This is a genomic window from Carnimonas nigrificans ATCC BAA-78, assembly GCF_000526695.1.
Lineage (GTDB): Bacteria > Pseudomonadota > Gammaproteobacteria > Pseudomonadales > Halomonadaceae > Carnimonas > Carnimonas nigrificans.
Window position 1 is genome coordinate 230,687 of the sequence record NZ_JAGO01000013.1, and the last position, 57,671, is coordinate 288,357.

Consider the following 57,671-nt stretch of genomic DNA (forward strand, 5'->3'; position numbering starts at 1 on the left):
GCACCCCAATATCACCGATGAAGAACTGGAACTGATTACCAGAGACAAGCAGCAGGACGATCTGAGTGGTGCTGATATCTCATGGATGAGCATGTTCAAGTATCGCCAGGTGTGGGGAATGATGCTGGGGTATTTCTGCATTATATGGATCTGGAACATCTTCATTGTATTCCTGCCCCTTTATCTGCAAAAAGCTCAAGGTATCAGCATCCTGCAAAGTGGATGGCTGGCTGCGATTCCTTTTCTTGGGGCGGCTATCCTGGAGTTTCTGGGCGGTTACGTCATGACAAGGATGAATAAGCGTTCATCCCGCTCTCCTTTGTCATTGAAGTTGAGGTATATGGGCTTCTCCACCATCCTTGCGGGTCTTCTGGTCTGCATGCTTCCGCTCATGCCCAACTTGACCAGTTTCATTGTGGTCATGACGCTAGCCATAGGGTTCGTTGCAAACTCGCAGGGTATCGCATGGACGCTGGCTGGTGACGTCATTGGCAGCAGGAAAGTATCCTCACTGGGTGCCGTACAAAACTTTGGCGGTTATTTTGGTGGCGCTTTCGCTCCTCTGGTCACAGGGATCATTGTTGATGCGACTGGCTCGTTTACCATTCCTATTATTGTCGGCGGTGTTATTGCAGCCTGTGCCGCTCTTGCTTATGGCGGATTAGTGCGCAAACCGATTCTGGTGGAGTGATCAAAGAATAGCCTTGATTAAGCCGCGCGTTCACCGTGCCAAGTAGCGCTAGATTTTGAGGAGGAAGTTCATCCGAGCGCGGCTTTTACTGGCAGGAAGAGCGATAGTGGTCTCTAAAAAGGGAGGATATAGTGTCCTCCCTTTTTGGTTACTTGAGGTGAGTTATTACCAGATGAATGCTTTGCCAGATGCTGGGAAAATTCACGCCCAGAAACCAATAATAGAGTGGCGCTTAACGCCGCATGGAGAACTTTCAATAAGTGCAAGCCGACATAAGGGCGGCCAGCATTCTCAAGGGAGGCATCAATATTGGAGGCAACAAGTACCGTGTCGTCGTATCGCATGGAACATGCGTACCGACAGTCCGGGCGGCTTTGGCTCCGCCCAGATATTTCTTTACGCTTGAAGTATTACTTTTGGGGAGTTTGATGCTCCAAAGGCCCCGTCAGAGAAAGGGCCCAAGGGAATAAGGAAGGCGCTAAACCATGTGTTTGCCGCCATCGATGTTGATCGAGGTGCCATTCACGAAGCTTGAATCATCGCTTACAAGAAACGCCACCAGGCCCGCGATCTCCTGCGGTTGCCCCACGCGCTCAAGCGGGATATTGGATGACATGCTCTGTTTGCGTTCGTCACTGAGCTTGCCGCCCATGATGTCAGTATCAATGGGGCCGGGCACTATGGCATTGACGGTGATGCCATATTTTCCCAGCTCTCTGGCGCCACCACGGGTAAGCCCCTGAACGGCAGCCTTGGCCGCAGCATAACCGGTTTTAGAGAAGGTTCCGCCGCCATCGTAGGCAGTAATGGAAGAGGTGTTCACAATGCGACCACCTTCCTTATTGGCAATGAAGCGCTGGGCCGCTGCCTGCATCATGAATAGCGTGCCCTTGGCATTCACATCCATAACACGATCCCATGTTGCATCATCGAGTTCGAACAGGGTGTGAGGACTGGCGACGCCGGCAAGATTGACCAGCGCCCGTATAGGCGGTAGCTGCTCATCAATTACCGTAAAGGCGTTTTCAACGGCAGCTTTATCGCTGATATCCAGCCCCAGGCCCACGACCTGGACATCCTTTTCCTCATTGAGCTGCGCGGCAAATGCTTCTACTGCCGCGCCATCTATATCAATGAGGGCCAAGTGCCACCCCTTGTCGGCGAGCTTGCGCGCCACATGTCGACCGATACCTCTTTCTGCCCCTGCACCGGTCACGATAGCGGTGTAAGTACCCTGATGATCATTACTCATGCGATAGTGCTCCTTAAATAATAAAGACTTCAGCGAGCCTGGCAGACAGGCGTTAGTACCTGACGAATGAATGCAATGTGTTCAGCGATAATGTTGATGGCAACCGCGACGGTAGAAGGGGCATCCAGCAGAGGAGGGTGGTTCGTTTTCCGATTGCCAGTCCCATGTCGCTTCCCTCTGACAAGCCATGTTTCTGCCGTGTATGGGCGCCGTGATTTATATCCCATATGAAAAATCATATAGGATATTTTTCATGGACATGGCTGCGTCCGATATACTACTTTTACATGAATTCGACGATTTGACGCTTCGTGTTAAAAGAACAATTCCGCTACTCAATACGCCATAGGAAATGAATGGGGACTTCGCTTTTTTCTTCCGTTAACAAGCCTGTACGTCGCGGATTACGTGATGATGTCCATGCCACCCTGCTTGATCTGCTGTTATCCAGGAAGCTCGCTCCAGGCGAGCGACTCAGCATAGATCGAATCGCGCGTGATCTGGAGGTATCGCCCACCCCGGTTCGGGAAGCCCTGGCGATGCTCGAAAATACCCATCTGGTGACTCGTGAAGCGCTCAAGGGGTACCGGGTGGCTCCTCCTCTGCCTGCATCAGAAATTCATCACCTGGTCGATGCGCGCAAGATGCTGGAAGGCACTGCGCTACAGCTCGCCATGCCACGATTGGCCGAGTGGCTGCCTTTGCTCGAAGAGGCGCAGCAGCGCCACAGTGCCGCTACCGCGCTGATTGTTGACGCTGACGGTGAAATTTCGCTATCGACGACCAAAAAGTATTTTGCGGCTGATCTGGCGTTTCACATGGTGATCATGAGAGCTGCGCAGAATCCTTATCTGATCCAGATGTACGAAACCCTGGGGGCATTGACTCACCGCATGCTCCAGCTTGCCAACCATGGCCCGGATGACGCTCGCGAAGCGCACGCTGAACATCTGCGGATTCTGTCAGCGTTGCAAGAGGGTAATGCAGATAGTGCGCGAGCCGCGCTGATCGTTCATCTCGAAAATGTTCAAGGGCGCGCTGTTCACGACTCCAATTAAGCGCGCGCCTACGCGCAGGATGAATGCCGCTGGATATGCGATGGGGTCAGTTAGGGTGTTCATATGATCGCTTGGAGATCATGAGATCGAAAGCGAGTTTCACGCGCACATCCAAGGCAATAGCGGCATTTAAGACGGAGTTCAGCGGTATAGAGCCGAATTAAAATAATAAACGGCCAGGACGACAGTGAAGTACCCATGGGCCTTATCTTATGGGCGCCGTATTCATTCCATGAATAGACTCAGAATGAACATGATCACGGCATCGACATCTCGACAGCCGTGAATCCGCTTGGTTTAGCCGGTGGGGTCTCGGCTTCAGGCAGTTTTTGTCGCGTCGTCCAGGCTGAGAATGGTCTGGGCATTGGTGACGCTGGTGGCTAGCGTATCAATGGCACCCGTGCGAAGCGCCCCCAGAATGCCAGCGGCCTTTGTGTTTTCGCTTGCAATAGCAACCACATCGGGAATACGCCTTAAATCGCTGATGGAAAGACCAATAATGCGGCCCTGCATTGTGGTGTTGGCGGAGTGGCCGTGAATATCAATGAAATCGTAGCCCATCATATCTCCCACCGTGCCATCCAGGCGCGCTTCGGCGACCTCTTTGGGAGAAAACCAGCCCATCCTGACCATGTTGCTGCTTTCGCTGAGATCCCCAACGCCGATCAGCGCTATATCTGCGCGCCGAGCGCGATCCAGCGATGTTTTGACGGTAACGTTTTCGTAGATGGCATCACGTAGCTCGCTGCTCTGCGCTAGTGCGGGAGCGTAGAGCGTTTCACTCTCTCCACCAAAGCGCGCCGCTAGTCGCCGGCATATATGGTCAGGATTCATGTATTCACCGGCGTGTACAGAGCCGCCGATCGCGCAGATAAAAGAACAGCGATATTTCCCATCGCCGAAGGCGTTATCGGCCACTGCTCCTACATTTCTGCCCATCCCTACTGCAACGATTGATCCATCCGACAGCGTGCGAAACAGGTGATCCGCTACCAGGCTGGCAACATTGGCACGCTGCACATCAGGTACTTTGTTTTCCGGTGCTACCAGTAATCGTTGCAGCCCAAAGCGCTGCTTGAACTCCTGCTCGATTTCAGCGCTGACCGAAGGGTGGTAGCGCACTCGAACGTCAACAATCCCTTCCTGCTGGGCGCGCTTTAACAGCCTCCCCACCTTGATTCTTGAAATTGCCAGCCGCTGCGCGATCGACTCCTGCGTGTCGCCATCCACATAGTACAAGGAGGCAATTTCCGTCATTAGGTCAATATCGGCCTGATCCGAGTGAGTTCCCACGAAAACCTCCTGCTGTCGGAGCTGTAAAGCTTTTTGAAACGCCAGTGTAGCTGACTTTCCGCGCTGCTGAATGCCTGATCCTCTGCTCATTATACCAACGGCAAAAAGACCAAAGTCCTATTTAGTATCGGCGGCTAGAGGGCTAAAAAGTAGTCAGATCAAATGAACATACGTTGAACATATATTCAAAACTTCTCCACAAAAGCTTTCAGAGCTGTTTCAGGAGCTGATTATGACACGCTTGTACAACCAGCCGGCGGACTTTGCCGGCGAGCTCACCGAAGGATTTGTTGCCGCCAATCGCGACAAGGTGCGCCTTGTTGATGGTGGCGTGGTGCGAAGCACTCAAACCCCCAAAGGTGAAGTTGCGTTGGTGATAGGGGGTGGCACAGGACATTACCCAGCGTTTTGTGGGCTGGTGGGTCAGGGCCTTGCACATGGCGCAGCGATGGGGAACCTGTTTGCTTCGCCTTCCGCCAAGCAGATCTACACGGTTGCCAAAGCGGCTGATAACGGTGGCGGTGTCATTTTGAGCTTCGGCAACTATGCCGGCGATGTGCTGCATTTTGGCATGGCAAAAGCGCGCCTTAATGATGAAGGTATTCGCTGCGAACTGATCGCCGTCACGGATGATATTTCCAGCGCCAGCGTGGATGAGCTGGAAAAGCGCCGCGGTATCGCAGGCGACCTGACGGTCTTCAAGGCAACGGCTGCCGCTGCTGCTGCCGGATACGACTTTGATGAGGTTCTTGAAGTCGCCAAGCGCGCGAACCTTCGCACCCGTTCTATCGGCGTTGCCTTTAGTGGTTGCACCTTGCCTGGCGCTGACCACCCGCTGTTCGAAGTAGCTTCCGGCAAGATGGCACTAGGCATGGGGATTCACGGCGAACCCGGTATTACGGATGTGGCCATTCCTACCGCTGATGATCTTGCGGAGATGCTGGTTGAAAAGCTGCTGGCGGATCTGCCCGACGATATTCCTGATTTCAAGGGAGCGCGTGCCGTAGTGCTTCTCAATGGATTGGGCAGCGTCAAGTACGAAGAGCTGTTCGTGGTCTACCGGCGCGTCTCTCAACTGCTCGAAGAGCGCAATATCAGCATCGTTGAGCCAGAGGTTGGCGAGCTGGTAACCAGTTTCGATATGGCGGGCATTTCTCTGACGCTGTTCTGGCTGGATGACGAACTCGAATTCTTCTGGCATGCGCCTGCTTCAACGCCTGCATTTAATAAAGGCAGCCCGCTTCGCGAAATTCCTCTGGAAGATACCGTTGCCGTCGCCGATCAGCACGCAGAAGTATCAACCGCCTCGGATGCCTCGAAGCAATCTGCCCGCTGTTTCCTGGGCGCGCTTAAGGCCGCACAGAGTGTAGTGCTTGGCAACGTAGAAGAGCTGGGACGTATTGATGCGATTGCTGGCGACGGTGATCACGGTATTGGCATGGAGCGAGGCATAAATGCCGCTGTAGAGCGCGCGACTCAGCTGGTAGACAAGCAGTACGGAACCGGTTCTCTGCTGATAGAAGCCGGCGATGCCTGGGCGGATAAAGCGGGAGGTACATCGGGAGCACTTTGGGGCGTGGCGCTGAGCGCACTGGGGACAGCAGTTGGTGACGAAGAGTCCCCGGATGCCCGCACCGTGGCGAAGGGCGTCGCCATGGCGCTGAACAACATCAGCCAGGTGGGCAAGGCCCAGCTCGGCGATAAAACCATGCTGGATGCTTTGGCACCGTTCAGTGAGGCATTAAGCAATGCCGTGAATAACGGCGCTGAGCTGGAAGAAGCATGGCATCAGGCCGCCGATGTCGCGAAGCAGTCCGCCGACGCCACCGCTGATCTGGTACCCAAAATAGGTCGTGCGCGTCCGCTGGCAGAAAAGAGTGTGGGAACGCCTGATCCCGGCGCGGTTTCTCTGGCCCTGATTGTGAAAGCAGTCGGTAACTTCATTACCCGTACTAAATCACTGGCAGCCTAAGGAGAACCATCATGAGAGATACTGGACTTCGACTCATTGTGGGATGCGATGATGCAGGATCGCAGTACAAAGAGACCATAAAGGCTGATCTTGAAAAGAACCCGCTGGTGGCTTCGGTAGAGGATGTCGGCGTTAACGCTGGCGGTAATACTGCGTATCCCCACATCGCCATTCGCGCAGCCGAGAAAATTGCAGCAGGTGAAGCGGATCGTGCCATTCTCATTTGCGGCACTGGGCTGGGCGTTGCCATCTCGGCCAATAAGGTGGCAGGCATTCGTGCGGTGACTGCCCATGACAGCTTTTCGGTAGAGCGCTCCATTCTGAGCAACAACGCCCAGATTCTCTGTATGGGACAGCGCGTGGTGGGCATCGAATTGGCCCGGCGTCTGGCGTCAGAGTGGCTAACGTATGAGTTCGACACAGCATCCGGCTCTGCCGAAAAAGTGAAGGCTTTGACGGATTATGAAGCGCGTCATGACGCTCACACGGACTCAGCAACATGACCCAGGTGACGCCCATTATTCTAGGGATGAGCCTCAAGATGTACTTCGATGTTCATCGGACGGTTGCCTGGAGCACCGAGATTGCGGCGACCATTCAGCAGCATCCGGCTATCAGGCAGGGCATCGTGGAGCCTTTCTTGCTGCCAAGCTTCCCCATGATCCCCATTGTGCAAGAGATCTTTGCTGATATGCCGATGGCGGTGGGCGCGCAAAATATAAGTGCTCATGAGAGCGGTGCCTACACGGGGGAAGTGAGCGCTCAAATGCTTCAGCAAATGGGCTGCCGCTATGCAGAAATCGGCCATGCCGAGCGACGCCGCTACTTCGGAGAAGATGACGCCGTAGTGGCTGCCAAGACCGCTGTCGCACTTCGTCATCAGCTAACGCCCGTGCTCTGTATTGGTGAACCGGAACGTGTTGATCCCGCTAAAGCGGCCCTCACCTGCCTGGAGCAGATCGACAGCGCGTTATCAGCGGGGCCACTGCCCGAGAAACATCAGCACATTGTGGTTGCTTATGAACCGGTATGGGCCATTGGCGCTACCCAGGCTGCGCCTAATGAGCATGTGCGTGAAGTTTGCCAGAGTATTCGCGCAGGGCTGACCGAGCGAGGCATATCGCACCGTATTATCTACGGAGGAAGCGCAGGCCCCGGCTTATTGACTGAGATCTGTGACAGCGTTGATGGACTGTTTCTAGGTCGCTTTGCCCATGAACCTGCCGCATTTTTAAAAATACTCGACGAAGCTTATTTAGCGAATGGGGGTGTCTTTGAAACGTAGTTAATTACCGTTTTAAAAGATTACCCATCGACGAGGTTATGTTCCTGGGAAGTGATAATAGGGAAGCGTGTTTATAGGTCAATGTGTTAGGTGGGGTGTGCCTTAAACTACTTTTTGAGGATAGGGAGGAGTAGATGTCTATGCTCCTCTATACAGAATTTTTGTGACTTGAGTTTATAAAAATACGCTAGCTATCAATATATGAGAGCCAAGTTGTACATATTTTAACATTGGATATGGTCTCACTGGAGAATCATATTCGGTGGTTGAAATGTGTCGTGATGCTCCTGCAATCGCACATTTTTATTAAATGATTTACACCACATTGCCATACGAAAATGGCTAGATGGAGATATAATTATGGATACTATAGAAATACATCCCTCTCTTCTAATGAATGAGGTGTATTTTCCATGGGTTGAAACGCCTGGTTTTGTTGTCGATGTGCTTGAGCGTTTATCGGAAGATGAATTTTATAAGGCTTGGGAGGTAGGGACCCAATTCAGCGCCCATGATCGTGCACGTTTGCGCCAGTTGGTTGAACAATCTCGCCGGCCTTTGACCCAATGGCTAACGCCTATGCTGGAGGGACAAAATCTCTGGCTTTCTTCTTTAGATTCCTCTGAGCGTCAACAGGCCGTCCAGCGAGTTCGAGAGCATCTGCCGTTAGCTGCTGAAACAGGGGTCTCTACTCTGGCGGTAGTCAGTGGCAGCGATCCTGGCGACAAAGATCGTGCGGAGGCACTAAAAGGCTTCACTGAGAGTCTCGCGAATATATGCAGCGATGCCGAAGAATTTGGCATGAATGTCATTGTTGAGCCTCTCGATCGTTTTGCTCACAAGAAGCGTGTAGTGGGCACTACGCCAGATACCGTTGCATTGATTGATGAAGTTCGTCGTGCTCATCCCAATGTTGGTTTTGCCTTTGACAGTGCACATGCCGCGCTTAATGAAGAGGTGCTGTTTGATGTTCTTGAATCTGCGGCGCATCAGATCGTTCAGTTGCATCTCTCTAACGCAATTCTGGATAAAAGAGACCCTGGTTATGGTGATTTTCATATGCAGCCAGGTGCACCAGGCTTCCTTACAGAGGAAGTGGCTGCGGGTCTGATTAGTCGAGCTGTAGAGCTTGGTATAGGTGCGAATGGAGGCTTGCGTGTGGCAGTAGAGGCCCGCGGCAAGATTGGTAACTCTCCCGATATGCTTGCAGATAACGTACGTGCGTTTCTCAAACGAGTGGTAGCTATTGCCAGCATGTCTTCTGAATCATCAGCGCATCGCCCGGAGAGGGTGTAGCGGAATTAACCAATAGCTATACATGGCAAGCGCTTTAATGCGGGAGATAATTCCATGTCGCAGCACAATATCACCACTATGCAGGTAGATCCTCCAACTGGTGCGAACGGAACAACTGGTTCCCAAAAGAGAACCAATGTTCGCTGGTATATTTTCCTTATTATGCTTTTGCTGGGAACCATCAACTATATTGATCGCGTTTCCTTATCGGTTGCATTACCGGATATTGCCAGAGAATTTGAGATTAACGAGGCGCAGGTCATTGGAATTATCCAGAGTGGATTTTTTTGGGCCTATGCCTTGATGCAAATCCCCTCCGGTATGCTGGCTGACCGTTTCCGAAAGCGTGCCATTATTGCTGCGGCCACGGTCGGCTGGGGAATAGCCCAGGCATCCGTTGCGTTATGCACCGGTACGTACTCATTATTTGCGGCTCGTGTGGCTTTGGGCATTACTGAGTCCCCCATTATGCCGGCTGGGGCTAAGCTAATGGGGGTGTGGCTACATCCAAACGAGCGCGCTCGCGGGGCGATGCTGCTGGATGGGGGAGCACCGCTTGGAACAGCCTTGGGAGCGATAGTGATCTCCGCTCTGATCAGTTTCTTTGGTGACTGGCGAGAAGCCTTTGTGATCGCTGGCATCCTGACGGTTCTCACTGGGGGAATTGCTTGGGCATATATTCGCAATGACCCAACTGAGCATCCAAAGGTTAATGAAGCAGAGCTTGAGTATCTTGCCAAGAGTCAAGAAACTGATGCTGCAAAACCCACGTTTAAATTCAAACACGCAGTGGGCTACTTGCGCCAACGTAATGTATTTGCCCTTATCCTTGGATGGTGCTCTTACAGTACGGTTTTTTATGGTCTGATGACCTGGTTACCATTTTACCTTACAAAGCAGCGGCACTTGGATATTACCAGTATGGGTGTCTCAATGGCGGTGATTTTCCTTTTGTGTTTTGCTGGGCAAATCAGCGGTGGCTACATCATTGATAAGCTTAGAAAGCATGGTAATAGCAACAATAAGGTTTTCCATCTATTCCTGGCTGTTTCAGCGATTACTTCAGGGGTTGGCATATTTCTGGCAGCCAATGTCGAAAGCTCGGTGGCAGTGATTGTATTGCTAGGAATAGCAATGTTCCCGCTGCGCTGGTGCTGTGTGTACTGGTCATTACCCTCGTTGCTGGGGGCTCAGCGAGTGGCTGGTACGATCCTGGGCACCATGAATTTCGCCAGTAATATGACCTCAGCGATTGTGCCGATCATCATTGGTTATCTGGTAGCCGCAACTGACAGTTACTACGCGGCAATGATGATTTTTGTTGTCGCTGCCTGTCTGTATTTGGTGAGTTCATTGTTGATTAATTTCAACAAGCCAATAGAAGTATTTGAGTAATAACCATATTCCCAATACGACACTACTGGATTGGAATTGATATGCAGCGTTCTTTATATACAGGCAGCCAACTTGAACGGGTGCTCAGCGTAGACGAAATGCGGGCGGTAGCGAAGCGGAGAGTGCCTAATTTTTGTTTTGAATTTCTCGATGGAGGCGCGGAAGACGAGACAAGTTTGAGGCGTAATCGCAGTGTCTTTTCAGAAATTGGGCTGCGGCCACATGCCCTGGTAGATATCTCCCAGCGTCATACCTCCACTTCCATACTAGGGGAGGCGAGTGCGTCCCCTTTTATGATCGGCCCTACAGGGTTTAGTGGGCTACTCTCTGACAAGGGAGACCTGGCTCTGGCATCAGCAGCCAGTGATTCCAACATTCCCTATGTGCTGAGCAATGTTTCTACTGTTTCTATTGAAGAGATTTGTGAAGCAACCAACGCTCGTGTGTGGATGCAGGTATATATGTACCGCAATCGTGAATTTGTTGAGCGTATGGTGGATCGTCTCCTGAAGACACGGGTTGATACGCTGGTCTTTACCATTGATAACCCAGTGCACGGTAAAAGAGAGTGGGATGTTCGATGCTATCGTCGACCACTCAAACTGACGATACCTAATATGCTCGATGCAGCTATGCACCCGCGTTGGTTGCTCGATGTGCTATGGCCTAACGGTGTGCCCCGCTTTGCAAACCTGGGAGACTTGCTGCCGCCAGGGCAGGATGATGTCAGGGGGGCTGCACAGGCGTTGGCTTCTCAGCTTTCTGCATCACTTTCATGGGAAGATGTGCGTTGGCTGCGGGAACGATGGCCTCATAAGCTCATCATCAAGGGCCTTTTGAATAAAGACGATGTGCTGAAAGCTGCTGATTATGGTGCTGATAGCGTCATTCTCTCCAATCACGGTGGGCGCCAGCTCGACGGCGCGCTTTCCGCCATGGAGGTGTTGCCTGAAGTCATTGAAGCATTGAATGGCAGAATCCCTGTGATCGTAGATGGTGGATTCCGTAGAGGAAGCGATATCGTTAAAGCGATAGCTCTGGGTGCGGAAGCCGTTTCACTGGGAAGGGCGACATCCTATGGTGTTGCCGCTGCCGGGCAACAAGGAGTACAGCGTGTCATCAATATTCTTAATGATGAAATTGATCGTGTGCTGGGGTTGCTGGGGTGCAATTCGCTGGCAGAGCTTACGCCTGATCATCTTGAGTGGCGGCGTTAAAAGCTAAATACACGAGTGGTTGCTTAAAAGGAATGCGTATTTCCATCCAAGAAAACAGGGGCAGACGATAATCGTGTGCCCCTGCATGGTCATGTATAGCTCTATAACGTTGATGTCTGAGCTGAAGCGCGCTCTTTGGGACCGTGCTTGCCACCTCGCGAGAACTCTTGTTCAAGATCTTCCAGGGACTTGCCGCGTGTACGCGGAACGGCAGTAATGATGAAAAATATTGCCGCAATGCCTAACAGCGCGAATACGAAGAAAGTACCGGAGATGCCGACGCTTGCCACCAGAGAGGGGAAAAACAGGCTTAGCAGACCATTGACGACCCACATGCAGAGTACCGATAGTCCAATCGAGAAGCCACGTACCTGTAGCGGGAAAATTTCCGCCAGCATCACCCAGCACACTAGCCCTACGGTTGCCTGGTTGAAGCCAACAAAGCCGACCAGGAAGATGAGCGTCACAAATGCCTTGGCGGAGCCATCCGGCATGTACATGGCGGAGAGACCGGTGCACAGATGCATCACCACGATACCGATGAAACCCGCCAACAACAGGGTTTTTCCTTCGATACGGGACATGAGCTTCAGACCGAATAACATGGCGACTACGCTAATGGCCCCCGTGGCGATATTGGCAATCAGCGCAACATTATTGGCGAAGCCGGATTTGATCAGTACCTGGGTGCCGTAATACATCACGGAGTTGATACCGGATATCTGATTGATGACGGCAATACCAATGCCAATATAGAGCAGGCGACGCACCCAGCCGGTTTTGAGCGCTTCGAATGCAATGCCACCAGCGCGAGCCTGACGCTTGCGCTCCAAAAAGCTGCGCATATCATCCAGTTCCGCGATGGCGCGCTCTTCTGAGCGTACCTTCTTGAGTACCTGGAGAGCTTCTTCTTCGCGCCCTTTCGAGAGGAGCCAGCGTGGGCTTTCCGGCACCCTCAACATACCAACGAACAGAGCGATGGCAGGTAATACTGCGACCAGTAGCATCAGGCGCCATACTTCATGGACGTCGCTAAGCAGGTTTCCGATCAATGCGTTGATGACAAATGCTGAGAACTGCCCAAACACAATCATTACTTCGTTGCGTCCGGTAATAACCCCCCTTCGCTCGGTGGGCGAGAGTTCAGCCAGGAACATGGGTACGGTCACCGAGGCTCCGCCTACCGCCAGGCCAAGCACAAAGCGTGAGAGCACCATCACCTCATAATTGGGCGCAACTACAGTGCCCAGAGCCCCGACAAAAAAGAGGATAGCCAGGCGCAAAATCAAATAGCGTCGGCCAAACAGGTCGGCCAGTTTCCCTGCTGCGAGTGCACCAATGGCGGCACCAAACAGGAGAGAGCTGGTCACCATTCCTTCGGTCATCGGGGTAAGGCCCAGATCATCCTGCATGATCTCAAGGGCACCGTTGATGACCCCGGTATCGTAGCCAAACAGTAGCCCGCCGAAGGTAGCAATCATGGCAACCCAAAAGAGCCGCCCTTCATGTGGCCCTGGGGTCAGTTCAGGAAGCGGCTTGCCTTCCAGCGTATAAGAGCGCTCATCTTTCATCTTCTACCCCTCCATCATGAGTCAGGTAAGGCTTGCTGGTTGTTGGGTCACACGCAGGCCAATCGAATCAAAGCTAAGCCAATACTTAACTAAACACCGGAATAAATGAACTATACTTTCTGACTAATAATAAAATGGAATTAATTTTCCAATAATTTAATGGTTCAATCACCCAGACCTGTGGCAACCCTGCTGCCGGCTCGATGGTGTTTTCTTCAAAGGAGATTGGTGAATGTCCAGCTACTCGCTTTCGGTATGTGCGGAAATGGTGTTCCTTGAGCTTCCCTTCGTTGAGCGGGTGAAGCGTATTCATGAGCTAGGCTTCGGTGTAGAGATCTGGCACTGGTGGGATAAGGACATCGCCGCGCTGGTAGATACCGGTGCACGTTTTACTTCCATGTCGGGGTACATCACCGGTGATCTTACCTCTCAGGAGGGCGTGGCTGCGCTGCTGGAAAGCGCTGAGCGCTCATTGGAGGCTGCGGCTCGGCTGGACTGTCCTAGCCTCAATCTGCATGGCACCGGCCTTGATGAAAAAGGATTGCCGGTAGCACCCAAGGAGATAGTGAGCGGGGAGATGTGGCTTACGGCCAAGGCGTCGCTTGATGCACTGGGGGCGCTTGGCGAGCAGGCTGGCAAGGTGTTTGTACTGGAGAATCTCAATACCGCGGTGGATCATCCAGGTACTCCTTTTGCCAAGGCAGCCGATACGCTCGCGTTGGTCAAGGCGGTCAATAACCCCCATGTGCGGATGAATCTTGACCTGTACCACGCGCAGATTGGTGAAGGGAATCTGATCGAGCTGATTCGTCAAAGCGCAGACTATCTCGGTGAAGTTCAGGTGGCCGATGTGCCAGGTCGGCAGCAGCCGGGTACCGGTGAGATTAACTACCGGGCGATTGCGAAGGCGTTGAGAGATATTGGTTACCAAGGGGTGGTGGCATTTGAGGGATGGGCATCTCATGCCCCCGAGAAAGCATTGGAAGAATTTCGCGAAGCCTTTTCTTTATAGCGGCTATTCGGAGGTCCATTGGTAGATAAAACACCAAAGTATTAGAATTATTTTTTGCTATATTTTATTTATGGAAATTATATTTCTTTCGTTTGAGTGCTTTATCTCGCTGGTTCCGATTTTGGGAGTTTGTCGGAACGGTGCATCAAGGCCAATGAATCTCTGAAGGAGAAGAAAGAAATGACGACAGCCAAGAATATCGCCGTAGTGGGCGCAGGGCGTATGGGCATGGATCATGCGCAACGCCTGCAGCACCGTATTGAAGGCGCACGTTTAAGCGCAGTGGTGGATATTGATTCTCAGCGAGCACAGGCGGCGGCTGGAGGATCGACTGATGTCGAGATATTCACTGATCCATTGGAGGCGCTGGCGTCTGATCGAGTTGACGCCCTGATTATCGCTACGCCTGGGGCGTTCCATAAAGAGCTGCTGCTGGCGGGGCTTGAGGCAGGTAAGCCGATGATGTGTGAAAAGCCGCTTACGCCGGATGCAGCATCTGCCAGAGAGATAGTAGAGGCCGAGAGCAAACTTGGTCAGCGGTTGATTCAGGTAGGCTTTATGCGTCGTTACGACGAAGGGTACATGAAGCTGCATCGCTATTTTGTCGATCAACCGTTGGGCGTGCCGCTGATGCTGCACTGTGCTCATCGCAACCCCGATACGCCGGATGGTTTCACCAATGCCATGCTGATTGAGGATTCAGTGGTGCATGAGTTCGACATCATCCGCTTTCTCACCAGCGAAGAAATCGTGTCGGTACAGGTACGCAGTGGGCGCGCAGGTCATGGTGCTGCTGCCGGCTTGAAGGACCCTCAGCAGGTGCTGATCGAAACCTCTTCCGGTCTACTGGCCGATGTCGAAATTTTCGTTAATGCACGATTCGGTTATCAGGTAGCGACGCAAGCGGTCTTTGCCGACGGCATTGTAGATATAGATCCTTCAGTAGATGGCTTGCGTGAATATGCGCAGGGGCGCTGCGCCAGCCCGGTTAGCGCAGGGTTTGTCGAACGATTTGGTCGCGCCTACGATACCGAGATACAGGGCTGGGTGAATGCACTTCATCGGGGGAGCTGCACGGGTGCCAGTGTGTGGGATGGCCTTGCTGCCGCATGCTGTTGTGAGGCAGGCGTACGGTCACAGCAGACGGGAGAGCGAGTCAAGATTGCACTGCCTTACAAGCCCGACATCTATCGCTGATATCGCCATTATTGGCTCAACATGAAGCAGCAGGCACCTGTGATAGGTGCCTGCTGTCTACATTTACTCAGCTATTTCTTGATAATCCATGCGTGATCGGGGTCGTCGTGGAATTTCCACACTCTTGTTGGCCCCGCCATGACGTTCAGGTAGTAAAGCTCATAGCCATGAGGAGCGCCGACAGGGTGATAGCCTCGGGGCACCTGAACACACTCGCCATTTTCTACTGCCATGGTTTCGTCGAGGCTGCGGTCATCGGTATATACCCGCTGGAAAGCAAACCCCTGCGCTGGGTTGAGGCGATGGTAGTAGCTCTCTTCCAGAAAGGATTCATGGGGCAGATTGTCATGATCATGACGATGGGGAGGATAGCTCGACCAGTTCCCCGGAGGGGTATACACCTCGACTACCAGCAGGCTATCGGCTGGCTCCCATTCCGGCAGAATATCGTGTACATGACGCACATTGCTGCCTTCGCCGCGGGTGGAGCATTTCACTTGATCGGGCGTAATCAGCCGCGGTGGGTGATTGCCTTTCCCGGGTGCGCTGCATACCGCTAACTGTAGATCGGTTTCGGCAGTGACCGAGTAGTCCGAGTCATTAGGAAGGTAGACCGAATAAGGGGGAATGTGGTCGAAGACATCGCGGCGCTCCCCGATATTCTCGAAGCGCTGCTCGCCGCTCACGATAGTGGCCCGCCCGCCCAGCAGTACCAGGCAAACCTCAAGATCGCCGCTGTTGGCGCTAAATTGCTCGCCCTCACGGAGCTGATGCAGCCGGAAGCCGACATATTCAAGTTCGCTCTGCCCCGGCACTATATCAATGGTCACGCCATGTTCGTTGGCGGGCTGTGGAGACACTTTCAGAGAAGACATCACTACCTCCTGGTGATTGGCGATTGTCCGCCGGCTTCAGCAATACACATGGCCAGCCATCGAGAGGCGCACCCGTATTACTCGTCCGGCTGACGCGAATCGCGTTGGATTCCGAGTCCGATCGCCAGCGTCTGAGCCAGACACATGGAGACGCTGAGACCGCGGAAGCTCTGTACTTCAGCTTCCTGAATGGCAAAGTTGACGGTGGCGTAGCGTGCTACCGGGCTTAGCGTGCTGTCGGTTATGGCAACGATCGGTACGTCACGCTCACTGAGTTTGGCTACGCCCTCCTGGGTGCGCTGGGCATAAGGCGTGAAGCTGACCACGACCAGCAAGTCACGATCACCAAGAATGCTGAGTTCTTCATCCTGCATTCCCCCCACGTCATCAATCAGGAAAGCGCGCTTGCCTAAATGGCGTAATGCGTAGGCAAGGTAGCTCGCCACGGCGAAGCTCCGCTTAGCGCCAAGAATATGGATAGCGTCTGCGTCATCCATCATCGTCAGGGCTCGTTCCAGGCTCAGCGGGTCAATTCGATGTGGTAGTTGTTCCAGCGCTGTCCGGCTGGCATCGGCAAATTGCCATAGCAGTTGTCCTGCCCCCGGGCTATCGCCACTAATGCGCCGCATGGTGCGAATTCTGTCGCTATAGCCAGGCTGTTCTTCCATCAGCCGTGCCCGAAACAGTTTTTGCATTTCCGAAAAGCCGCCAAAGCCAAAACTGTTGGCAAATCGAATCAGCGTTGAAGGCGTCACGTTGGCACCTTCCGCCAGGGCGGCGATGGTCGAAAATGCCACCTCCTGGGGATGATCTATAAAGTAGCGCGCAGTTTGCTGCAAACGCTTGGAAAGCGTGGGAAAGCGTCGCGTGATCTGGCTTTCTAGCTCTTCAAAGCTCTCGGCAACGTCGCTTTCCTGCTCTTCTCCTGCCTGAGCGGAACTATCGAGTGGTTCAGAAGCGGATGACATTGGCGTCCTCGTCGGTTACGGCCATGCGCTTGGCACTCGGAAGGCCCTTTAGAACTGTCATGGCGTGGATAATGAAACATGGAATATAAAAAATCTTCCCTTTTCTCGCTATTCGAATCTTGGCATCAACCGCATTACGACTCTTCTTTTATTCAATAATTTATTGTTTTTAAAAGAATAATTGTTGAATTTGGCGATGAATACGTAAACAGGAAATAGGGATGAACTACGACCAATGTATAGAATATACATACTAATAATAGAATTTTAGAAAAATATATTCCAGTGTGGCGCGAAGGTTGACCAATGTCCATGAACCCGAAGGAGCATGTCCATGCAACGCTTAGTGAACTGGGGAGTTCTCGGTGGTAGTGCCGACATCGCACGCAAATCCTTTATGCCTGCGATCTGCGCAGCTTCCAATGCGCGCCCACTGGCGCTGGCAAGCCGACAATCGGCCACTGATCTGGCCGCCCAACATGGCTTCGAGCGCGCCTACAGTGATTACACCGCTTTGCTGGAAGATAGCGATGTAGAGGTAGTTTATCTGCCGTTACCTAACCATTTACACGCTGAATGGGCTATCAGAGCAGCTGAACAGGGCAAGCACGTAGTATGCGAGAAGCCTGCTGCGCTGGGTGTCAGTGAGGCGCGCACGATTATTGATGCATGCAAGGCCAACGGCGTTCGCTTTATGGAGGCCTTCATGTATCAGTTCCATCCTCAGCACGCCAGAGTCAGAGAGCTGATACGCCAAGGCGAAATAGGCACCGTGCAACTGATCAATCTGCGCCACAGTTTCTATATGCCGGATGATGCTCATGGTTTTCGCCTGCAATCACTTGAGCAGGGCGGTGGCGCCCTTTATGACATCGGCTGCTACTGCCTGCATCTAAGCCGACAGCTGCTCGGTGAGCCATCGGCTCTCTGCTGTCTTGGCGAGCTTGATAATCCCTTTGGCTGCGACCTCACCAGCGCCGGCACTCTGCTGTTTGAGTCCGGAGCCGTCGCCCATTTCGATTGCTCGATGAAGGCCCCTGACCGTAACAGCTATGAGGTCGTGGGTAGCCTTGGCACGTTGTCAGTGCCCACTGCTTTTGTGCCGCAACCAGATGGCCTCGGCAGCGTAGAGCTGACACGCAAGAACGGCGAGGTTACCCGCGAGACATTCCATTGTGATCACTATCTGGCAGGCGTTGAGGCTTTTTCTGCGGCACTGCTGGGTGAGGGCGAATTGCCCACCTCGCCTGGCGATACGCTGGCTAATGAACGGGTGCTGGAGGCTTGCGCCAGCTCATTGATCAACCGTCGCTTGGTGACCTTTCCAACCAACGTGTAAACGTCATTCCAGTCGTTATTCATCAGGGAGTTGAAGACCATGAAAATAGGTATGGTAACGGATAGTCTGTCCCACTTGAGCCTGGATGAAATGCTTGATTTTGCGGCTCAGCAGGAGATTGATTGCATTGAATTGAATGCAGGTAACTGGGGAACCACGACCCATCTTGGAGAACCTGCCGAGCTGATCGAGAGCAAGCAGCGTCGCCGTGAGATATTGGCAAAAATCAAGGATCGTGGCCTGAGTATTTCAGCGCTCAATGCCAACGGCAACCAGCTTCATCCGGTATCAGGCCCTCAGCATGCCCAGCGCATTGAAGAGACCATCGAACTTGCCGCGCTACTGGAAGTGGAGCGCGTGGTGATGATGTCCGGCCTTCCTGCCGGTGGGCCGCAGGATCGCACTCCTAACTGGGTTGTGAGTTCGTGGCCTACCGAGACACAACAGATTCTCGACTACCAATGGAATGAAATAGCCATTCCATATTGGCGTCGGCTCGACGAATTTGCAGCGAGCCATGATGTTCAGCAGTTGTGTATCGAAGCCCATGGCAACCAACTGGTCTATAACGCACCCACCTTCTTGCGCTTGCGTGACGCCATCGGCCCGCGCATTGGGCTTAATCTCGACCCTAGCCATTTGATTTGGATGGGGGGCGATCCTATTGCCATGGTGGAGCAGTGCGCTGACTACATCTATCACGTACATGCCAAGGACGCCGCGCTCGACGCGCGTAACGTCGCACTCAATACGCGCCTCGATCACCAGCCGATGGCCCATCAAACCAACCGTGCCTGGTCATATCTGACACTGGGCTATGGGCAGGATGAGCATTGGTGGCGCAGGTTTGGCTACGCCCTGCAGACAGCGGGACTGGGGGATCGTGTGCTAAGCATCGAGCATGAAGATATGCAGCTTTCTCGATGTGAAGGTGTGCGTCGTTCCGTTGAGTTATTGCGTCGCTGCATTCCCCGCGAGGCGGCGGATTATCAACTGCCGGAATAGAAAACACCTCATCCTTTAGATGTACTCCTGCCTTTATCTTTAGCGTTAATGCTCTTCAAAATCCCGCGCTGCGGCTGGCAGTGGCGCGGGATTCCGCTGAACCACCAACCTCCAGCTATACCAAAGTAATAGAATCAAAATATTGAAATGAAAAAATATGGAATATATTTTTCATACATGGATTCCATTTCGCTCCATTTTGCTATCGCAGGCTCTCAGCCGAGGCTGATAACCAGAATAGAGCCCGCTCTTAATAACCGGAGGCTGTCATGTCACAACCACTCGAGGTGATCTGTCTGGGACGCGCTGCCGTCGATCTCTACGCGGATCAGATCGGCGCTCGGCTCGAAGACGTTACCAGCTTCAGCAAGTATCTTGGCGGCAGTTCGGCCAATGCCTGCTATGGTGCTGCCCGTCTCGGCCTTGGTGCTGCCATGCTGGCGCGTGTTGGTGATGAGCAGATGGGTAACTTCGTGCGTGAGGAGCTTGCCAGGGCTGGTGTTGATGTTAGCCATATGCCCGTTGACCCCGATCGTTCCACTGCGCTGGCAATACTTGCCATCAAGGATCGCGATACTTTCCCGCTGCTTTTCTATCGCAACGATTGCGCCGATATGGCGACCTGCGCCGATGATGTTGCGCCAGAGTTCATCGCAAGTGCCAAGGCTTTCGCCATTACCGGCACCCACCTCTCGACGGAAACCACAGCAGGTGCCTGCCGCAAGGCGCTTGATGCTGCTCATCAGGCGGGTACCAGGTGTCTTCTCGATATCGACTACCGCCCGGTGCTTTGGGGGCTGACGCGCCTCGGAGATGGTGAAACGCGTTTTGTTGCTCATCAGCAGGTAACCGAACACTTGCAACAGTGGCTGGGTGATTTCGATGTCATCGTTGGCACCGAAGAAGAGTTCCATATCGCTGGCGGCACCACTGATACCATTGCTGCACTCAAGCGGGTACGTGAGCTTACCCAGGCTGTTCTGGTCTGCAAGTTAGGGGCTTTGGGCTGCACGATCTTTCCAGGCGCAGTAGGGGATAGCGTTGAAGACGGCGTGCTGGTCAAGGGCGTCAAGGTGGACGTGCTTAATGTGCTGGGTGCCGGGGATGCCTTCATGGCGGGCTTTATGCGCGGCTATCTGCGCGATGAAAGCTGGGAGACCTGCGCTGCTTATGCCAATGCCTGCGGTGCTTTGGTGGTCTCACGCCATGGCTGTGCGCCCGCCATGCCTACCGAAGAAGAGCTGTTTGACTACCTTGAACGCCGCACCAGCGTGCCGCGTCCTGATCTTGATCAGCAGCTTAATCATCTTCATCGCGTCACCACACGCGCACCGTCCGAATGGCCCCTGGTGTGTGGCCTGGCCTTCGATCACCGTCGTCAGCTGAGTGACATTGTCATTGAGACAGGAGCGGACGAGGCACGGCTACCAAAGCTCAAGGAGCTTTTGATCGCGGCTACCGAGCAGGGGGTCTCCCGCAGTGGGCTGCCAGTACCGCCGGCCATTCTCTGCGATGACATCTATGGTCAAGATGCGCTTAACGCCGCTTCGGGGCGTGGCTGGTGGATTGGGCGACCGGTGGAATTGCCTGGCTCCCGTCCATTGCGGTTCCAACACGGCGACGATATTGGCTCGCAGCTACGTTTCTGGCCCCATGAGCACATTATCAAATGTTTGTGCTTCTACCATCCTGATGACGAGTACGCTCTGCGTGTCGACCAGGAGCAGAAGCTGCAGCAGCTCTATCAAGCCGCATTGGTATCGGGGCATGAGCTGCTGATTGAAATTATCCCTCCCCGTGACATGGCGTCTGACGACATGACGCTTGCCCGTGCGCTGAAGCGTCTCTACAACCTTGGCATTCGCCCCGACTGGTGGAAGCTTCCATCCATGAGCGATACCGCGTGGCACAACATCACGCAGGTCATCGACGGTGCGGATCGTCACTGTCGGGGTGTAGTGCTGCTGGGCCTGGACGCTCCCATGGAGGAGATCAAAGAGGGCTTCGCTACTGCCCAGCGCCACTCGATCTGCAAAGGGTTCACTGTGGGTCGCACGCTCTTTGCGAGCGCCGCCCGTGACTGGCTGGCCGGTGATCTTGATGACAATGCCTTTGTTGAGCGCGTGGCTGATAACTACGCCGAGTTGATCTCTTGCTGGACCGAGTTGCGTGGTCCTCATGCAGCCACTGATTCCGTTAGCACTCAGGGAGCCTTGTCATGAGCACTGTTCGACTCACCATGGCGCAGGCGCTGGTACGCTATCTTGCGGCTCAAAGCATCGAAGTGGATGGTCAGGTAGAGCCACTCTTTGCAGGTGTCTTTGCGATTTTCGGGCATGGCAATGTGGCAGGTATGGGTGAGGCGCTGTATCACTGCCAGGACAGCCTGCCCACCCTGCGCGCTCACAATGAGCAGGGCATGGCGCATGCTGCCATCGCGTTTGCCAAACAGCAGCGCCGTCGCAGAATGATGGCCTGCACTACCTCGATAGGCCCGGGAGCGCTCAATATGGTGACGGCAGCTGGTCTGGCCCACGCCAACCGCTTGCCAGTGCTGTTGTTGCCCGGGGATACCTTTGCCAGCCGAGCACCTGATCCGGTGTTGCAGCAGGTAGAGCATTTCGGTTCGCCCTCGACGACAGTCAACGACTGCTTTAGACCGGTATCGCGCTATTTCGACCGTATTAATCGCCCTGAACAGCTATTGAGCAGCTTGCCCGCAGCGCTTGCGACCTTGCTCGATCCTGTTGATTGCGGACCCGCCACGCTGGCACTGCCGCAGGATGTGCAAACCTTCGCTTACGACTATCCAGAAGCGTTCTTTACTCCCCAGGTACACCGTGTGCGTCGCCCTGCTATCGAGCAGTGTCAGCTTGATGCGGCAGTAGAAGCATTACTCAAGGCTGAACGGCCATTGATCATTAGCGGTGGCGGCACGCTCTATTCAGGCGCGGAAGAAGTGCTGGCGAACATTGCGGAGCAGCATGGCATTCCCGTGGCTGAAAGCCAGGCAGGAAAGGGGGCGCTAAGCGCCCACCATCCTTTCAATGTCGGGGCGATTGGAGTGACTGGCAGCGCCGCAGCCAATGCGTTGGCGCGTGAGGCCGACGTCATCCTTGCCGTGGGGACACGCCACCAGGATTTCACTTCCGGCTCATGGGCACTCTATACCGAGCAGCTCCCTCTACTGATCAATCTCAATGTCGCGCGCCACGACGCCTTTAAACACAACGCTCTGGCGGTCATCGGTGATGCTCTGGAGGGGCTTCAGGCTATTTCCGAGCGCCTTGATGGTTGGCAGGCATCTTCTGAGTGGCAACAGCGTAGCCGTGATGAACGCGATGCCTGGCTCAAGGTGGTTGAGCAGGTAACAGCGCCCACTTCAGTAGCGCTTCCAAGTGATGCTCAGGTTCTGGGCGCCGTCAATCGCTCTGCCGGTGAACAGGCCACCGTCGTGTGCGCGGCCGGCGGTCTGCCAGGGGAGTTGCACAAGCTTTGGCAGGCTTCTGGTGCCGGGAGCTATCACGTTGAGTATGGCTTCTCGTGTATGGGGTATGAGCTGGCCGGCGGCCTCGGCGTCAAGATGGCCGCCCCTGAACGCGAAGTTTATGTGCTGGTCGGAGACGGCTCTTACCTGATGCTCAACTCTGAGCTGGCGACGTCGGTGATGCTGGGTCACAAGCTGATCGTAGTAGTGCTTGATAACCGTGGCTTTGGCTGTATCAACCGTTTGCAGCATGCCACTGGCGGTGCCGGCTTCAATAATCTGCTCAAGGATTGCCGCACCGTAGGGGGTGGAGCACCCAAAACCGACTTTGCACAGCATGCGGCCGCGCTCGGCTGCCTCAGTGAGAAAGTGGAAGGCATCGAAGGGCTTGAAGCGGCGCTTGAACGGGCCAGAGCAGCAGACCGCAGCTATCTCATCACTCTCGATACAGATCCGCTCGAATCTACTGAAGAGGGCGGCGCATGGTGGGACGTGGCAGTGCCTGAAGTGTCACCCCGTGATGAGGTGAACAAGGCATATGCGGGCTATCTAGAAGCCAAGTCGCATCAGCACTGATCTCTACCAAGGACAAGACCATGTCAATTCGTCTGGGCATTAACCCTTTGAGCTGGACCAACGATGATCTTCCCACTCTCGGTGATGAAACGCCGCTTGAGACGTGCCTGCGCGAGAGCCGAGAGGCAGGCTTTGAAGGCGTCGAGCTGGGGCGCAAGTTCCCGCGTACTGCCGAGCAGTTGAAGCCGCTGCTTGAGGTGGATGACTTAGCACTGGCATCCGGCTGGTATTCAAGTCACCTGCTTGAACATAGCGTCGAACAGGAGCTACAGCTTCTGGAGCCACACTTGCGCCTGCTCAAGGCTTTTAACGTAACCGCCATGGTGTTCTGCGATACCAGTCGCTGTGTACACCTGGATCAGCAATGCCCGCTATCGCAGCGGCCCCGCATGAGTGATGAGGAGTGGCAAGGCTTTTGTGCGGATCTTGAAGTGATGGCACGTCATCTCGCCGATCACGGTATTGCGCTCGCCTACCATCACCATATGGGCACGGTGGTGCAGAGCGGCGATGACATTGATCGCCTGATGGAGAACACCAGTGATCAGGTGGGGCTGCTGCTCGATACCGGGCACTGTGCCTTTGCTGGCGTGTCTCCACAGCGGGTCGCTGAGCAGTGGGGCGCGCGGGTGCGCCACCTGCATTGCAAGAATGTCAGGCTGCCGATCGTAACGGAATCTCGTAACCGGGACTTCAGCTTTCTCAACGCGGTGCTTAGCGGTGTCTTTACCGTACCCGGTGATGGCGATCTGGAGTTCGATGAGATCTTCGCGGCCCTTGAGAAGCACCACTACAGTGGCTGGGCGATCTGTGAAGCCGAACAGGATCCGGCTGTCGCCCCGTCTCTCCGTTATGCCCGCAAGGCTCATCAGTTCCTGACTCAACAACTGCAACTGACCCGCTCTCCCGCCTGAAGAAGCTGGTGTCACTACGCAAGGAGATTTCCCATGCAACGTATTACCCATTTTGTTGACGGCAGCTCTACCTCTCTCGAATCGACCCGTACGTCGGCGGTGTATAACCCTTCCACGGGTGAGCAAAGCGGTGAGGTATTGCTCGCTTCTGCCGACGATACGCGGGCTGCCATTGCTGCCGCCGCAAGAGCCTTTCCGGCGTGGTCAGCTCTCTCTCCTCTGAAACGCGCACGAGTGCTGTTTAACTACAAAGCGCTATTGGAGAAGCACGCTGATGAATTGACGACGCTGATCTCGAATGAGCATGGCAAGGTCTTCTCCGATGCGCGCGGTGAGCTTACCCGTGGTATCGAAGTGGTCGAGTTCGCCTGCGGTATGCCTCATCTACAAAAAGGTGAAAATTCACCTCAGGTAGGAACGGGCATCGACAGCTTCTCACTGATGCAGCCATTGGGCGTATGTGCGGGCATCACACCCTTCAATTTCCCGGCGATGGTGCCTATGTGGATGTTCCCCATCGCTATTGCAGCCGGTAACACCTTCGTACTGAAGCCTTCTGAAAAAGATCCTTCCGCTACCAAGCGGATGGTGGAGCTATTCAGTGAGGCAGGTTTGCCCGATGGCGTACTCAACCTGATCAATGGTGATAAAGAGTCGGTGGATGTGCTGCTGACAGATCCTGCTATTGAGGCGGTGAGCTTTGTTGGTTCGACACCGATTGCGGAATACGTTTACAGCACGGCTTCAGCGCACGGCAAGCGCGTACAGGCGCTAGGGGGAGCCAAAAACCACATGGTGGTGATGCCTGACGCTGATCTTGACCAGACAGCGGATGCGTTGATTGGCGCCGCTTATGGCAGCGCCGGTGAACGCTGCATGGCAATTTCGGTGGCGGTGCCCGTTGGCGAAGAGACCGCTGAAAAGCTGCGCAGCAAACTGCTTGAGCGCCTCGATAGATTGAGAATTGGTCCGAGCATCGTTGATGGGCAGGACAATGATATGGGGCCTCTGGTCTCCCGTGCTCATCTCGACAAGGTGAGTGGCTATATCGCTTCTGGCGTAGAGCAGGGGGCTGAGCTGGTGCGTGATGGTCGCAATTTTGAGGCTGACGGGAATGGCTTCTTCATTGGCGGCACGTTATTCGATCACGCCAAGCCTGGAATGCGTATCTATGACGAAGAGATTTTTGGCCCGGTGCTGACGATTGTTCGAGCCGCCAGCTTTGATGAAGCCCTTGAACTCGTCAACGCACATGAGTTTGGCAACGGCTCTGCCATCTTTACGCGCGACGGCGACAGCGCGCACCAGTACTACAGCCGCGTCAAGGCGGGCATGGTCGGTATCAATGTGCCGATCCCGGTACCCATGGCGTTCCACTGTTTCGGTGGCTGGAAGCGCTCTCTGTTTGGTGCCTTGCACACTCATGGGCCGGATGGCGTGCGCTTCTACACCCGCATGAAAACGGTGACCGCGCGCTGGCCGTCTGGATTACGTGAGCAGACCAACCACTTCACCATGCCAACCAACTGAGCTACGCCTTGTTGTGGAGAGTAACCATGTCATCAATCGCTGTTGAAGCAGTACCCGATGCCCGTCAGGCCGTTAAAGAGAGCCTGGCCCCTTATGGCTTAAAACTGGCGGTATCACCGTTGAGCTGGACCAACGATGTTATAGAAGAGTTCGGTGACGACACTCCGTTCGACAATTTCATGGATGCCGCCGCCAATCTTGGCTTCCAGGGTATCGAGTTAGGACGCAAGGTGCCGCGTGATGAGCGGCTGAAATCGGCCTTGGCGTCGTATCAACTGGAACTCGCCAGTGGCTGGTATTCGGGCGCGCTTGCCCACCCCGACCGGACGCCAGAGCAGGAGCTGCGTGAAGTAGAAAGCCACGCTCAACTGCTGGCAGAGAATAACGCCAGGGTGATGGTCTACGGCGAGTGTGGCTTGCTGGATGCCGCCCGTGCTTTTGATGTGCCGCTATCGGCGCGGGGCAAGGTCAGTGACTGGCGTGGATACGGTGACAGGCTTAGCCGTTTTGCTGAATCACTCAAGGAGCATTACGGCCTGGCCCTCTCCTTCCATCAGCACCAGATGATGCCGGTAGAAACGAGTGATGAGCTCGACAAGTTAATGGACGCTACCAGTGATGCCGTCGGTCTGTTGTTCGACAGTGGCCATATGTTTGCTTCCGGCGTCGAACTTGGCCCGACGCTGAAACGCTACGGCAAACGCATTAATCATATTCATCTCAAGGATATTCGCGCGAGCATCAATCAGCGCATCTACCAGAACGATCTCACATGGCTGCAAGGCATTCGTGAAGGTATGTATGGCGTACCGGGCCAGGGAGTAATTGATTTCTCTCCTGTCTTCGACTTTGCCAAAGGGCCTGATTATCAGGGCTGGATGGTGCTTGAAGCGGAGCAGAATCCGGTACTGATGGAGCCGCTGCGTGTTGTCAGTGAAGGGCGCGAATTCATTCTCGATTTCTTCTGATGTTTGCAGGTGCGGTCGCGCTTCCTCTTTGGAAGGGAGCGCGGTGGCTCGCACCGGTTGTCACCGCAATATTCATTTTTGGTTAGGGAGCACAGGCTCATGAGCAGCAATCTCAATATCGGACTGATCGGCACCGGCTTCATGGGAGGCACTCACGCAGAAGCCTACCTGCGCGCCAGAATTCTTTATCCCGATTTACCCAAGCGCCCCCATCTCTATGCCGTCGCTGATGCCACACTTGATCTCGCGACTACGGCGCAACAGCGTTATGGGTTCGAAAAAGCCTTTGGTGACTGGCGCGAACTGGTGGCTGACCCCGCAGTTGATGTGGTGGATATTACGTCGCCCAACCATTTGCATTTCGAAATGGCGATGCTCGCCATCGAACATGGCAAGCATGTTTATTGCGAGAAGCCGTTGGCCATGAACGATGAAGAGGCCACACAAATGCGTGATGCGGCCGCTCGTCGTGGCGTCAAAACCATGGTGGCGTTCAATAACGTTAAAACCCCGGCAGCGATGCTTGCCAAACAGTTGATTGATGCCGGTGAAATTGGGCGTGTAACGCGCTTCCGTGGCACCTTCGATCAGGGCTTCTTCAATGATCCCAATCTTCCCTGGTCGTGGCGCTGCTCCTATCAGCATGGGGGCACTGGCGCTCTCGGTGACCTGGGGGCGCATATCATTTCTGTCGCGCAACTATTGATGGGCGATATCACCGAAGTAAATACGCAGTACCAGTCGCAGATTACCGAGCGGCCGGTAGCAGGGGCGGGCGCAGGCTATGGTAGCCGTGCGAGTGAAAATGCCGAGATGCGCAAGGTGGACAATGATGATCAGAACCAGAGCCTGGTGAAATTTGCCTCGGGGGCGGCTGGCGTTATTGAAAGTTCACGTATCGCTGCCGGTCGCTTTTTCGGCGTCTACTGGGAGGTTTCGGGAACCGAAGGAACGCTCTATATGGATGGTGAGCGTTTCAACGAATTACAGATATTCCGTTTCAACGATCCCAAGCCTGATCGAGGTTTCAAGACCATCTTTGCCGGTTCTCAGGTGCCCCAATACAGCGCGTTCTTTGGTTACGACTTTGGCGGTGGTGGACTGGGCTATTTCGACGTCAAGGTTATCGAGGTGCACGATCTGGTTGTAGGTCTGTGTAACGAAGACGACTGCTTCCCTAACTTCTCATTCGGCACGGACAATCAGCGCATTCTTTCAGCGATGGATGAATCCGCGCATAGCCAGCAGTGGGTCAAGGTTTAGGCATTCAGTTCATCATGGCAGACGCTCGATCCCATAAGTTCGAGCGTCGAAGGAGACAAGAATGAGTAATTCACCGCGTATTCGCATTGGTATGGTGGGCGGCGGTGTCGGTGCCGGTATTGCCACCGCCCACCGCGCTGCCATGCATCTGGATGATCGTTATCTGCTGGTGGCGGGCGCATTCTCCCGTGATGCCGAGCGTAATCGCCAATCCGCCGAGCAGCTCCACGTTGCTTCCGAACGTGTCTATTCCGACTATGCAGAGATGGCGCGCGCTGAGGCCGCACGGGAAGATGGCATTGAGGTCGTCACCATAGTGACCCCTAATGCGAGTCATTACGCCATTAGCAAAGCGTTCCTTGAGCAGGGCATCCATGTCATTTGCGACAAACCGATGACGGATGATCTAGCGCAGGCTCTTGAGTTGCAGCAACTGGCGGCTTCAACGGGACAGATTTTTGCGCTCACTCACAACTATTCCGCTTATGCCATGGTGCGCAAGGCTGCTGAAATGGTGAGTAGCGGTGCACTGGGTGAGCTGCGTATTGTGCAAGGAGAGCATGCCTCTGGCTGGGCGGCAGGTGATGTTGAGGAACAGCCCGACAATAAACAGGCAGCGTGGCGTATCGACCCGGAACAGGCCGGTGAGAATAGTATGGTGCTTGATTTGGGTACTCATATTCATCATCTCATGCGCTATGTGACGGGGCGTGAAGTCGAATCACTTTCTGCGACACTGAATACCGTCGTACCAGGCAGGCGTGTATTTGATGATGGTGAAATCAGTCTGCGGCTTTCAGGCAACCTGCGTGGTGGTATCTGGATCAGTATGGCGGCGACCGGGCAGGAACATGGTTTGCGCCTGCGAATATTTGGCAGCAAGGCATCCCTTGAGTGGCGTCATGAGGAGCCTAATCGGCTGGTGATTCAACACCTCGATGGGCGCAAAGAGATCATCGTGCAGGGGCAGCAAGGACTTGATGGTGAGGCGGCACGGCTTACCCGCATCGGACTGGGCCACCCTGAGGGATTTCTGGAAGGGTTTGCCAATTTATACGGCGACATCGCGGATGCCATCGAAGACTTTCGTCACACGCACCGTGTGCAGCGCGAAGGCCAGCGCTTTCCCTCCACCGATGACGGGGTAGCAGGTCTCAGGTTCGTGAGTGCGGTCAGAAAATCCCATGATCAGCAGTCCGCCTGGACGGAGGTTCAGTAAGGCGCTGCCCTAGCGTGCTTCATGTCACGTCAATGGGGCTGGTCATTCTGTCGTGTGGCTGGCCCCTCTTCAGGAGCTCAATATGAAACTGGCGATACTCGGTGCTGGCAATATTGCCAAAGTACATGCACAGACGGTGGCAGCACATCCCCATATCGAGTTTGCAGGTGTGGCTGATGCTGTTCCACAGGCAGCGGAGGCACTGGCCGAACAGTACGGAACCCAGGTTCTCGATAGTGAGGCGCTGTTTACAGATAAAGATATTGATGCGGTATTGATTGCTTCCTCTACTGCAACGCATGCCGACTTCCTTGAGAAAGCGGCTGAGCATGGCAAGGCCGTACTGTGCGAAAAGCCGGTCGCACTGGATCTTGAGCGGACCCGCCGCGCAGTGACCACGGTCCAACGCACCTCGATCGTGTGCGGCCTCGGCTTCAACCGCCGTCATGATCCTCAATATCAGGAATTGAAGAAACGTCTCGTCGAAGGGCATATCGGTAATCTTGAAACGCTGATGATTATTAGCCGCGACCCTGCTCCGCCGCCTGTTGCTTATATCAAGGGCTCAGGCGGACTGTTCCGTGATATGACCATCCATGATTTCGACATGGCGCGGTGGCTGCTTGCTGACCCCATCCGTGAAGTACATGCCACCGGCAGTGCGCTGGTTAACAAGGAGATAGGGGCAGCGGGGGATATTGATACCGCCATGATCACGCTGGTCAGTGAACAGGGCCGGTTGTGCCATATTTCTAATTCCCGTCGCGCTGCTTACGGCTATGACCAACGCATCGAGGCGTTTGGCAGTGAAGGAATGCTGCGGGCACAAAATGAGGGTGAGACGCCGCTATTGTTGATGCGCGAGGAAGGAGAGCTTTCAGCACCGCCCAAGCATTTCTATCTGGAGCGCTACATGACAGCCTATCGTCGTGAACTCGACGACTTCTATATGGCCTGGAAGGAGCAGCGTGATCCGTTGGCAACCGCCGAGGATGGTTATCAGGCTCAACGCTTGGCGGAGGCGGCCAGCCGCTCCCTGCATAGCGGCCAGCCGGTCAGGCTGAGCGATATCAACTAAGCGCCCATATACTCACGCATCACCCCGTTCAAGCGCGGTAGCAGTAGAGCGGGGTCCTCTTCCCATAGCGCTGGGCTGATCAGCTCAATGGACCAGGGGCCTTGATAACCACAGGCATTGGTCGCAGCGGCCCAGGCGCGCAGGTCAATCTCCCCTTCCCCAGGATAATAGGCGCGGAGAATATTTTCGTCCCACGCTTCATCGGCGCGTGGAACTCGCCCATCACCGAAGTGAACGCAATAAATGCGTGATGGATCTAGTCTGGCAATATCATCCGGGGTATCGCCAGCGGCAAAGAAATGCCAGAAATCCAACACGATACCTACGTTATCGGCGCCCACTCGTTCGATGGTTTCATTCGCGAGAGCGATTGAGCGATAGGGTGTGAAAGCGGGCAGTTCAAGCATATAGCGGATACCGTAATTACGCCCTATGGCGGCAATATCTGTCATATTTCTAACGATGGAATCCATCAGGTGATCGACTGTTTGTCGATTGGCTTCCTCCCGCGGCATGACCATGACGGTATCGCAGCCTAACTGAGATGCCAGGCGAGTGATGGTTTCAGCCTCCTTCAATAGCGCTTGCCGCTCCACCGTTTCGTAACACTCAATATTATTAAGGGCGCTGACATAACCTGTGGTCAGGCCCGCAGCGCTGATATGCCCATTCAGCCTTTCAATGGTTCCACCATTCGCGAGATAGCGTGTCAGTTTTGGGTAGTAGATTTCGAGCATATCGAACCCCGACTGTGCCGCCAGACGAATATCCGTCATCAGATTGCCATGGACCGTGGTAATACCGTGCAGTGCCGTTGTCATGGAAAATATCCTGGTTTAGTCAATATTGGAGGGAATATATGTTTCATATTTGGGAGCTATGGGTAATAGAACATTATCCAGTACGACATCGCATCTAGACGAATGGACGATAGGGAAGTTTGAAAAAACAGATTCATTCGATACTTTGGTATTGCTACAAATGGATTAGATATAAAATATTTGTCTATACTTTCATGGTCTTGTCAGTGTTGTCCTGAAGATATTTATAAGAACCATTTAGGTAGATCTAAAGTATGAAGATCATAACGGAAAAATGGTGCTATTGTTCTGTTCTGGTAAATTTGGGAATTTAAATTCCACCTACACATAGCTGCCTGAATACTCTTCCAGCGCTGAAGCCCGTGAGTAACTTCATATGCAATCTGTTAAAGACGCCTTTCTTATCAGGGATCAAAGCCATAATGTTGGCTATGTAGTGAGAATCTGTGCTGTCGCGGCATTAGGTGGTTTTCTCTTTGGCTATGACACGTCGGTAATTTCAGGCGCGCTTGGCCCGCTGACCGAGCACTTTGAACTGGGGGGTGCGAGCACCGGCTGGGCCGTTTCCAGCGTTGTACTGGGATGCATTATCGGTGCCTTTTCTGCGGGGCTTCTTGCCAAAACTCTGGGGCGCCGTAATGCTCTGTTTATTTGCGCCTTGCTCTTTCTTGTTCAAGCGGTAGGGGCCGCGCTGGCGCCTACATTCTTCCAGTTTATTTTCTACAGGATATTGGGAGGCGTAGCCGTAGGAATTGCCTCGGTAGTATCTCCCATGTATATCTCCGAAGTGTCGCCCAAGGATATGCGCGGGCGCGCTTTGATTATGCAGCAGTTTGCGATCGTGGTCGGACAGTTGGTGGTCTATGTCATTAACTATCTAATTGCGGTAGAGGCGACCCATGAATGGCTGGTGGAGCTTGGCTGGCGCTGGATGCTTGCCTCCGCCGTTGTCCCCTGTGTGGTATTTCTGCTGGTGCTGTTTTTTATCCCGGAATCACCGCGTTGGTATGCAATGCGCAACAAGGACCAGCAGGCATTCAAAACGCTTAGCAGAATTTCCAACCCTGAACATGCGCAAGTGGTGCTTTCCGAAATCAAGGAGTCTCTCCGGCAGGATAGCGTACATTCAAGCAGCTTCAGGGCATTGTTCAGAAACAAGACGGCACTCTGGATTATTTTTGTCGGCTCAATGGTGGCGGGTTTGCAGCAGCTAACGGGGGTAAACATTGTTGTCTATTACGCTCCCTTATTATTGGGCAGCACGGGCGACAGTATCCAGGAGGCTCTGTTTCAGACAATTTGGGTCGGTGCTGGCAACTTTGCGGGTTGTATTCTCGGTGCCTGGTTGATTGATCGAATTGGGCGTCGTCCGCTGGTGAAGTGGGGATCGCTGGGCATGGCCTGTGGTCTGCTGATTGCTTCATGGGCACTCTATACCCAGAGCCAGGGTCCTGTAGCGGTGCTCGGATTGATGCTTTTCATGACCACCTTTGGCTTTTCCTGGGGGCCGATTACCTGGGTGCTGGTATCCGAAGTATTTCCTAATCGGATGCGCTCGGTGGGGATGAGTATTGCTGGCTCTTCCAACTGGATATTCAACTTTTTGGTGGCGCAATCCTTCCCGATGCTGGCAAGCAACGCCTTTCTTTCCAGCCATTTCCATGGTGCCTTCCCGATGTGGTTGTTTGCGGTGCTCTGCCTTGCGGCCATGTGGTTTGTGCTCAAATATGTGCCCGAGACAAAAGGCGTTGCACTGGAAAATATAGAAGCGCTCATGATGACGAAGCAAGCGGCCAGCAAGGAGTAAGAGGGCAGGCAGGAGCAGCCTGCTCGGTTCTGGCGTGTAGCCGTTCATCGGTAAAAACTGTATTCACATACCCGTACAAATTGTGCTCGATGGAGCGCAGGGTATTCCCAGTGGGCCAGTGCCTGTGCGCCTTCCACATGAAGGATTCCGAGCCGGGGGGAGAGCGTAATCGACTTTTGTGTAGCGTAATTTCTCCGAATGTCTAGCTATATAAACTAAAGGATAAACGCAAATAGCAGTCAATGAGCGTATTTTGCTTCCGATTTAAGGACGCTAGGCACATTTTTGATAAAAAAAGTGGGGAAATCATGCAGAAAAATGGGGTGATGTCGATCATCGTGAGATTGATCGGTGTCGTGGAAGCACTCATGGGGATAGGGCTGGCTGCTGGTGGTGCCTATTTGGTGAGCCAGGGCGATACTTGGGCATATCTGCTCTTGGGAGTGCTTCTTGCTCTCGCCGGCATTGGCGTTATATGCCGTAAGGGGTGGGCGTTATGGGTGGCTCTGATTACACTTGTGGTCAGCGTGATCTGGGCCTTCTCCGAAGTGGGCAACCATTTCTGGCAGATATTCCCACGCATCAATATTTTTCTTGGTGTTGCATTGGTTACTGCGCTTGTTTCTCCCTGGTTACGCAAAGGGGACGGCAGCAGTGTTTTGGATTGCAAGGTCGCTGGCGGCTTATCGGTTATTCTTGCGGCAATCTTTGGGATTAACCTCTATCAGGTTTTCCAGCCCCATGCTGAAATTGCTGCATCAGGTGGCCCCGCCAAGGTATTGGATGAAAACGCAGGCAAGGCATCGGGTAACGATTGGCCGGCGTGGGGGCGTACCGTGGGCGGAGATAAATACGCCCAGTTCGAGCAGATAAATCGCGATACAGTCAAAAATCTTAAGGTCGCCTGGACATACCGTACCGGCGATATGGCTATTGATGGTGCTGAATACCAGGTTAATCCCATCAAGGTAGATAACACGCTTTATTTGTGTACTCCATTCAATAAAATTATTGCACTGGATCCTGTTACAGGTAAGCAAAAGTGGAAATATGATCCGCAATCCAAAGTGACCGAAAGTACCAGGGAGTGGAAGCGCTGCCGTGGTGTCAGTTTTGCCGATTTGTCGGAAAATGCCTCTAGTACCAATGAGCCACAGCAGAATGAGAATGCCAGTAATGGCGTTACCGCAGGTCAGTGTCGTAAACGTATTGTCAGCACTACCATTGATGCCCGAATCTTTGAAGTAGACGCTGAAACAGGCGAACTGTGTACCGACTTTGGTAACAATGGCTTTGTTGACCTGACAGAAGGCTTGAGTACTGCACCTGAAGAAGGTTCCTATAACGTTACTTCTGCTCCGTTGGTTGCTGATGGCGTCATCATGGTGGGCGGCAGAATGAACGATAACCTCTCTGTCGATGAACCGTCCGGTGTGGTACGTGGCTATGATGTGCGTACTGGCAAACTCTTGTGGGCATGGGACCCTCAGCGTGGCGCCAGCGATAGCACGCCATTACCTCCCGGTCAGACCTATGCCAAGGAATCCCCCAATTTCTGGGGAACCGCTGCATATGATCCTAAACTGGGCCTGGCTTTCTTCCCAACCGGTAACCAGACGCCTGACTTCTGGACAGGCAACCGGCATGACTACTCGAATGAGTACAATGATGCCGTGGTAGCGGTCGATATCAAAACGGGTAAAGAGCGTTGGCACTTCCGTACGGCGAATATCGACCAGTTCGATTATGATGTCAGTACTCAGCCGATTCTTTATGACATGCCGCAGCAGGATGGCTCTACGATTCCTGTACTGATTCAGGGCACCAAGCGTGGCGAAATCTTTGTCCTGGATCGTCGTACTGGTAAGCCAGTGGTACCTGTTGAACATCGTCCTGTTGCCACCGATGCCATGCCTGGCATGCAGGTTGCCAGTACCCAACCGTTCTCCAAGCTTGGTGTAGGTACAGATCCGCTCAAGAGCGCCGATATGTGGGGCGCAACCATCTTTGATCAGATGTATTGCCGCGCCGAGTTCAACAACCTGCGTTGGAAAGGGCCATTCACACCGCTTTCCGATAAACAGGAAACGTTGATTTGGCCTGGATATTATGGCGGTCAGAACTGGGGAGGCGGTGCCCTTGATCCGACCACGGGTATTCTGTACGTCAATGATATCCGCATGGCGATGACTGGACGTTTCCTCAAGCGTGAAGATGCTGCCAAGGCTGGTCTATCTCCGAGTACAGAAGGTGAATACTCCGAGCAGCTCGGTACCCCCTGGGGCGTTGAACGCCGCATGTTCCTCTCGCCTCTGGGAACACCCTGCTTCAAGCCGCCTTTTGGCTCCATGACCGCGATTGATCTTAATTCCCAGAAAACCCTGTGGAACGTACCGATTGGCGGCATCAAGGACGCTACCATGTACGGTATCTTCAAAAATGGCTTCAAACCGAATATTGATGTGCCGATTGGCATGCCGACTATGGGTGGGCCACTGGTCACCAAGGGTGGTTTGACCTTCTTCGAAGGCTCATTGGATAACTTCCTGCGCGCCTACGATAATGACTCCGGTAAGGAAGTATGGCGTTCGCGTTTGCCGGTGGGCGCTCAGGGTAGCCCGGTCACCTATGTTGCTGAAGATGGCAAGCAATACATTATTGTGGTGGCAGGTGGTGCAACACGTACCGGTACGAATGAGAACCGAGGCGATTACGTGATTGCCTACTCGCTGGATGATAAATAATGTGACAAACAGGCCCTGATCAATAGGTAGCAGGGCCTTTAAGCATGTAATTATTTGTCATTATCAAAGGTCAGAGCTGGGTGTATAACCCGTTTCCTCTGTACCAGAAAGCAAAAAGCCGAGTCCTGGATTAAAACAGACTCGGCTTTTTATCAATTATGGTAAGTCTTCCTTTTCCTGATGATTCAAAATATCCGACATAATGCTGTGAATAGATAAAAGTGAGCAGATTATTCTGTCATTGAGCGTTAGTATTGGAATATCCATTATATCTGCATCCCATAAGAAGGAGTGTTGTTCATGGAATCACGTACTTATCGTATTGCGGCGATCCCCGGCGATGGCATTGGCAAGGAAGTCATGCCAGAAGGTATCAAGGTATTGAAAGCCGCTGCTGCACGGTTTGGTTTGAAGCTTGAATTTACCTTCTTTGAGTGGGCCTGTTGTGATTGGTACACCCAACATGGGCAGATGATGCCGGATGACTGGAAAGAGCAGCTTGATGGGATGGATGCTGTTTATTTCGGGGCCGTAGGGTGGCCCGATACGGTACCGGATCATATCTCCTTGTGGGGTTCTCTTCTTAAATTTCGGCGTGAGTTTGATCAGTACATCAACTTGCGCCCGGTGCGTCTATTTGAAGGCGTGCGTTGTCCGCTGGCTGACAAGAAGGCAGGAGATATTGATTATCTGGTCGTACGTGAAAATACGGAGGGTGAGTACACTTCACTGGGAGGTATCCTTTATGAAGGCACCGAGCGCGAAATTGTGGTTCAGGAATCGGTTTTCTCACGCTATGGTACTGACCGTGTGCTTCGTTATGCTTATAAGCTGGCGGAGCAGCGTGAAAGGAAACATCTGACGGTGGCGACCAAGAGTAACGGCATTGCCATCAGTATGCCTTGGTGGGATAGCCGGGCCGATGAAATCGGCAAGGAGTTTCCCCATATACAGGTAGACAAGCAGCATATTGATATTCTTTCTGCGCGTTTTGTTCTACAACCACAGCGCTTTGATGTTGTCGTAGCATCGAATCTATTCGGAGATATTCTCTCTGACCTGGGGCCGGCAACGACAGGCACCATTGGCATAGCGCCTTCTGGCAACCTTAATCCTGACCGTAAATTTCCTTCATTGTTTGAGCCTGTACATGGCTCGGCACCTGATATTGCAGGGAAAGGCATCTCCAATCCCATTGCCATGATTTGGTGTGGCGCCATGATGCTCGACTTTTTGGGCAATAGTGAAGGGGCTGCCAAGGAGGCTCATCAAGCGATCATGTCAGCAATCGAAATTGTGCTGAAAGGTGGCCCTCATACCGGTGACTTGGGCGGGACTGCCAGCACGGCAGAAGTTGGGGATGCGATTTTGAAGCTCCTTGAGATGAAGTGAAGGCTGGGGCTGTGTTTGTGAGGTATTGGGGTTGGTACATATGCTGATATAAAGCGCAAATCAACAACCAGCGCACTTCCACCATAGCTACCTTAGCCACCAGCTCCTCAATCTAACGGGGGCCAAACCTTCCCACTACACCCATCACTGGCCGCGATACACCGCTTTCACGGGCAGAATGCGTAGCATCGAGGCGCTTTCACACTTTTTTTATCGCAGCAGTGAACTTTCCGAATTGTGGCGTGGTCTCAGTAAGTGTTCCCTTGCAATGATTCTTTATTGATGGCCCGGCTTCCCCAGCCGGGCATTTTTTTGCGTGCTCAATCTCCGCAGCTATTTCTTCGCATATTGCGCGCTATGCTCACCAATTACGCACCGGCGTCCGGCCAGTACGCCGCAGACCATCATGAGCAGTGCGGCGGCCGTTGCCAGCCACAGAATTAGCTGCCAATTGCCGGTCATGTCATGCAGCCAACCAATCACCACCGGGCCGCAGGCAGCCAATAGATAACCTACGCACTGGGCCATGCCCGAAAGCAGTGCGGCCTGGTGTGCCGATGAAGTTCTCAGGCTCATGTAAATGAATGAGAGCAGAATGATGCCGCCGGAACCAAAGCCCAGCAGGCATGACCACACCAGCGCAAGGGCCGGAAATTCATTCAGCCCGATCAATCCGGCCAGCATCAGCAGTGACATCAGCGCTGCAACGAGCCGCTGATCTGTCATGCGTTTGATGAACGGGGTGAGCAATAGCCCTGGCAATGCGGTAGCGAGCTGCATGGCGCCGTGATAGCTACCGGCTACCGAGGGAGAGATGCCGTTGTCGGTCAGCATCGTGGGCAGCCATGCCACCAGCACGTAGTACAGCAGCGAGTTGATGCCCATAAAGAGCGTAACTTGCCAGGCGAGTTTGGAGCGCCATAGCGATGAATGCTGTTGGTTGTGTTCTTCCGTATGAGCACTACTGTGGCTGCGTTTGGTCATCGGCCACCACAGCGCAGCGCCCAGCAGCGAAAAGAGCAGCGGCACCAGCAGCGCGAATTGCCAGCCAAACAGATGGCTGGTCGGTACCACAGTTGCTGAAAGCAGCGCAGCAATAATCCCCATGGTTAGCGAGGCATAGCCTGTCACAAGAGCAAGCTGGTGATGAGCGTAGTAGCGTTTGATGGCGCCAGGCATCAGCACATTGCCCAGCGCAATACCAACACCGATGATCGCGGTGCCGACAAACAGGGCGGCCTCACTGTGGCTGGCGCGCAGTATCAGCCCTACGGTAATCAGCAGCATGGCGCTAAGCAGCGTGCGCTCAAGCCCCAGACGGCGGGAGAGGTGCGGTGCAAGCGGTGAAATCAGGCCGAAGGCCAGCAGCGGAATGGCAACCAGCAGGCCGCCGCTTGAAGCAGAGAAGCCAAACACTTGCTGTAGCTGCTCGACGATGGGAGAGACGCCGGTGATAGGGGCACGCAGGTTGGCAGCGGTCAGCAGTATGGCGCCCATCACCAGAAGGCCAGTACCGCTTTTTAAGGTGGAGGTCGAAGGCATGAGTGTTCTATATATCAGTGAAACAGGAATGATAACGGCGTAGGTTACGCGACCTTCTTCCTTTGTTCACTGTTAGTCGTGCTTATAGCTCGCACTCTTCTCGTAAAGAGAGATAGTCCGCGCCCGCTCCACATCGTTCACCGCAAACCAAAACACCCCGAGGCTGAAGGAATATCCAGCGCTCGGGGTGCTCAATGGCAGGTAGCTACAGCGTTTAGCTGCTTTTATTCATCATGGGATGATGGCGTGGCCCCATGGGCGGCTTGGTGACAGCTTCCCAGGCGGCTATCTGTTTGCTGTTCAGCACCTTGGCAAGCGCGGCATGGCGGGCATCCAGTGCCTTTTTGATGGCGGCGCGCTGTTCGGCGGTAGGCGGCGTTGGTTTTTCACCGCGAGCAGGACGCTGGTGCTTGGGCATGCTTTGGAAGAAGTTCTGTTCTGCCTTCCAGACCGCATTCTGCTGGTCGCTGTTGAGGTTCCAGGACTCCAGCAGCGGTTGATAGCGCTCGTGGAGATAGTGCTGTGCCGAGGCGGCAGTAGGCGCAGCGGCGCTGGTAGCGTGTTCGGTGGATGCGGCCAGTGCACTGCCTGCAGTAAGTGAAGCAGCAATCAAGGAAGCGGCTGCAAGTACGTGTTTCATGTAGTCATGCTCCAGCATGGAATGAGGCTGAAACAGTACCAGCACTCTGCGGCACGGGATAGATCACAGTCTTTTTATGAGAAGGTGAAATATTTCATTAAAAGGAGGTTTTTGAAGAATAAATGTCAAAAAATAACGATAAGAGAAATTATATTCCGATAAAGGCACGTCCTGCCTCGATTGCCAATGTCATGGGAAAGAGCGAGGAAGGTTTTACGCAGGTGGTTACACGGCCTGCATATTTTAGCCATATGGCAGGAACTCGGTGTTGTGTCACCAGCACCGAGCCTCCAGCAGGGGCAAACGACCGCCGGAAAGTTATAAACGCGTTTTGTCGTTGTTCCCAATACCCCGGGAACGACATCACTCCACCGGCGCTATTGCATAGCGCCGTTTCATTTTAATGGTCTGCCAGGTGAGCAACACGCCCAGCAGCGCTACCAGCGTAGCGGCAAATCCGAGTACGGTAATGCCCCACTGCGCAATAATGGCGCCGCCGAGCATGGAGCCTAGCGCGGTACCGCCGTTGGTTGCCGATACATTCATGGCGCCAGCCAAGGCTTTGGCACGCTTGGCGGCTGCCACCACCCGCACCTGACAAACGGGGAAAAGTGCCGTATAGGCGACTCCCCATAGGGTCAAGGCGATCCATAGCAGCACTGGCTGCGAGGCCATCAGGGTGCTTAAGGTCATGCCGCAACCGAGCATACATAAGAAGAAGATGGTAGTACGCAGCAGGCTGCGGTCGAGAAACTTGCCGCCCAGCCAGTTGCCGATCAGACCAACGGCTCCGAAGCCCAGTAGCCACCAGCCGACATCGGCATCAGTAACGCCAGCGACCTGTTGCAGGAAGTGGGCGAAGTAGGTGTACGCGGTAAACATGGCGCTGAATACCACCACCGACAGCAGCAAGTTGATCAGGAAGTAGGGCTTGCCGAGAATGCCCAGCTGCTCTTTGAGCTTGAATTTAAGCGGTTTCTCAAGAGAAGGCATGAAGTAGTAGAGCGCTGCGGCAGTCGCGAGCGAGAGCAGGGTCAAGACGAAAAACAGCGCGCGCCAGCCCAGCATATGTGAAATCAGCGTGCCGAACGGAATACCGATCAGCAGGGCGCAGGCTGAGCCTAGATAAAACTGTGCCGAAGCGCGCCCCGCGTTGCCTGGCCCCGCCAGTTGTACCGCCGTTTCGCTGGCGGTGCCCCAGAACACCGGCAGTGCCAGTGCGGGCAAGATACGAGCAACTGCAAGGGTTGCGAAATTAGACGCCAGGGCAGCCATCAGATTGGCGGCAGCGTAAATTGCCATCACGATGATAAAGAGCGGTTTGCGTTTCTTGCCCGCCAGCAGCGCCGTCAGGAAAGGCCCGCACAGCATCACGGTAAGAGCGAACAGTGTCACCAATTGACCGGCAGCGGCGGTAGACACACCAAGCCCTTGGGCCAGTTCCGGCATAATGCCGATAATGCCGTATTCGGTGGTGATGGCGACAAAGGCACTCAGCGTTAACAAGGCAATCGGCAGACGATTCGCCAAGGAGGCGGTGCGGTGAACGGTGGTGTCGATGGTAGCGCTCATAAAGGCTCCCCCCATTCAGCTGGATAACAACAAGCATTGAAAAGGCGTGCATCATGTTCCTTTCAACCAGACGCGCACAAACGACTTCTAATTATCAACAGTTGAGCTATTGTTAACTGAAACCGTATTGATACGTATGCCAAGAGAACCGTAGGCCATGCAGGAAAGTCGTCTGAAGCTACCGCCATTAAACGCGCTGCGCACCTTCGAGGCAGCGGCTCGGCATGTTGGATTCAATAAAGCCGCTGACGAACTTTTCGTTACGCCAGCGGCGGTGAGTCGGCAAATCAAGGTGTTGGAAGATTATTTTGGCGTGGCGCTGTTCAAGCGCAATAATCGCTCCATCGAGCTGACCGAAGAGGGCATGTTGCTACAGCCCATTGCTTCTCATGCGTTGCAGCAGCTGGCCAGTGCCTCTGAAGCGCTGTTGCAGCGCCGTCATCGCAGCTATTTGATGCTGGCCATTTCCTCTGCGTTTGCCCAGTTATGGTTTATGCCGCGCTTTGCATCGCTGAATCAGCTCTATCCAGAGTTACAGCTACATATGTTGAGCCGTGAAGGGAATCCTGGTCTCGACGAAGAGTTTGATGCCGCCGTTATGCTGGGAAAGCCACAATCGCCGCACTATGTCGCTGAATATCTCTTTTCCGAAGAGGTCTTTCCGGTCTGCACTCCGCATTTTTTGGCCCAACACCCTGAAGTTGCCACACTGCACGGGCTAACGCAGGTGACTCTGGTTAATTTGAGCCAACATCACTGGGCCTCGCAGCTAGGAGCACCCATTGATTGGGATTTCTGGTTCGAAGCGATTGGCATTCAGCGCCAGCGTTATTACCGCGAAATGCAGTTCAGTCAATTCTCGATGATGATCGACGCGGTGCGTCAGGGGATTGGCGTGGGGCTGGCATGGCGGCACCTGGTGGAACCGCAGCTCGAAAGCGGCGAGTTGATTCAGCCTCTGGAGGAGCGCTATATGGCGAAGGAGCGTTGCCACTATTTTGTCTACGACAGAAAGCGCGCCAATTCACCCGATATTCAAGCGCTGAGTGCATGGTTATGGTCGGAAACTGCCCCCTTGCGTGAGCATGAATAGGTCTGAATATTGCTCCAGTAGAGGTTATAAGGCTGCGCTATATTATTGATTGATGTGCCATTTTATTACGCGCGAAGTATCTTCTCTCTAAGTGACAAACAGCGTTTTATCCGTTGTCTTTCCTCTGTTTACATCACCTCAAATATCTTCTGCTTTTCATGATTAGCCCGCCATCGGCTAACAGTTGAACCATTATTGACTTGAAAAGGAGCTGATATTGCCCCGGTAGCCCTTCGCAACCCTGATGGTTCCTGCTATCTTGAATGATTCTCTCGATGGCGGGCGTTGTATTACCAGGCGCACGTCTTTTTCTTTTCATGCGTGTAGTATCTGACTGCTCTCCTGGAACTCAATCATGGCCTTTAATCTCAAGAATCGCTCGCTCCTGAGCCTTATGCACCATACGCAGCAAGAGATCGAATTTCTTGTCGAGCTGTCCGCTGAGTTGAAGCGCGCCAAGTATGCGGGGCATGAGCAGCAGCGATTGAGCGGCAAGAATATTGCGCTGATTTTTGAGAAGACTTCGACACGTACCCGCTGTGCGTTTGAGGTAGCGGCGCGCGATCAAGGCGCCGGGGTGACATACATGGAGCCGTCGTCGTCCCAGATTGGTCACAAGGAGTCGATCAAGGATACCGCGCGCGTGCTGGGAAGGATGTTCGATGCCATTGAGTATCGCGGCGATCAGCAGAGCACGGTGGAAGCGCTGGCGGAATACTCTGGCGTGCCGGTCTTCAATGGTCTGACCGACGACTTCCATCCGACTCAAATGCTGGCGGATGTGCTGACCATGCGTGAGCACCGCGAGGGGTCATTAAGTGAGATCAGCTTCGCTTATCTGGGGGATGCGCGTTTTAACATGGGGCGTTCGCTACTGATGATTGGTGCCAAGCTGGGGATGGACGTGCGCATTGGTGCGCCGCGTGCGCTGTGGCCGGACGCTGACTTCGTGGAAGAGTGTCGCGCCTTTGCGAAGTTGAGCGGTGCTCGCGTAACGCTGACCGAAGATGCTCAAGAAGCAGTAGATGGCGTGGATTTCATTCACACCGATATCTGGGTCTCCATGGGTGAGCCAGCAGAAGTGTGGGACGAACGTATCAAGCTGCTGACGCCATACCGCGTTGACTCGGCCATGCTGGCGGCTGCCAACAATCCGCGAGTCAGGTTCATGCACTGTCTGCCGGCGTTTCACAATACGGAAACCGCAGTAGGCAAGCAGGTAGCGGAGCGCTATCCGCAGTTTGCCGATGGCATTGAGGTGACCGAAGAGGTGTTTGAATCGCCAGCTAACGTCTGTTTCGATCAGGCCGAGAATCGCCTGCATACCATCAAGGCGATTATGGTAGCGTCGCTGGGCTGATCCACTGCGTTATGTTCAGAAAAACGGGCCGCTCGCGTTATCGGGGCGGCCCGTTTGCGTGAAGGGCGTATTTTCGCTTCTGCTACATATAGCTACAGCGTTTGTGCGCTAAGCGTATCGCACTGGTCGATATCGCCACTTTTCAGGCCGCGAGTAAACCAGTTCACGCGCTGTTGTGATGTGCCATGGGTGAAGGAGTCGGGCACCGCACGGCCCTGCGCCTGCTGCTGAAGGCGGTCATCACCAATGGCATTGGCTGCGTTCAAGGCAGATTCGACATCGCCATCTTCCAGCCAATGATGGCGCTGTTGCGCATGATTCGCCCACACACCCGCGAAGCAGTCGGCCTGAAGCTCCTGACGAACCGATAGACCGGTCGCTCCCTTCATCGGCTCACCTTGCTGTGCGAGCTGCTGTATCTTGCGAGAAATTCCCAGCTCGTTCTGTACGTGATGGCCGATTTCATGGGCAATCACGTAGGCATTGGCGAAATCGCCGCTGGCCGAGAACTGCTGCTTCATTTCATCGAAAAACGATAGATCGAGATATACCTGACGGTCCGCCGGGCAGTAGAAAGGCCCCGTGGCGGTAGATGCAAAGCCACAGCCAGAGTTGACGCCACCGCTGAATAGCACCAGCTTCGGATCGGTGTACTGCACGCCACGCTGCTGTAGTAGCTGCTTCCAGGTATCTTCGGTGTCACCCAGAATGGTTTTAACGAAATCGACTTGCTCTCTGCTGTGCTCGTCGTCGCGGGGCGGGGCGCTCGGCTGCGATGATTGCGGCGACTGCGCTGACATTTCCGACTGCCCAATGATCTGGTTGAGAATTTGCATCGGGCTTTCACCCATCAGCCAGCCCACCAGCACGATGATCGCAATACCACCGAGGCTGAGCGTGCCCTTGCCACCCAGCGACCGTCGGCCACCCGTGCTGGTGCCGCGTCGGTCTTCTACGTTATTGCTGCGGCGTCCTTTATCCCATTTCATGAATGCTGATTCCTGTCAGAGCCAAAATCCGATGGTTGTTCTGCACGGGCGACCGCAATGGTCGGTGCGTGGCAAACGAAGTTTAGCAATGTTTTCAGTTTATTTTCAGAACTTAAGCCATTGGGCTGCTGAGCAGATTTGGCTGGCCTTGAGCGGCCATGCCCAGCTTTACCACGAAGTTGGAAATGCGCGGTGTGCGGTCTGGATCAAGGGAGATAACGCTGGTTCAGATATGCAACAGCGGCATGCACTCGGGAGGACCGGGTGCATGCCGCTTTGTATTCAGGCGGCAAGTAGCTGCCGCCATTGCGTGGTTATTTAGGTTCGAGTACCCACATTTGGCCGCGCTGTTTGGTTTTTCCCGCAATTTCGCCTGCCGTATCACCGCGTCCCCAGAAGAAGTCGGCACGCACGGCACCCTTGATGGCGCTGCCGGTATCCTGGGCCATCATCAAGCGCTGAATGGGCGCGCCGGTACCGGGATGAGTGGTAGCCAAAAAGACGGGCGCACCGAGCGGTACTCTGGAGGGGTCGATCGCGATACTGCGTTCGGGCGTTAATGGCACGCCAAGTGCGCCAATGGGGCCACTCTTGTCATCAACGTCCTCAAGCGTCAGTTCGCGGAAGTACACATAGCGTGGGTTGCTGTTCAGCATCTGCTCGACACGCGCAGGATTACGCTTCGCCCATGCCCGAATGCCGGGCAGTGTCGCTTGCGCATAGGTGATCTCATGGTGGTCAATCAGCCAGCGTGCGAATGAGCGGAAGGACTGGTTGTTGGTATCCGCGAAGCCAAGCCGCATCGCCTTGCCATTATCCAGCTTCACCAGCCCCGAGCCTTGAATTTGCAGATAGGCCGCTTCAACAGGATCATTGACCCAGACCAGTTCATGCCCCGCCAAAACGCCGCTGGAGAGTAGCTGCGCGCGAGGGCGGTTGAGCCGCCAGCGGCTCACGTTGGCGGGCTTGGCATAAAGCGGCGTTTGGTAGGCACCGTGACGTGTGAGCGAGCCTTGCAGCTCCGGTTCGTAGTAACCGGTGATGGTGCCCGAGGTGGAGCCATTGCTGTTCGTGAGCTGGTAAGGCGTGAAGTGATCCTCGAAGAAGCGCTTTATCGCCACATTATCGAGAGGATCAACTCGCTGGGAAGCGCTACAGACGCTGCGCCACTTGGGTTTCGAGGCCAGAGCCAGGCAACTGGAGCGGAACGCGCTCCAGGCGGAGGTGGGGTCTTCTCGTGCCCAGCCCGGCACCTGACGCCATGCGCCGGGCGTCATGCGCGGCGGCGAGGACGGTTCAGGGGGCGTAACGGGATGAATGCCCGCGCCAGGCGAGGTGGTAACGATGCTTCCTGTGCTGTTATCACGCCCTTCTTCTGAAGGGGAGCTTGAACAGGCGGCGAGTAGCGAGAGGGTTGCCAATGTCGCCAGGATGCTAGCGGAGCGGGCCAACCGGGAAATGATAAGGTACAAACTGATTCCTCTTTCGCCTGTGTCTAAAGCATCGGGGTAAACGTTCTGATCTATAGTGCTGATAGCAAGACAGCCACTGCGAAGGCTGTAGATGACATTTAGCGAACGAATGGTAGTGCACAATATGCAAGCTTTAAAGGCTGCGTTTCTTCAGGAAGGCTAATTTTCATGAATATTTCTGACGGAACGCTGTTCACTGGTCTGCCCATGTGGGCAAACCCCGACTGGCGCGGCACATTTTATCCCGCACAGATGCCGATGCGCGAGAGCCTTTCCGAGTATGCGGGCTGGTTTTCCGCGGTAGAAGGAAATACCACGTTTTATAGTGGCCCGCCTTCAGCCGCGACGATTCGGCTGTGGCGAGAGGCTGCCCCTGCGCATTTTAAATTCTGCTTCAAGTTACCGTCGGCATTAACCCATGAAGCGCGATTAAAGAACGTGGATGATGGCGTCAGTGAATTTCTAGAGCGGATTGCACCGCTGGAAGAGCGTTTAGGGCCGGTGATGGTGCAATTACCGAGAAACTTTGGCGAAGCCGAACTGGATCATTTACACCATCTGCTGGATCGTTGGCCGTCGCATATCGGATGTGCGGTTGAACCTCGTGATCCGGTCATGTTTGCGAAAGGAGCGGTGGAAAAAAACGTTAACCGATTGTTGATAACTTATAATGCAGATCGGGTGATGCTCGATACTCGCGCACTCTTTTCAACACCTGCCATTAACGATCCGGGATTATCGACTGCCCAGTCTGAAAAGCCGCGACGCCCGCTACATGTGATTTCAACCGGAGTGCACCCTATTATTCGTTTTATAGGACACAGTGACATGACGATTAATCATCAGCGATTTACGCCGTGGATTGAGCAGATAAGCCTGTGGATAACTCAGGGGAAAAGTCCATTTCTTTTCGTCCATACACCGGATAACCGTTCTGCGCCGCAGCTTGCCCGAGCGCTTCTTCAACGCATTTCTGAACGTCTTCCTGACCATCCCATACTGCCTGATAACACCGAGTTTCCTGCCGAGCGCCAGCACTCACTATTTTGATGATGAGTACATGGAAGTTGGAAGTGCATAAGCGAAGCCGCTATATGTCGGAAAGGTAATGTCGTAGTGCTAGGCCGCACCCAAGGGAAGAGGGCGCGGCAGGTTGTGATTGGATATAGCGGGGAATAGTTAGCGCATAACCATAGGGAATTAAAGGATATCGGTTTCCTGCGCGAGTCGTCGTCTTTCCCAATGTCGTTCTATGCCCTGACGTGCATTGCGGTAACGGTAGCTGGCGAGTCGCTGGCGCTTGGCATTGGCGAGGGCTTCAAGATGAAGAACGGTGGTAATAAGTTTTGCTTCAATCGGAAAGTGAGACGAGTGTTGAGGCATTCACGAACTCCTTGCATATCGAAAGCAGTGTTCCGGTACTGTCTGAACGCGGTGATTGTCGGATCATCAGGTAAATGTATGTTCACTGTTCAGGCAGCACCCAGCGGTATTTGGCGCACTTTCAGAGTGGACTTAAATACCTGTGTAGAGTGATAACGCGGCGGTATGACAATGTAATGACGCTGCGTTGAACGCTTGTTTTCCGCTTATTGGCCATACGTTTTATTCGACTCGTTTTATTCGGCCTGGCAGGAAGGAAAATCACTGTCGCTCCAAAAGAGCAATATTCCACGCTTGAAAGCGCCATCTGCTTCTTCGAATGTAAATATCTAGCGCCAGTTAACGACTGCGGAAGGCGCACGCCCTGTCTCTGTGCGATAGCGCAGCGTAGTGCGCCCACGGCTCGGGTCAGCGGTCTGGTTATGGTAAGATTGCGACAATTCACGCTTATTTTTTCGGGTATCTCTGTGACTTCCGACCATCGTCTTCTCGACAGTTTGAATGATGCGCAGCGCGAGGCGGTCAGTGCGCCTCAAGGCAACTTGCTGGTACTGGCAGGCGCTGGTTCCGGTAAAACGCGCGTACTCGTGCACCGTATCGCCTGGATGATCGAAGAAGAGCAGCTATCGCCCTATTCGATTCTGGCCGTTACCTTCACCAACAAGGCGGCGCGCGAGATGCGTACACGCCTTGACGGGCTGCTGCACCACTCTGCGCGCGGCATGTGGGTCGGCACCTTCCACTCGATTGCCCATCGCCTGCTGCGCACGCACTGGCAGGATGCCCGCCTGATCGAGCACTTCCAGATCATTGATAGCGATGACCAGCTGCGATTGGTGAAGCGCCTGCTGAAAGATCACCGCATTGACGATGAAAAATATCCGCCGCGTCAGGTGGCCAACTTTATTTCGGGCTGCAAGGAAGAGGGGCTGCGGCCCTCTGATGTCGATACGGCAGGCGACGCCTATTTGCAGCAGATGGTCGATATTTACTCGCTTTATCAATCGGTATGCGAGCTATCGGGGCTGGTCGATTTCGGTGAGCTGCTGCTGCGTTCGCTGGAGCTGCTGCGCGATAACCCTGCGCTGCTGGAGCACTATCGGGAGCGCTTTGGTCATATCCTGGTCGATGAGTTTCAGGACACCAACACCTTGCAGTATCTGTGGCTCAAGCTGCTGGCGGGGGAGCGTGCCCGCTTGACGGTGGTCGGCGACGACGATCAGTCCATCTATGGCTGGCGCGGTGCCAAGGTTGAAAATCTGGAACGTTTCCGCAGCGAATTCGCTCAGACACAGGTGGTGCGCCTGGAGCGTAACTACCGCTCCACCGAAGCGATTCTGGAAGCGGCCAACGCGCTGATTCGCAATAATTCGGGGCGCATGGGCAAGGAGCTGTGGACCGATGCCGGCAGCGGCGAAAAGATCTCGGTGTACGCCGGTTTCAACGATCTCGATGAAGCGCGCTTTATTGTCGATACCATCGCTCATGCGGTGAAGGAAGATGGCATGGCGCGCCGCGATATTGCGATTCTGTACCGCTCCAACGCCCAATCGCGTGTGCTGGAAGAGGCGCTGATTCGAGCTTCGATGCCGTATCGTATCTACGGCGGCCACCGCTTCTATGAGCGTCTTGAAATCAAGAACGCGCTGGCCTATCTGCGTCTGCTGGTTACCCGCAATGACGACGCGGCGCTGGAGCGCGTGATCAACGTACCGGCACGCGGCATTGGCACCAAAAGTATCGAGCGTCTGCGCGCCCACGCCCGTGATGAAGGCATCTCGCTGTGGGAGGCTCTCCACGATGCAGTGGCGAAGAAGGCCATCAGCGGTCGCGCTGCCAACGCCCTGACTGCGTTTGCCAATCTGATCGACGGGCTGGATAACGACACTGCCGGGCTGCCGCTCGATGAGCAGTTCGATCACGTAATCAAGTCGTCAGGCTTGATCGACTATCACCAGAATGAGCCGGGCGAGAAGGGCCAGGCGCGGGTCGAAAACCTGCAAGAGCTGGTGAGTGCTGCGCGCGCTTTTATTCAGGAAGATAGCGGCATACGTGGCACCGATCCTGCCGAACCGGAAGGCGAGGCTGCCGGTGAAGCCTCGCTACAGCGCTTTTTGGCAGAAGCCGCGCTCGATGCGGGCGAGCAGCAGGCCGATGAGTTCGAAGACGCGGTGCAGATGATGACGCTGCACTCGGCCAAGGGGCTTGAGTTCCCGATGGTGTTTATTGCTGGCGTCGAGGAGGGGCTGTTTCCGCACAAGATGTCGGTGGAAGAGCCGGGCCGTCTCGAAGAGGAGCGCCGTCTCTGCTACGTGGGCCTTACCCGAGCGATGCAGAAGCTGTATCTGACCTATGCCGAGATGCGTCGGTTGCACGGCAAGGAGACCTACCAGCGCCCTTCGCGCTTTATTCGTGAACTGCCTCCCCAGTTGATTGAAGAAGTACGCTTACGTGGTCAGGTATCGCGGCCAATGGCGGATCGTCCTGCCTACGGGGGAAGCTATGGCGGGCGCTCCAGCGGCGGCTCTGCCTACTCCTCTGCATCGCGTCCGCGTAGTGGTCTTTCGCAGCAAAAAGAGACGGAAGGCGGCGGTCAAACGCTCTCGCTGGGCCAGCGTGTACGTCACCCGATGTTTGGTGAAGGTGTGGTGGTCAACGGTGAAGGGCAGGGCGATCGCGCGCGGGTGCAGGTCAGCTTTGAGGAACATGGCGACAAATGGCTGGTCTTAGGCTTTGCCAGGCTTGAAGCTCTATAGTGCGAGAGTTGAGAAACAGCGCAGCCTTCGAGCCTTCGTCACACGCTTGTCATCCGCGAGTGGAATGATGAGTTCAGTATGGTCGTCTTCCGCATATCGCATAACCGTTTTTGAGAGCACTCCATGGATACGTCGAACGGGCAACACAGTCAGCATATTTCTCGCCAGTTCAACCAGGAGCTGGAAGGACTTAAGACCCATTTAATGGCGATGGGAGGTCTGGTCGAGCGGCAGTTGGGCGATGCGCTCGATGCGCTGCAAAATCGTGATGGCGCTCTGGCTGAGCAAGTGACCAGGCAGGATCACGATGTCAACGAAATGCAGCTTCAAATTGATGACGAATCCACTGAAATCATCGCTCGTCGTCAGCCGGCTGCCTCCGATCTGCGCCTGGTGATCGCTGTGATCCGAGCTGCTTCTGACCTTGAGCGTATCGGTGATGAAGCCGACAAGATTGCTCGCCATGCACAGGCTCTGATGGGGCAGCCTGAAAGCGATCGCGGGCTGGTCGAGATTCGTCGCATTGGCGCGCAGGTAAAACGCATGGTGCGTGATTCACTGACCGCCTTTGCCCGCTTCGATACCGGGCTTGCCCTGGAAGTGCGGCGCGCCGATCTGGATGTCGATAGCGACTACAAGAGTGCGCTGCGGGCATTGGCTACCTTCATGATGGAAGATTCTTCCTCGATCACCAGCGTTATCGACGTGATGTGGGTGCTGCGGGCGCTGGAGCGCATCGGCGATCATGCAGACAACCTCTCTGAATCGGTTATCTATCTGGTGAAGGGGCTGGATCTGCGTCATACCCATCTGCGCGATCTGCATGAGAAGGATCTCGACGATATCCGCTAACCTCCTCTCTTCCACCGCGATGGCAGGTGATAAAGCGCTTTCGTGGGGTTTCAGCGTGCTGACCAAGCCTTGGCGTATCGCCGGGGCTTGGTCTTTAGGGAAGGCTGGCAGGCTTGGACACGCGTGGCTCCTTGCTCTAGCGTGTGCTCTTCGCCTTCCGCATCATCTCACCGAGAGGGGCACCCTCTTTCTGCCGAATCCGCCGCACTGTGGTTCGTTATGTTCAAGGAGAACCGTTTTCATGAAGCTACGTCATCTTTCCGCCGTGCTGCTTACCGCTACCGTAGCGGTATCCCCACTGGCTTCCGCATTCAACTTCGACAATGCCAGGAAGGTAATGGCCGCTCAGTCATCGCAGGGAGAGAGCAGCGCGACCACCACCAGCGGCGCATCACTGCTCAGCTCACTAGGCTCCGGCTCGTTGAACCTCGGCAGCATGCAGAACGTGGCGGGCGTACTCGGCTATTGCCAGCGTCAGGGGTATACCGAGAGCGCAACCGACAAGGTCAAGAATAGTCTGCTCGGCAAACTGGGCGGGCAGAGCCAGGCCACCGAAAGCGACAGCTACCAGCAGGGCTTGAACGGCCTGTTGCAGGGCGATAACGGTCAGACCTTCAGCCTGACCAATCTCAAGGGCAAGGTTGGCAAGAAGGTGTGCGGCATGATTACCGACAAGGCGACCTCCTCTTTCCTCGGCAGTTAATCGCTGATGCGCGTCGCTGCACTGGCGGCGCTGGCAGTGGCCCGGATGCACCTGCTGCTGCCGCTTCCGGGCTGGTGAGCCTCCCTTTCACGCAGAATTGCAGCGCGTTTTGCTTGCTGAAGCCGTTGCGTCTTCATACCGCGTTTCGCCCATTGTTGCGCAGGTATCGTCGCGAGATAATCCCTCGCTATTCGGTGTTGTCTCATCTGTGCTGGTGACTGCGCATCGGAAGCGCCTGAGCGCGCCGTGGTTGTCGTCATTGCAGCCAACGCCGGGCACCATTTTCGTTATTATCGCTAGGGACTGCGCTGATATGCTCGATGGTTTTTCTTCACTGGGTGAAGGTATCCGGCTGGTACTGCTGCCGGGGCTGCGGCGCTATGTCATCGTGCCGGTGATCATTATTCTGCTGCTTTATGCTGGCATGATTACGCTGCTCGGTTCGCTGTTTTCCGGCTGGCTGGAGCACTGGATGAACGCCGTGCCGAGCTGGCTCCAGTGGCTCGATTTCCTGCTCTTGCCGCTGTTTGTGCTGGCGCTGATTGTGCCCGCGCTTTACACCTTCACCGTGATGGTGAACCTGCTGGCCTCGCCGTTCTACGGGTTTCTGGTGGCAGCGGTCGAGCGCCATCTGGGCGAGCCTTCTGCCGACGATTCGCGCACTCTGTGGCGGCAAGCCCTCGACGGGCTGATACGCGAGCTGCACAAGCTACGCTATTTATTGCCGCGGATGCTGGTGCTGCTGGTACTGGGATTTGTGCCGGGCATCAACGTGGTTGCGCCGTTCCTGTGGCTGGCATTTTCAGCATGGGGCCTGGCGATCGAATACCTTGACTACACGATGGATGCCCATGGCGTCAGCTTTACCCGTATGCGTGAGCTTTTATACGCCAAGCGCTTTCACACGTTTTCGTTTGGTGGCGCGGTCAGCGTATTGATCTGGATACCTGTCCTTAACCTGTTCGTGATGCCGGGCGCAGTAGCGGCAGGCGTTATTCTGTGGCGCGACCATTATCGGTCGCTAAATAAAACCTTGCCTGGAAAAGCGATTGAGCAGCAGCGTTAGCGAAACCGCCTATATCCTTTGTCGAGCACGGGCGAATATATAAGGCCATTGTGGTGCCGTCGCTATATTGAAGCAGGCAATGGCCGTTTTTTGAAACTACGGCTGCCCCTGCACTCGCGCGTTTGTCATCGGAGAAGGGCCAGCCGATAACTGAGTTCGTTGGCTTTTACCTGAAGGAAAGAATGCTCGATACCTTTACTCTTTCGGAATCGAGCCTGTGCGAACAGCCCATCTGGGCGTTACCACGATCTTTTCCGGATCAGGGGGCAACTGCCTGATGACTTAATCCTTTGCGGTGAATGACCACACCAGTGACGCAACCCATCCCAGAAAGGTCCATCCCAGCAGCAGGTTAAGCAGGAAGATGGCGATCCTGTTTTTGTGGCCGCGCATGAAGGCGATGACCGTGGGAATGAAATATGCGATTAGTGCTACCAATGAAGCAAGTGTCATCATGAAAAAGGTTACTCGTTGTTAATGAGTGGTATGTGAATACGTTTTCTACAGCTAATATCAATTCAAACGGCGTATCACCAGGCCAATACTGCTTAGCCTTGGCGATCATCCTTATTGCTGAGTGGCTCGTCAGTAACTTCCGGCCCTGTTTCATTATCAGGGCGGCTGTTATCTCCTTTGACCCGGCGTGAAGCATCAAGTGCCCCGGCTTTAGTAAAAGAAGCCACGCGACCTACCGATTCACGCAGAATCCTGCCGTCATCCGTCTGGAACTCTACAATCTTCTCATTGCCTTCATCATCAATGGAGAAATAAGGAGCCTCGCCATAGCCCATTTTTTCTGCATAGAAGAGTTCCGGAAGGCTGCCACGCTTGCCGTTGTAACTCTCGGCTGCCTGGTTATAGTCTTCACGACGTTCAAGAATCTGGGTTTCAATATGTTCCAGCTGGGCCATCAGTTCCTGATAAATCTGACTTGCCTTGAGATCCGGATAGCGCTGGGCAAACTGCTGCACACTACTGATAACCTGACTTGCGTCAGCATTTGCTTCTCGGGCGCTGGCAATCCCCCCGTCCAGCTCCATCGCAGAGAAATGATGAAGTTTCTCATGATCCCCGTAACTCTTGGCAATATCTGCCAGGCGCTGGGCAATATCCTGCCGTTTCTTGATGGATGCCGTGATGTTGGCCCGTCGACTCTTGACCTTCTCGGAAAGCCCTCTCAAGGTGTTATAGGATTTAAAGAGGATAACAGCTGCGACAATAATAAGAACAAACAGGATAAAGAGCATAAACAGAATTTTCCGTAAAAGAGGCAATTGTCTGCGTATGTTATCACTACGGCGTCTATCAATATAGTTGCCACCTGAAATGTCACAGATTCTTAATCACGTGGTGCTCGGAGCATGGCGAGTGTTTGGCATAATAGGTGGGGTAATCTTTGGCCTCTGCTCTCATTTGAACCGTCATCGAAAGAGCACTGCATTGCGTTGGAAGATACTCTCTGCGAGCTTCGAGGTATTCTCTTCTGGATTGAGAGATAAAGCACAGCGACATATAGATGTAGCGGTACTATTTGCATGGAGTGCCCCAGGTGCTGGACTTCGTTATCGCGTTAAATCCAGTTCGACTTATTCCTGCTCTTGTGGCGCAGTTTGCACTCCGGTTAAAGGGCGCGCTTTGTCAGGATTTACGCAACGCTGTTCGCGTGGAGAAGCGGTGTTGTATTCATCCGGCTACTCATATTCACCGCCTGATTGTGTTGGCGGGAGCGCAGGGGGAACAGGGTAAAAAGTGCACGCCATGCAACGTGACATAAAAGAGTGCCATTTGGCCTATGCAGGGCATCTCTTCTGCCTTAAGAGGCTGCGAATCCCCCAGGCGCTGTTTTCAAGCAGCGAACGATAGGAACGGTTAACATAAACGGCTTTTGTTGGGGTATGCCCAACGTTTTTACTCTGTACAGCCCTCCCTCTGGAAACATCATGATAAAGCAGTCTGTTGTGCGCCTGTCTGGCATTGTCGTTATTGCCGCGTTGATCGCGGGCTGTGCCGGTAACAAGCCGAGTCCTTCTTCTGCCCAGCCGGAAACGCGGGTGAATGCAGCGGCTGCCAAGGCGCTGACCAGCGATGTGCCAGTATTACAGGATCGCCAGGCCAGCAAGGTATATACGGCGAGCGAAGGGCGCCAACTGGAGCGCCGTAACGGTTATCGCGTTGATCACTCGCTGCGTACCGAGGGGGCCAACGAGCGGATTCAGACGCTGGTGATCCACTACACCGCTGAAGACGATCAGCATTCCATTGAGGCGCTCGAAGGCAACAAGGTGGGGGTGCACTATCTGGTGACGTCGCAGCCGGGGCGCTATCAGCGTCAGCCGGTTGTCTTGCAGATGGCGGACGAGTCGAAGCGCGCCTGGCATGCGGGGCGCAGTAGCTGGGATGGCAGAACAGGGCTGAACGATACGTCCATCGGTATCGAAATCGTCAATAAGGGCTTCACCAAAACGCCGGATGGTCTGGTGTTTTCTCCCTTCTCGATGTCGCAGATTGCGCTGGTAACGGCCTTGGCCAAGGATATCGTAACGCGCTACGGCATTGATCCGACGCATGTTGTCGGCCACTCTGATATCGCGCCAGGGCGCAAACTGGACCCAGGCCCGTTCTTCCCATGGCAGCAGTTGGCACAGGCGGGCATTGGTGCCTGGCCGGAGGCGAGTACCGTGGCTTATTACCGTCAGCGTTTTGATGCGCGCTTGCCAACGGTGGCGCAGTTGCAGCGTGGGCTAGCCAGCTATGGCTATGACATTACGGTAAGCGGCGATCTGGACCAGCCGACCAGGCGAGTGCTGGCCAGTTTCCAGATGCACTTCAGTCCCACCCGCTATGACGGCAATTACGATGCTGAAACCGCCGCCATTCTGTTTGCGCTGGTGAGCAAGTATCGCAGTCCGCGGCAGGCAGCCTTACTGCTCGCGCAGCACTGAGTCGGGGGAATGCAGACGCTGGGCCGGAAAGCTCAGCGTGAAGCGTGAGCCTTTTCCAAGTGTCGAGTCGATTTCAAGCCCGCCCTGATGGCGTAGCATAACGTGCTTGACGATCGCCAGCCCCAGGCCGGTGCCTCCGGTTGCGCTTGAACGCCCCTTGTCGACGCGGTAAAAGCGCTCGGTCAGGCGGGCGAGATGATGGCTATCAATGCCTTCGCCATCATCTTCAATACTCAAATGTCCCTGGCCGGTAGAGGTTTCGCTCCAGCTCAGCGTGATATGGCGGTTGTCGCCGGCATAGCGCACGGCATTACTCACCAGATTGGTTACCGCGCTGCGTAGCTGTTCCTTATCGCCCAGCAGCCCCTTGTCGCTGTTGATCGCCAGGGTTAGCTGCTGACGCCCCTGTGACAGGGCAATGCCATCTTCGCAGGCGCGCTGCATCAAACTGGCGACGCAGACAGGTGTTAGGGGCGAGAGCGTTTGTTCGTTTTCAAGGCGCGATAGCATCAGCAGATCATCAATCAGGTGCCGCATTCTGTCGGCCTGCTGCTGCATCTGCGTAACACCCTTGGAGATACGCGGTGGCAGTAGCGTCTCGGCATGTACCGCCAGAGGCTCCAGATAGCCAGTGAAAACGGTCAGCGGTGTGCGCAGCTCGTGGGAGACATTAGCGACAAAATCGCGACGCATCTCTTGAAGACGCTGCAAGCGAGTAATGTCGCGCACCACCATCAAGCGCTCATTGTCGCCGTAGGTGACGATCTGGAATTGCAGCCAGCGCGATTCGTCGGCGGGGGATTTGATGATAAGTGGCTCATCGTAATCACCGCTCGCGAAATACGCGACAAAGAGAGGATGACGCAGCAGGTTCGTGACGTGCTGGCCGCGATCATGGGGATATTTGAAACCGAGCAGGCGATTGGCCGCGGCGTTCCAGTTATCCAGTTCATCGTGCTGCGTGATCACTACCATGCCATCGCTCAGCGCTTCCGACAGCCGATCGAAGCGGCTGATCACATGGCGTAGCTGCTCCTGACGCCGACGCTGTTTGCGCTGATAGCGGTAAAGATGATCGAACACAGCGCCCCATTGGGCCGGGGCATGAGGAGGGAGGGCGCGGTCAGGGTGCTTGGCCCAGCGCGCCAGCCGCCACAGTTGCAGCAGGCTGTAAGCCAGGTAGAGCGCCAGCACAATGGTCAGCCCTGCCAGCCAGCAATCCCACAGGTTAGCGATAGCGATGCCGAGCAGTGCCGGTATCAGTAGAATCAGTAGTTCACGAATCCAGCGATGCACTGTCGTTTCTCATGTGGTCCCAATCGTTGTTTAGCCTGCCGCGCTGGGCGGTGAGTGTTTCTGCGTGCGACATCGGCAGCGGCGTCTCACACTGCGCGAGAGCGCTGGCATGAGAAGCGATACCCTGTGCCGCGAACGGTCTGAATAAGGTAGTCATGCTTTTCGCCCAGCGCCTTGCGCAAGCGGCGAATGTGCACATCGACAGTGCGTTCTTCTACATAAACGGAAGCGCCCCATACCTGATCGAGCAGCTGCGCGCGCGAATAGGCCCGTTCCTGATGGGAGATGAAAAAGGCCAGCAAACGGTATTCGGTAGGCCCCATGTCGATTGGCTCGCCGTCAATACTAACGCGTTTGCTATCGGTATTGACCGACAATCCATCCACTTCAATGATGTTTTGACTGGCTGGCGTGGCGCGACGCAATACAGCGCGCATACGAGCGACCAGTTCACGCGGCGAGAAAGGCTTGGTGATGTAGTCGTCTGCGCCAGCTTCCAGCCCCTGCACCTTATTGTCTTCTTCGCTTTTGGCGGTCAGCAGGATAATCGGTATTTCCTTGGTGGTTTCCTCGCGCTTTAACCGACGCGCAAGTTCGACACCGCTGGTGCCCGGCATCATCCAGTCGAGCAGGATCAGGTCGGGGCGCTCATCTACCGCCAGTGCCAGCGCTTTTTGCGCATTATCCGCCTCGATAACGCGAAAGTCGGCCATCTCCAGCGAGATAGCGATCATGTCGCGAATGGAAGTTTCGTCATCTACGATCAGTACGGTCTGAGTC

The 57,671-nt window shown here is 54.4% G+C and carries 47 protein-coding genes (2 of these 47 running past the window's edge); 31 read left to right on the forward strand and 16 right to left on the reverse strand.

All coding sequences use genetic code 11. From position 1 onward, the window contains the following. Positions 1–691 carry the 3' portion of an MFS transporter gene (locus L881_RS13115; RefSeq protein WP_034578944.1) on the forward strand. Its footprint begins 608 nt before the window's first position, so the window shows 691 of its 1,299 coding nt (coding positions 609–1,299); the start codon falls outside the window, past its left edge; the stop codon is at positions 689–691. 478 nt (positions 692–1,169) lie between these two features. On the opposite strand, the gene L881_RS0108510 is transcribed toward L881_RS13115, so the two are convergent. Continuing rightward, entirely contained in the window at positions 1,170–1,943 is a 774-nt protein-coding gene (locus L881_RS0108510; RefSeq protein ID WP_025733281.1) for an SDR family NAD(P)-dependent oxidoreductase, read from the reverse strand. Positions 1,944–2,299: 356 nt separating this feature from the next. On the opposite strand from L881_RS0108510, the gene L881_RS0108515 reads away from it, so the two are divergent. After that, complete coding sequence (locus L881_RS0108515; RefSeq protein WP_025733282.1) at positions 2,300–3,001, forward strand: GntR family transcriptional regulator; 702 nt, start codon at positions 2,300–2,302, stop codon at positions 2,999–3,001. 318 nt (positions 3,002–3,319) lie between these two features. On the opposite strand, the gene L881_RS0108520 is transcribed toward L881_RS0108515, so the two are convergent. Further along, positions 3,320–4,294 (reverse strand): sugar-binding transcriptional regulator, encoded by a 975-nt coding sequence (locus L881_RS0108520; protein WP_025733283.1) that lies wholly within the window; start codon positions 4,292–4,294, stop codon positions 3,320–3,322. A gap of 232 nt (positions 4,295–4,526) precedes the next feature. Between L881_RS0108520 and dhaL the strand changes: the two genes are divergently transcribed. The 6 genes from dhaL (at position 4,527) to L881_RS0108550 (ending at position 11,459) form a co-directional block, all read left to right on the forward strand. Beyond that, on the forward strand, positions 4,527–6,266 hold the full coding sequence (gene dhaL, locus L881_RS0108525; protein WP_025733284.1) for a dihydroxyacetone kinase subunit DhaL: 1,740 nt from the start codon (positions 4,527–4,529) through the stop codon (positions 6,264–6,266). 11 nt (positions 6,267–6,277) lie between these two features. Beyond that, positions 6,278–6,769, forward strand: a complete 492-nt coding sequence (locus tag L881_RS0108530; RefSeq protein ID WP_025733285.1) for a ribose-5-phosphate isomerase — start codon at positions 6,278–6,280, stop codon at positions 6,767–6,769. Beyond that, complete coding sequence (locus L881_RS0108535; protein WP_025733286.1) at positions 6,766–7,551, forward strand: triose-phosphate isomerase family protein; 786 nt, start codon at positions 6,766–6,768, stop codon at positions 7,549–7,551. The genes L881_RS0108530 and L881_RS0108535 overlap by 4 nt, the downstream gene beginning before the upstream one ends. Before the next feature lie 360 nt (positions 7,552–7,911). Continuing rightward, positions 7,912–8,847 (forward strand): sugar phosphate isomerase/epimerase family protein, encoded by a 936-nt coding sequence (locus tag L881_RS0108540; protein ID WP_084055458.1) that lies wholly within the window; start codon positions 7,912–7,914, stop codon positions 8,845–8,847. Positions 8,848–8,901: 54 nt separating this feature from the next. Beyond that, the gene (locus tag L881_RS0108545) at positions 8,902–10,242 is read left to right on the forward strand and encodes an MFS transporter (RefSeq protein WP_025733288.1); all 1,341 of its coding nucleotides are present in this window, start codon (positions 8,902–8,904) and stop codon (positions 10,240–10,242) included. Positions 10,243–10,340: 98 nt separating this feature from the next. After that, a complete protein-coding gene (locus tag L881_RS0108550) occupies positions 10,341–11,459 on the forward strand; it encodes an alpha-hydroxy acid oxidase (protein WP_245587962.1) in 1,119 nt (372 codons plus the stop codon). A 101-nt stretch (positions 11,460–11,560) separates the two neighbouring features. On the opposite strand, the gene L881_RS0108555 is transcribed toward L881_RS0108550, so the two are convergent. Then, a complete protein-coding gene (locus L881_RS0108555) occupies positions 11,561–13,030 on the reverse strand; it encodes a sugar porter family MFS transporter (RefSeq protein ID WP_025733290.1) in 1,470 nt (489 codons plus the stop codon). Positions 13,031–13,262: 232 nt separating this feature from the next. Here L881_RS0108555 and L881_RS0108560 point away from each other — a divergent pair, with 232 nt between their 5' ends. Next, complete coding sequence (locus tag L881_RS0108560; RefSeq protein WP_025733291.1) at positions 13,263–14,042, forward strand: TIM barrel protein; 780 nt, start codon at positions 13,263–13,265, stop codon at positions 14,040–14,042. Between the two features lie 180 nt (positions 14,043–14,222). After that, the gene (locus tag L881_RS0108565; protein WP_025733292.1) at positions 14,223–15,239 is read left to right on the forward strand and encodes a Gfo/Idh/MocA family protein; all 1,017 of its coding nucleotides are present in this window, start codon (positions 14,223–14,225) and stop codon (positions 15,237–15,239) included. Positions 15,240–15,310: 71 nt separating this feature from the next. On the opposite strand, the gene iolB is transcribed toward L881_RS0108565, so the two are convergent. Together iolB and L881_RS0108575 are read right to left on the reverse strand one after the other, a co-directional pair. Next, positions 15,311–16,114, reverse strand: a complete 804-nt coding sequence (gene iolB / locus L881_RS0108570; protein ID WP_025733293.1) for a 5-deoxy-glucuronate isomerase — start codon at positions 16,112–16,114, stop codon at positions 15,311–15,313. A gap of 77 nt (positions 16,115–16,191) precedes the next feature. Further along, the gene (locus L881_RS0108575; protein ID WP_025733294.1) at positions 16,192–17,082 is read right to left on the reverse strand and encodes a MurR/RpiR family transcriptional regulator; all 891 of its coding nucleotides are present in this window, start codon (positions 17,080–17,082) and stop codon (positions 16,192–16,194) included. Positions 17,083–17,416: 334 nt separating this feature from the next. On the opposite strand from L881_RS0108575, the gene L881_RS0108580 reads away from it, so the two are divergent. The 10 genes from L881_RS0108580 (at position 17,417) to iolG (ending at position 30,461) form a co-directional block, all read left to right on the forward strand. Further along, positions 17,417–18,421 carry a Gfo/Idh/MocA family protein gene (locus tag L881_RS0108580; protein WP_025733295.1) on the forward strand — a complete coding sequence of 335 codons (1,005 nt, stop codon included), beginning with the start codon at positions 17,417–17,419 and terminating at the stop codon, positions 18,419–18,421. A gap of 39 nt (positions 18,422–18,460) precedes the next feature. Further along, on the forward strand, positions 18,461–19,426 hold the full coding sequence (locus L881_RS0108585; RefSeq protein ID WP_025733296.1) for a sugar phosphate isomerase/epimerase family protein: 966 nt from the start codon (positions 18,461–18,463) through the stop codon (positions 19,424–19,426). Between the two features lie 269 nt (positions 19,427–19,695). Next, positions 19,696–21,648 carry a bifunctional 5-dehydro-2-deoxygluconokinase/5-dehydro-2-deoxyphosphogluconate aldolase gene (locus L881_RS0108590; protein ID WP_025733297.1) on the forward strand — a complete coding sequence of 651 codons (1,953 nt, stop codon included), beginning with the start codon at positions 19,696–19,698 and terminating at the stop codon, positions 21,646–21,648. Then, positions 21,645–23,489, forward strand: coding sequence for a 3D-(3,5/4)-trihydroxycyclohexane-1,2-dione acylhydrolase (decyclizing) (gene iolD, locus L881_RS0108595; protein WP_025733298.1), 1,845 nt, complete (start codon positions 21,645–21,647; stop codon positions 23,487–23,489). Before L881_RS0108590 ends, iolD begins: the two co-directional genes overlap by 4 nt. A gap of 20 nt (positions 23,490–23,509) precedes the next feature. Beyond that, entirely contained in the window at positions 23,510–24,403 is an 894-nt protein-coding gene (iolE, locus tag L881_RS0108600) for a myo-inosose-2 dehydratase (protein WP_025733299.1), read from the forward strand. Positions 24,404–24,436: 33 nt separating this feature from the next. Beyond that, complete coding sequence (locus tag L881_RS0108605) at positions 24,437–25,933, forward strand: CoA-acylating methylmalonate-semialdehyde dehydrogenase (protein WP_025733300.1); 1,497 nt, start codon at positions 24,437–24,439, stop codon at positions 25,931–25,933. 26 nt (positions 25,934–25,959) lie between these two features. Then, the gene (locus tag L881_RS0108610; RefSeq protein WP_051464846.1) at positions 25,960–26,901 is read left to right on the forward strand and encodes a TIM barrel protein; all 942 of its coding nucleotides are present in this window, start codon (positions 25,960–25,962) and stop codon (positions 26,899–26,901) included. A gap of 99 nt (positions 26,902–27,000) precedes the next feature. Beyond that, positions 27,001–28,164: a Gfo/Idh/MocA family protein gene (locus tag L881_RS0108615; protein ID WP_025733302.1), complete on the forward strand. Its 1,164-nt coding sequence runs from the start codon at positions 27,001–27,003 to the stop codon at positions 28,162–28,164. A gap of 61 nt (positions 28,165–28,225) precedes the next feature. After that, positions 28,226–29,383 (forward strand): Gfo/Idh/MocA family protein, encoded by a 1,158-nt coding sequence (locus tag L881_RS0108620; protein WP_025733303.1) that lies wholly within the window; start codon positions 28,226–28,228, stop codon positions 29,381–29,383. An 82-nt stretch (positions 29,384–29,465) separates the two neighbouring features. Next, positions 29,466–30,461: an inositol 2-dehydrogenase gene (gene iolG / locus L881_RS0108625; RefSeq protein WP_025733304.1), complete on the forward strand. Its 996-nt coding sequence runs from the start codon at positions 29,466–29,468 to the stop codon at positions 30,459–30,461. Here iolG and L881_RS0108630 read toward each other — a convergent pair. Beyond that, positions 30,458–31,282, reverse strand: a complete 825-nt coding sequence (locus tag L881_RS0108630) for a sugar phosphate isomerase/epimerase family protein (protein WP_025733305.1) — start codon at positions 31,280–31,282, stop codon at positions 30,458–30,460. The two genes, iolG and L881_RS0108630, sit on opposite strands and share 4 nt — an antisense overlap. 376 nt (positions 31,283–31,658) lie before the next feature. Here L881_RS0108630 and L881_RS0108635 point away from each other — a divergent pair, with 376 nt between their 5' ends. The 3 genes from L881_RS0108635 to L881_RS0108645 all read left to right on the forward strand — a co-directional run bounded on the left by L881_RS0108635 (position 31,659) and on the right by L881_RS0108645 (position 37,225). Continuing rightward, a complete protein-coding gene (locus L881_RS0108635) occupies positions 31,659–33,089 on the forward strand; it encodes a sugar porter family MFS transporter (protein WP_025733306.1) in 1,431 nt (476 codons plus the stop codon). A gap of 308 nt (positions 33,090–33,397) precedes the next feature. Continuing rightward, entirely contained in the window at positions 33,398–35,833 is a 2,436-nt protein-coding gene (locus tag L881_RS0108640; RefSeq protein ID WP_025733307.1) for a membrane-bound PQQ-dependent dehydrogenase, glucose/quinate/shikimate family, read from the forward strand. 300 nt (positions 35,834–36,133) lie between these two features. Beyond that, complete coding sequence (locus L881_RS0108645) at positions 36,134–37,225, forward strand: tartrate dehydrogenase (RefSeq protein WP_025733308.1); 1,092 nt, start codon at positions 36,134–36,136, stop codon at positions 37,223–37,225. Between the two features lie 333 nt (positions 37,226–37,558). On the opposite strand, the gene L881_RS0108650 is transcribed toward L881_RS0108645, so the two are convergent. From L881_RS0108650 to L881_RS0108665, 3 genes are all read right to left on the reverse strand, one after another. Next, positions 37,559–38,767 (reverse strand): CynX/NimT family MFS transporter, encoded by a 1,209-nt coding sequence (locus L881_RS0108650; protein ID WP_025733309.1) that lies wholly within the window; start codon positions 38,765–38,767, stop codon positions 37,559–37,561. 214 nt (positions 38,768–38,981) lie between these two features. Further along, entirely contained in the window at positions 38,982–39,407 is a 426-nt protein-coding gene (locus L881_RS0108655; protein WP_025733310.1) for a hypothetical protein, read from the reverse strand. Positions 39,408–39,770: 363 nt separating this feature from the next. Next, complete coding sequence (locus tag L881_RS0108665; RefSeq protein WP_025733311.1) at positions 39,771–40,979, reverse strand: MFS transporter; 1,209 nt, start codon at positions 40,977–40,979, stop codon at positions 39,771–39,773. A gap of 157 nt (positions 40,980–41,136) precedes the next feature. Here L881_RS0108665 and L881_RS0108670 point away from each other — a divergent pair, with 157 nt between their 5' ends. Further along, positions 41,137–42,072 (forward strand): LysR substrate-binding domain-containing protein, encoded by a 936-nt coding sequence (locus L881_RS0108670; protein ID WP_025733312.1) that lies wholly within the window; start codon positions 41,137–41,139, stop codon positions 42,070–42,072. 355 nt (positions 42,073–42,427) lie between these two features. After that, a complete protein-coding gene (locus tag L881_RS0108680) occupies positions 42,428–43,432 on the forward strand; it encodes an ornithine carbamoyltransferase (protein WP_025733314.1) in 1,005 nt (334 codons plus the stop codon). A gap of 92 nt (positions 43,433–43,524) precedes the next feature. On the opposite strand, the gene ypfJ is transcribed toward L881_RS0108680, so the two are convergent. Together ypfJ and mltA are read right to left on the reverse strand one after the other, a co-directional pair. Beyond that, the gene (gene ypfJ, locus L881_RS0108685) at positions 43,525–44,421 is read right to left on the reverse strand and encodes a KPN_02809 family neutral zinc metallopeptidase (protein WP_025733315.1); all 897 of its coding nucleotides are present in this window, start codon (positions 44,419–44,421) and stop codon (positions 43,525–43,527) included. A gap of 314 nt (positions 44,422–44,735) precedes the next feature. Further along, positions 44,736–45,893: a murein transglycosylase A gene (gene mltA / locus L881_RS0108690; protein WP_025733316.1), complete on the reverse strand. Its 1,158-nt coding sequence runs from the start codon at positions 45,891–45,893 to the stop codon at positions 44,736–44,738. Between the two features lie 168 nt (positions 45,894–46,061). Here mltA and L881_RS0108695 point away from each other — a divergent pair, with 168 nt between their 5' ends. After that, entirely contained in the window at positions 46,062–46,943 is an 882-nt protein-coding gene (locus tag L881_RS0108695) for a DUF72 domain-containing protein (protein WP_034578950.1), read from the forward strand. Between the two features lie 150 nt (positions 46,944–47,093). Here the strand turns inward: L881_RS0108695 and L881_RS0108700 are convergent, their stop codons facing one another. Then, positions 47,094–47,276, reverse strand: a complete 183-nt coding sequence (locus L881_RS0108700) for a hypothetical protein (RefSeq protein ID WP_025733319.1) — start codon at positions 47,274–47,276, stop codon at positions 47,094–47,096. A gap of 467 nt (positions 47,277–47,743) precedes the next feature. Between L881_RS0108700 and uvrD the strand changes: the two genes are divergently transcribed. The 4 genes from uvrD to cysZ all read left to right on the forward strand — a co-directional run bounded on the left by uvrD (position 47,744) and on the right by cysZ (position 52,653). Continuing rightward, positions 47,744–50,032: a DNA helicase II gene (gene uvrD, locus L881_RS0108705; protein ID WP_025733320.1), complete on the forward strand. Its 2,289-nt coding sequence runs from the start codon at positions 47,744–47,746 to the stop codon at positions 50,030–50,032. A gap of 123 nt (positions 50,033–50,155) precedes the next feature. Continuing rightward, positions 50,156–50,884: a phosphate signaling complex protein PhoU gene (gene phoU / locus L881_RS0108710; RefSeq protein ID WP_025733321.1), complete on the forward strand. Its 729-nt coding sequence runs from the start codon at positions 50,156–50,158 to the stop codon at positions 50,882–50,884. A gap of 241 nt (positions 50,885–51,125) precedes the next feature. Continuing rightward, positions 51,126–51,587 (forward strand): DUF2501 domain-containing protein, encoded by a 462-nt coding sequence (locus tag L881_RS13865; RefSeq protein WP_025733322.1) that lies wholly within the window; start codon positions 51,126–51,128, stop codon positions 51,585–51,587. 313 nt (positions 51,588–51,900) lie between these two features. Beyond that, entirely contained in the window at positions 51,901–52,653 is a 753-nt protein-coding gene (cysZ, locus tag L881_RS0108720) for a sulfate transporter CysZ (protein WP_025733323.1), read from the forward strand. Positions 52,654–52,935: 282 nt separating this feature from the next. On the opposite strand, the gene L881_RS13610 is transcribed toward cysZ, so the two are convergent. Continuing rightward, positions 52,936–53,109, reverse strand: a complete 174-nt coding sequence (locus L881_RS13610) for a superinfection immunity protein (RefSeq protein ID WP_025733324.1) — start codon at positions 53,107–53,109, stop codon at positions 52,936–52,938. A gap of 92 nt (positions 53,110–53,201) precedes the next feature. Continuing rightward, on the reverse strand, positions 53,202–53,900 hold the full coding sequence (locus tag L881_RS0108730) for a LemA family protein (RefSeq protein WP_025733325.1): 699 nt from the start codon (positions 53,898–53,900) through the stop codon (positions 53,202–53,204). Positions 53,901–54,593: 693 nt separating this feature from the next. Here L881_RS0108730 and L881_RS0108735 point away from each other — a divergent pair. Then, positions 54,594–55,595: an N-acetylmuramoyl-L-alanine amidase gene (locus L881_RS0108735; RefSeq protein ID WP_025733326.1), complete on the forward strand. Its 1,002-nt coding sequence runs from the start codon at positions 54,594–54,596 to the stop codon at positions 55,593–55,595. Here L881_RS0108735 and phoR read toward each other — a convergent pair. Continuing rightward, the gene (phoR, locus tag L881_RS0108740; protein WP_025733327.1) at positions 55,575–56,891 is read right to left on the reverse strand and encodes a phosphate regulon sensor histidine kinase PhoR; all 1,317 of its coding nucleotides are present in this window, start codon (positions 56,889–56,891) and stop codon (positions 55,575–55,577) included. The two genes, L881_RS0108735 and phoR, sit on opposite strands and share 21 nt — an antisense overlap. An 86-nt stretch (positions 56,892–56,977) precedes the next feature. Further along, positions 56,978–57,671, reverse strand: partial view of a phosphate regulon transcriptional regulator PhoB gene (gene phoB / locus L881_RS0108745; protein WP_025733328.1) — the 3' portion only. 2 nt of this gene lie beyond the right edge of the window; 694 of the gene's 696 nt are visible here — the last part of the coding sequence; only part of the start codon is in view: it crosses the right edge, with 1 base visible at position 57,671; its stop codon occupies positions 56,978–56,980.

Excerpts from the sequence above, each read along its gene's own strand:
- iolD (WP_025733298.1), top strand. The coding sequence starts at position 21,645 with ATGAGCACTGTTCGACTCACCATGGCGCAGGCGCTGGTACGCTATCTT.
- iolE (WP_025733299.1), top strand. The coding sequence starts at position 23,510 with ATGTCAATTCGTCTGGGCATTAACCCTTTGAGCTGGACCAACGATGAT.
- cysZ (WP_025733323.1), top strand. The coding sequence starts at position 51,901 with ATGCTCGATGGTTTTTCTTCACTGGGTGAAGGTATCCGGCTGGTACTG.
- iolB (WP_025733293.1), bottom strand. The coding sequence starts at position 16,114 with ATGTCTTCTCTGAAAGTGTCTCCACAGCCCGCCAACGAACATGGCGTG.
- L881_RS0108695 (WP_034578950.1), top strand. The coding sequence starts at position 46,062 with ATGAATATTTCTGACGGAACGCTGTTCACTGGTCTGCCCATGTGGGCA.
- dhaL (WP_025733284.1), top strand. The coding sequence starts at position 4,527 with ATGACACGCTTGTACAACCAGCCGGCGGACTTTGCCGGCGAGCTCACC.
- L881_RS0108630 (WP_025733305.1), bottom strand. The coding sequence starts at position 31,282 with ATGACAACGGCACTGCACGGTATTACCACGGTCCATGGCAATCTGATG.
- L881_RS0108615 (WP_025733302.1), top strand. The coding sequence starts at position 27,001 with ATGAGCAGCAATCTCAATATCGGACTGATCGGCACCGGCTTCATGGGA.
- L881_RS0108635 (WP_025733306.1), top strand. The coding sequence starts at position 31,659 with ATGCAATCTGTTAAAGACGCCTTTCTTATCAGGGATCAAAGCCATAAT.
- L881_RS0108575 (WP_025733294.1), bottom strand. The coding sequence starts at position 17,082 with ATGTCATCCGCTTCTGAACCACTCGATAGTTCCGCTCAGGCAGGAGAA.
- L881_RS0108640 (WP_025733307.1), top strand. The coding sequence starts at position 33,398 with ATGCAGAAAAATGGGGTGATGTCGATCATCGTGAGATTGATCGGTGTC.
- L881_RS0108585 (WP_025733296.1), top strand. The coding sequence starts at position 18,461 with ATGAAAATAGGTATGGTAACGGATAGTCTGTCCCACTTGAGCCTGGAT.
- L881_RS0108555 (WP_025733290.1), bottom strand. The coding sequence starts at position 13,030 with ATGAAAGATGAGCGCTCTTATACGCTGGAAGGCAAGCCGCTTCCTGAA.
- L881_RS0108605 (WP_025733300.1), top strand. The coding sequence starts at position 24,437 with ATGCAACGTATTACCCATTTTGTTGACGGCAGCTCTACCTCTCTCGAA.
- L881_RS0108515 (WP_025733282.1), top strand. The coding sequence starts at position 2,300 with ATGGGGACTTCGCTTTTTTCTTCCGTTAACAAGCCTGTACGTCGCGGA.
- L881_RS0108550 (WP_245587962.1), top strand. The coding sequence starts at position 10,341 with ATGCGGGCGGTAGCGAAGCGGAGAGTGCCTAATTTTTGTTTTGAATTT.
- L881_RS0108620 (WP_025733303.1), top strand. The coding sequence starts at position 28,226 with ATGAGTAATTCACCGCGTATTCGCATTGGTATGGTGGGCGGCGGTGTC.
- L881_RS0108670 (WP_025733312.1), top strand. The coding sequence starts at position 41,137 with ATGCAGGAAAGTCGTCTGAAGCTACCGCCATTAAACGCGCTGCGCACC.
- L881_RS13610 (WP_025733324.1), bottom strand. The coding sequence starts at position 53,109 with ATGATGACACTTGCTTCATTGGTAGCACTAATCGCATATTTCATTCCC.
- L881_RS0108580 (WP_025733295.1), top strand. The coding sequence starts at position 17,417 with ATGCAACGCTTAGTGAACTGGGGAGTTCTCGGTGGTAGTGCCGACATC.
- L881_RS13865 (WP_025733322.1), top strand. The coding sequence starts at position 51,126 with ATGAAGCTACGTCATCTTTCCGCCGTGCTGCTTACCGCTACCGTAGCG.
- L881_RS0108650 (WP_025733309.1), bottom strand. The coding sequence starts at position 38,767 with ATGCCTTCGACCTCCACCTTAAAAAGCGGTACTGGCCTTCTGGTGATG.
- L881_RS0108610 (WP_051464846.1), top strand. The coding sequence starts at position 25,960 with ATGTCATCAATCGCTGTTGAAGCAGTACCCGATGCCCGTCAGGCCGTT.
- L881_RS0108730 (WP_025733325.1), bottom strand. The coding sequence starts at position 53,900 with ATGCTCTTTATCCTGTTTGTTCTTATTATTGTCGCAGCTGTTATCCTC.
- L881_RS0108530 (WP_025733285.1), top strand. The coding sequence starts at position 6,278 with ATGAGAGATACTGGACTTCGACTCATTGTGGGATGCGATGATGCAGGA.
- L881_RS0108535 (WP_025733286.1), top strand. The coding sequence starts at position 6,766 with ATGACCCAGGTGACGCCCATTATTCTAGGGATGAGCCTCAAGATGTAC.
- L881_RS0108560 (WP_025733291.1), top strand. The coding sequence starts at position 13,263 with ATGTCCAGCTACTCGCTTTCGGTATGTGCGGAAATGGTGTTCCTTGAG.
- L881_RS0108565 (WP_025733292.1), top strand. The coding sequence starts at position 14,223 with ATGACGACAGCCAAGAATATCGCCGTAGTGGGCGCAGGGCGTATGGGC.
- L881_RS0108545 (WP_025733288.1), top strand. The coding sequence starts at position 8,902 with ATGTCGCAGCACAATATCACCACTATGCAGGTAGATCCTCCAACTGGT.
- L881_RS0108665 (WP_025733311.1), bottom strand. The coding sequence starts at position 40,979 with ATGAGCGCTACCATCGACACCACCGTTCACCGCACCGCCTCCTTGGCG.
- L881_RS0108700 (WP_025733319.1), bottom strand. The coding sequence starts at position 47,276 with ATGCCTCAACACTCGTCTCACTTTCCGATTGAAGCAAAACTTATTACC.
- L881_RS0108655 (WP_025733310.1), bottom strand. The coding sequence starts at position 39,407 with ATGAAACACGTACTTGCAGCCGCTTCCTTGATTGCTGCTTCACTTACT.
- L881_RS0108540 (WP_084055458.1), top strand. The coding sequence starts at position 7,912 with ATGGATACTATAGAAATACATCCCTCTCTTCTAATGAATGAGGTGTAT.
- L881_RS0108680 (WP_025733314.1), top strand. The coding sequence starts at position 42,428 with ATGGCCTTTAATCTCAAGAATCGCTCGCTCCTGAGCCTTATGCACCAT.
- phoU (WP_025733321.1), top strand. The coding sequence starts at position 50,156 with ATGGATACGTCGAACGGGCAACACAGTCAGCATATTTCTCGCCAGTTC.
- L881_RS0108645 (WP_025733308.1), top strand. The coding sequence starts at position 36,134 with ATGGAATCACGTACTTATCGTATTGCGGCGATCCCCGGCGATGGCATT.
- ypfJ (WP_025733315.1), bottom strand. The coding sequence starts at position 44,421 with ATGAAATGGGATAAAGGACGCCGCAGCAATAACGTAGAAGACCGACGC.
- L881_RS0108510 (WP_025733281.1), bottom strand. The coding sequence starts at position 1,943 with ATGAGTAATGATCATCAGGGTACTTACACCGCTATCGTGACCGGTGCA.
- L881_RS0108735 (WP_025733326.1), top strand. The coding sequence starts at position 54,594 with ATGATAAAGCAGTCTGTTGTGCGCCTGTCTGGCATTGTCGTTATTGCC.
- L881_RS0108590 (WP_025733297.1), top strand. The coding sequence starts at position 19,696 with ATGTCACAACCACTCGAGGTGATCTGTCTGGGACGCGCTGCCGTCGAT.
- iolG (WP_025733304.1), top strand. The coding sequence starts at position 29,466 with ATGAAACTGGCGATACTCGGTGCTGGCAATATTGCCAAAGTACATGCA.